This window comes from Sphaerisporangium fuscum (assembly GCF_018531465.1).
In the GTDB taxonomy this organism is placed as follows: Bacteria; Actinomycetota; Actinomycetes; order Streptosporangiales; family Streptosporangiaceae; genus Sphaerisporangium; species Sphaerisporangium fuscum.
The window spans coordinates 1-57,204 of record NZ_JAHDTF010000041.1 but is presented as its reverse complement, the minus strand read 5'-3'; the positions used below and the strand labels follow the sequence as shown (position 1 = coordinate 57,204).

Below are 57,204 nucleotides of genomic sequence, written 5' to 3'. Positions count from 1 at the left end.
GACGGCTGGGTGTCGGTGTAGGTGAGGACGTTCCCGGCGACGCTGCCGCGCAGCCTGTTGTCGGCGTAGACGTCGTAGCCGGTCACGCCGACGTTGTCGGTGGAGGCCGTCCAGGTCAGCTTGATCTGCCCGGATCCGGGCTCGGTGTAGGCCAGGCCGCCCGGCGGGCTGGGGGGCTGGGTGTCGGAGCCGCCGCCCTCCGGGCCGTACACCTCGAGCTCGGACAGCTGCCCGGCCGGCCATCCGGTGTTGGCGGTGATGGTGATCCGGATGTACCGGGCGGTCGTCGCGGTGAAGTTGATCGTGACGGTGTTGCCGGTCGCCGGGTCGAAGGTGTACCCGGCCGCGTTGACGATGGTGAACGGCGAGCCGTTGGTGATGCCCTGGACCGACAGGGTCTGCGTCCTGGCCGCCCAGGCCGCCGGCGCCGGGAGCTTGAGGACGACCTGGTCGACGCTCAGGGCGGACCCGAGGTCGACCTGGACCCACTGGGGGAAGGCGTTGTTGGCGCTCTCCCAGTACGTCCCCTGATTGCCGTCGGTGACGTTGACCGCGGCGTACACGTCCGTGGTGCTGCTGGAGGAGGCGATCTTCCCCGCCGCCAGGTCGGGGCCCGCCGCCGAGGCCGGCGGAACCGGTCCCCACAGCACGACCAGACCGGCCGCGAGCACCGCCGCGACCAGCCGTAAGAGGGATTGCTTCTTGGTCATCGCGTTCTCTATCTCTCGTCAGGGACGACAGGGGGAGCCCGTCGCGGGGGTGCTGATCACAAGGGAGAGGACGGAAAGCGCCGGATGGTGAGCCGCCGCGGCGGCGCCCGCCCGCGCGATGCCGCGACCGACATCACCTGGGGCCTCCATGAGGGATGGGGGCGGTGGCGGATGCACGGACGCGATGCGCTCCAGCCAAGAAGTTGCGGAGAACAGATGAAGGTTAACCGTTGATTGCTTATTTATTTCGCGTTCTTGCAACAGATTTACATGTGCGGCATGACGCCGTCAACGGTGCGGTGAAGGGTCCCCTCGGCTCGGGCCGCCGAGCTCGCCCGGAGAGGATGCGGGGGCGGAAATGACGATGGGCACCCTCTGTCGCATCGAGGGTGCCCATCGTTCGTTTGTGCGCCGCCAGGGACTCGAACCCCGGACCCGCTGATTAAGAGTCAGCTGCTCTAACCAACTGAGCTAGCGGCGCGAGACGCAGGACAACCTTAGCGCACCCTGTGGACCACTTCGTACCAAGCGGGCAGGCTAGGGTAGAACGACATTCTGGTCACGTGACGGGAGCGCCGATGACGTCGTGGTTCACCTCGCCCGCCGACGCCGGGGAGCGGCTCGCCGCCGCGGGCTATCTGGCCGACGACGGCATCGCGACCTCCGTCTTCCTGGCGGCGGCGCTCGGCAAGCCGCTGCTGACGGAGGGGCCGGCCGGGGTCGGGAAGACGCAGCTCGCCAAGGCCGTGGCGGAGGCCTGCGGGGCCGAGCTGATCAGGTTGCAGTGTTACGAGGGCCTCGACGAGGCGCGGGCGCTGTACGAGTGGAACTACAAGAAGCAGTTGCTGCGCATCCAGGCCTCCGGCGAGCAGGCGTGGGAGCGGACCCATGACGACATCTTCAGCGAGGAGTTCCTCCTGGAGCGCCCCCTGCTGAAGGCGATCAGGCGGACCGGCCCCACGGTGTTGCTGATCGACGAGACCGACAAGGCCGACGTCGAGGTCGAGGGACTGCTGCTGGAGATCCTTTCCGACTACCAGGTGACGATCCCCGAGCTGGGGACGATCGCCGCGACGCGCGTGCCGTACGTCGTGCTGACCTCGAACGCGACCCGCGAGCTGTCGGAGGCGCTGAAGCGCCGCTGCCTCTACCTCCACCTCGACTACCCCTCCCCGGAGCGGGAGCGGGACATCGTGCTCGCGCAGGTACCGGGGATCGAGGCGGCGCTGGCCGAGCAACTGGCCCGCACGGTCGCCACGCTGCGCGCGCTGGAGCTGAAGAAGTCGCCGTCCATCGCCGAGACGATCGACTGGGCGCGGACGCTGCTCGCGCTCGGCCGCGCCGAACTGGACGAGGTGACGACCGCCGGGACGCTCGGGGTGGTGCTCAAGCACGCCTCCGACCAGACGCGGGCGGTCAAGGAGCTGGGGCTTCCCGCCCGCTGACGCGGGGCTGACCAGGGCTGGAGGAGGTGGCCGTGTCGCTGCTCGACAGGCATGTCGGGTTCGTCGGCGCGCTGCGCAGGGCCGGGCTGCCGGTGTCGCCGGCCGAGGGGCTGGACGCGGCCCGCGCGCTGTCGGTGATCGACCTGACCGAGCGTGCCACGCTTCGCGAGGCGTACGCCGCGACGCTGGTCAAGCGGCCGGCCTACCGGCCCGGGTTCGACGCGCTGTTCGACCTGTGGTTCCCGCCGGTGACGAGTGGCCTGCGCACCGCGAGCAGTGAAGAGATGGATCTGGAGAACGCCGAGGTCCCGCGGCTGCGCGACCGCCTCGCCGAGCTGCTGCTCGACGACGCCGGCCCTTCGGGCGACCCGGCGTTCGGGGAGTTCGTCCGGGCCATGGTGGAGCGGTTCGGCCGCCAGCCGGCCGGGCCGGGACGCCAGAACTGGTTCTCGTACTCGGTGCTGCGGGCGCTGTCCCCCGGCACGCTGATGGCGAAGATGCTCGGCGAGGTGCTCGGGCAGGAGCGCGGCGGTCTCGCCGAGAAGGTCGCCCGCCGGCGGCTCGCCGACAACATCGCCGGCTTCGAGAACGCCGTGGCCGCCGACGTGCGCCGGAGGATCGCCGAGGACTCCGGCATCGAGAAGATCGCCAAGGCGACCGTGAGGCCGCCCGTCGACCAGGTCGACTTCCTCCGTGCCACCAAGGACGACCTCGCGGCGCTGCGGCGCGAGGTGTACCCGCTGGCGCGGCGCCTGGCGACGCGGCTGACGATCAAGCACCGTACGGGACAGCGGGGCCGGCTCGACTTCCGGCGGACGGTCAGGGCCTCGCTGAGCACCGGAGGCGTGCCGCTGACCACGCACATGCGGCCGCGCCGGCCGCACAAGCCCGAGCTGGTCGTCCTGTGCGACGCCAGCGATTCGGTGTCGGCGTTCTCGCACTTCACGCTGCTGCTGACGTACGCGCTGCGGGAGCAGTTCGCGAAGGTGCGGGCGTTCGCGTTCGTGGACACCGTGGACGAGATCACGCGGTTCTTCGCGCCCGGGACGGACGTGGTGGACGCCATCACGCGGATGACGCGGGAGGCGGACATCACCCGGTTCGGGCGCAGTGACTACGGCCACTCGCTGGCGAGGTTCACCGAGAAGTACGGCGACGCGGTGGGCCCGAAGACGTCGCTGCTGATCCTCGGCGACGCCCGCTCGAACTACCAGCCGCCCGCGCTCACGACCCTGAAACGGCTCGCGGGCGAGGCCAGGCACGCGTACTGGCTGAACCCGGAGCCACGCGCACAGTGGGACACGGGCGACTCGGTGGCGAGCGCGTACGGCGGCGTGGTGGACATGCATGAATGCCGAAATGTCGCCCAACTGACGGCCTTCATCGAAGACCTCGCCTAGGCGTATCCGGTCACCCGCCGTACGCGGCGCCGACCTCGCCGTACGACCATCCCTCCGACGCGGCGCCGGATGAAGGCACCACAGAGGGCGGGGCCGAGGGTGCGGCGCCGAGGAGGTTCCCTCGGCGCGGCGGGCAGGGGGCCGTTACGGCATGCGGCGGAGGATGCGGGCCGCGGTTCTGGCGAGGACTTCCACCTGGTCCTCGGTGAGGTCGGCGTGGGCGTCGCCGGTGATCCAGCGGGCGGCCTTGCGGGGCGGGAAGAGGGTCAGGCCCTCGGCGGAGACCAGGCCGTTCTTGACGCGGCCGCCGTGGACGACCAGGAGTGGCGAGATCTCCACCGGGATGCCGGACTCCCGCGACAGCAGCTCGCCCATGGACGTCGCGGCCTCGACCAGGCCGGTCGCGATCTTCGTGCCCGCCTTCTCGCCGAAGAAGAGCTTGCCGCCGTACGCCGCGATGTGGGTGTCCGGGGCCCAGGCCTCGTTGTCGAGGATCCACACCCCGCCGGGACCGATGACGAGGTGGTCGATGGAGGTCTTCCCGGGCACGGCCCGGCCGTCGAGCACGCGGTAACCGTGCCTGCCCAGCCTGCGCCGCAGCAGCCGCCCGGTGCGCGTCGCGCCGCTGCGCTTGCCGCGCCACACCGCCGTGGCCTCGAACATGCGCCAGGACACGAACGCGTCGCCGCCCCAGACCGCGGCGCCGCCGGCGAGTCCGATGACGAACGGCATCGGCCAGGCGCGGTAGAACGCGAGGGCGGTGAAGATGAGGACTCCGGCGGCGGCCATGACGTGCCGCCTCCGACGCCGCTCGGGCCGGGTCTCACGCCAGCGCAGCTCGTACATCACCGACGGTGTGCCCCACTTGAACTTGTCGTCCTGCGGCACGTAGATGGAGCCATTGGGCACCGGAAACCCCCACGATTTCGGGCTCAGTCGACTACGTTGGTGGATACCCAATCGGGAGCCCCAACTCGTCAAAGGTTACGGAACTGACCCGCCCGCGCCACAGTCCGGGGGGTGGCTGAACGTGGAGAGCGCACGGGAGAAGACGGTCGCCACGACCCGCTGACCGACCAGTCGGTATGCTTGGCACATCGACATGCAGGGGAGGCGTGCGTGATGGCGCGCAACGGGGCCGGGCGGGCGTCCACCACCGACAGCACCGACACGACCGAGCCGGTGCGCCGGCGGCTGCTCGGCGAGGCCACGCGCCTGTTCGCCGAGAAGGGCTTCGAGAGCACCTCGGTGCAGGAGATCGTGGCGGCGGCGGGAGTCACCAAGGGGGCGATGTACCACTACTTCGACTCCAAGGACGACCTGCTGCGCGAGATCTACACGAGGGTGCTGCGCCTGCAGATGGAGCGGCTCGACAGGTTCGCGGACGCCCCGGGGCCGGTCGCCGAGCGGGTGCACGCCGCCGCCGCCGACGTGGTGGCGACCACGGTCGAGAACCTCGACGACTCCAAGATCTTCTTCCGGTCGATGCACCAGCTCGCGCCCGAGACCCAGAAGGCCGTACGCGCCGAGCGCCGCCGCTACCACGAGCGGTTCCGCGACCTGATCGTGGAGGGCCAGCGCACCCAGGTGTTCCGCGACGACGTGCAGGCCGACCTCGTGGTCGACTTCTTCTTCGGCTCGGTCCACCACCTGGGCACGTGGTACCGCACCGACGGCCCGCTCACCGGACCCGAGGTGGGCCGCCACTTCGCCGACCTGCTCCTCGCCTCGCTGCGTCCCCTGACGGCGACCTGACTCCGCCGCCGACGTCCTACTTACAGGTCGCGGTTTCCGGGGCGCAGAACTTCACCTCCGGGAAGCGAGCGGAGGGCTCGTCCAGCAGGGGCTGCGGCTTCTCGCGCAGGTGGAGGTCGAAGAAGGCCGCGACGTAGTCGCGGGTGATCTCCGAGGAGCGGGCCCCGGGCAGATCGGTGCCGATCTTGACGCCGAGCTGGCCGGCCAGCACCGAGATGTCGGTGAAGGATTCGTGCACCGCGCCGTCCACCAGGATCCAGCGCTTCCACCCCTTCAGGAGCTTCCAGTCGTTCTCCCAGCTGGCGACCTCCGGATTCCCCTTTCCCGGGGTGTAGTTCGCCGACTTGCCCAGGAACATGAACGGCCGCGCCAGCCCACTGTCGGGGATCAAGCCGTCCGTGGTGCCGTCGATGTCGACGCCGGCGCGCAGGCGTGAGTCCCGCACCATGGCCGGCTCGACGCTCGCGCCCCCCGCGGAGTGCCCCGCCATCCCGATCCGGGACGGGTCGATCAGCGAGGCGGCCTTCCACTTCGGGTGCCGCCCGGTGAGCTGGTCGAGCACGAAGGAGACGTCGGCCGCCCGGCCCTTCTCCAGCTTGACGAAGAACGACGGGTCATGGTCGCCCTCACAGACGACGCAGGTGGTGACCCGTCCGTCGGGGAAGGTGGTGGCGACGTTCTCGTAGGTGTGGTCGATCGCGGCCACCACGTAGCCTCTGCTCGCCAGGTCCTCGGCCAATGAAGTCAGCGTCTTGCGGGGCTTGGTGAAGCCGGGGGACAGCACCACCAGCGGCAGGCTGTGCTTGCGTCCTGCCGGTCGGGCGTCAGTGAAGGCGTTGGTCCGCACCTTGCTCAGCACCTGGGCGGCGCCTCCGGTGATCCCCGCGTCCTTCAGCAGGAGCTCCGACTCCTTCGGCGTCATGTACGGCGCGAGCCGCTTTCCTGGCGACCTTGCCGGATACCACAGGGAGACCATGAGCTCCCGCGCCTTCACCGAAGGCACCCACGGGTCGGGGCGGGAGGTGTCCTTCAGGTACAGCGACGTGGTGCCGACCGGGTGCGTTCCCGTCGGCTTGGGCAGGTACGGCGTACCGGCCGACGCGGCCGAGGTCCCGGCGGAGGCGGACGCCGCGGAGACAGGTACGGACACGAGGGAGGCGGACACCGCGAAGGCGAGCAGTACGCCGAGCTTCGTCACATGACGCATGAAGTCTTCGTCCTTGTCGTCGGGAAACGGCCGGCTCGGGCGCGGACGTCCGGGAGCGGCCTGATCGCGACAACGAAACTAGGGGCGAGCCAGGTCGGCGCACATCGGCCGTCGTACCGAAATCGGATACCTCCCGGGGACGACCCGCCGCCGTGTCATCCCTGCGATGTACTCCCTGAGGACACCCGCTCGGTCACCGAAGAGGACGCGGGACAGAACGCCCGAACGGGACAATGTGCCGGTGACCACCGACGAACGACGGCTTTGGCGGCAGTACGTGCTCGACGCGCTCCGCCCGGAACGGGGAATCACAAGGCCGTCTCGCAGAGCCCTCGTCGCCGACGTGCTGCTCGCGATCGTCCTGACCTTCCTCGCGGTCGTCGCGGCGACGAGCTTCCAGGACGACCACCCAGGTGCGCAACCCCAGCTGATCGACCCCTTGCGACTACGACCCTCCCCGCCGTTGTACATCGACCCGGAAGGCTACGGGCCGGGGATGTCCTCCCCGCCCACGAGCGACGCCCCCACGGCTTCCCCACCGGAGGTGCCCGACCCGCAGGACCTGCCGGATCCGCCGGACCTACCGGACATGCCAGACCCGCCGGACGCGCCGGACCCGCTCGATCCGCCGGACGAACCCGGCGCACAGGAAGCGCCCGACCCTGTCCCATACGCGGACCCCGACGTCGACGACCCGCCCCTGCTCCTGGTGGCCCTGACGGCCCTGCCGCTGGCCGCCCGGCGCAGGTACCCGCTCGCCGCCTTCTGGGTGGTGCTGGCCGCCGCGCTCGCCACCCACGAGGCCGCCACCTGGATCACCGTGCTGACCTGCGCCATCGCCGCCTACGGCACCGTCGCCCACAGCCGCCACCGGATGGTGGCGATGGGCGGCCTCGTGCTCGCGGCCGTACTGGCCGGCGCCACCTTCCGCGACGTCGCCCCCACGCTGCCGGCCTGGCTCGGCCCCTTCGTCGTGCTGCTGAGCGCGGGCGCCCTCGCGAGCTTCGTCCGCTTCTGGCAGCGGCGGCTGCGCGCCGGCCGGGACCGGATCGCCGAGCTGCGGCGGGCCCAGGAGGACGCCACGCGCAGGGCCGTGGAGGAGGAGCGCGCCCGGATCGCCGCCGAACTGCACGACGTCGTGACCCACAATGTGAGCGTGATGGTGATCCAGGCCGGCGCGGCGCGCAGCGTGATGGACGCCGCGCCGGAGGAGTCGAGACGGGCCCTGCTCGCCGTCGAGGCCAGCGGACGCGAGGCCCTGGCCGAGCTGCGTCACGTCATGGGGCTGCTCTCCGCCTCCGACGGCCCGCGTCCGGAGGGCCCGGACGACGGGCTCGAACCGCAACCCGGGCTCGACCGGCTCGACAGCCTCGCCGATCGGGTCCGCGCCGCCGGGACACCGGTGACCCTGGAGGTGTCGAGACCGCCGGATGCCCTGCCTCCCGGGGTCGAGCTGACCGCCTACCGCGTCGTCCAGGAGGCCCTGACGAACACGATCAAGCACGCGGCCGGCGCCGCGGCGTCCGTCACCGTCGGGTACGGCGGCGACTGGCTGGAGATCGAGGTCACCGACAGCGGCGGGGCGCGGTCGGCCCACTCCCGCAGCGGCCAGGGCCGGGGGCTGATCGGGCTGCGCGAGCGGCTGGCCGTCTACGGCGGAACCCTGGACGCCGGGCCGGTGAACGGCGGCTACCGGATCAGGGCCCGAATCCCGTGGAGAACCTCATGAACCCCCCACTGCGCGCCGTCATCGCCGACGACCAGGCACTCGTGCGCACCGGATTCCGGATGATCCTCGCCGCCAGCGGCATCGAGGTGGTCGCCGAGGCGGCCGACGGGGCCGACGCGGTCGCCGCCGTCCGCCGTACCGGTCCCGACGTCGTCCTCATGGACATCAGGATGCCGGGGATGGACGGCATCGAGGCCACCCGGCGCATCACGGCCGGCGGGGCGGACGACACGCGGGTGCTGATCCTGACCACCTACGACCTCGACCAGTACGTCTACGCGGCCCTCACCGCGGGCGCCAGCGGCTTCCTGCTCAAGGACGTCACCCCGGAGCAGCTGGTGGCCGCCGTACGGCTGGTGCGGACCGGCGACGCGCTGCTCGCCCCCACGATCACCCGCCGTCTGGTCGAGCGTTTCGCCCGCCGCGACGACGTGAAGGCCTCCTCGCACCGCGACCTGTCGGAGCTGACGCCGCGCGAGCTGGAGGTGCTGCGGCTGCTCGCCACCGGTCTCAGCAACGCCGAGCTCGCCGACCGGCTGACCCTCAGCCAGACGACCGTGAAGACCCACGTCGCGCGGATCCTGTCCAAACTCGGCCTGCGCGACCGCGTCCAGGCCGTCGTGCTCGCCTACGAGACCGGCCTGGTCTCCCCGGGCACGGCCGGCGCGTGACCGGGGAGACGGCCGTCAGGAGGCGATCGGCGGCGGGATGTCCGCGAGCCGGGCGAGCGTGTCGCGGTGGTCGCCGGGGGTGCCGAGGGCGATCTCGTCGGCCTTGGCGCGCTTGAGGTACAGATGCACGGGATGCTCCCAGGTCATCCCGATGCCGCCGTGCAGCTGCAGGGCCTCCTCCGCCGCGTGGACGGCGACGCCGCCGCACCAGGCCTGCGCGACCGCGACCGCCGTCGGGACGTCCGTCCCGGTCGCGAGCGCGTCGGCCGCGTTCCGCGCCGCGGCGCGGGCCTGCACGATCTCCATCCACAGGTCCGCGAGGCGGTGCTTGAGCGCCTGGAACGAGCCGACCGGCCGGGCGAACTGGTGGCGCTCCTTGACGTAGGCGATCGTCGTGGTGAGGCACCATTCGGCCACGCCGAGCTGCTCGGAGGCGAGCAGCCCCGCCCCGGCCTCCAGCGCGGCGCGCAGCGGCGCGAGGTCGGCGGAGACCCGCCGGGCGGGCGCGCCGGAGAAGGCGACGGTGGCGATCGGCCGGGTGAGGTCGAGCGACGCGGTCCCCTCCACGGTCGCGTGGGCGGCGTCCACCGCGTACAGCCCGCCCGAGGCCGGCACGATCAGCACGTCGGCGACGTCCGCGCCCGCGACGGCGTTCACCCTGCCGGTGACCATGTCACCCTCGGCCACCACTCCCCCGCCCGCGGCTCCCACGGCGGACGGCGGCGTCGCCCCACCGGGGTCGGCCCGCACAGAGTAGGGCGAGGTCGCCAGCGACACCGCGAGCGCCGCCGTCGTCTCACCGGAGGCGAGCGAGGCGAGGATCTCGCGCGCCGCGTCCGTACCGGCGCTCAGCAAGGCCTGCGTTGCGAGGACCGAGCTGGTCAGGAACGGTACGGGGGTGACGGCCCGCCCGAGCTCCTCCAGGACGACCGCCGCCTCGCGGGCGGAGGCGCCGGCGCCGCCGAGCTCCTCCGGGATCAGCAGCCCGGCGGCTCCGATGTCCCTGGCGAGCGCCTTCCACAGGTCCGCCTCGTACGGCGAGGGGCCTTCGACCCGGGCGAGCACCGTCGCGGGCGGGCACCGATCGGCCAGCAGGTCGCGGACGGCCGCCCGCAGCTCCTCCTCGACCTCAGAATAAAGGAGTGTCATCGGGGGAGGTCCTTCCAGGGGACGTTCTTGTCGACGCGGGGCTCGGCGGGCAGGCCGAGGACGCGCTCGGCGATGATGTTGCGCAGGATCTCCGAGGTGCCGCCCTCGATCGAGTTGCCCTTGGCGCGCAGGTAGCGGTAACCGGGCCCCCGGCCGAAGAAGTCGACGCTGTCCGAACGCCGGAACGTCCAGTCGTCGTACGCCAGCCCCTCCTCCCGGCGCATCTCGACCTCGAGCCCGGACAGCGCCTGGTTCAGGCGGGCGAAGGCGAGCTTCATCCCCGACCCCTCCGGCCCCGGCGTACCGGCGGCGAGCTGCTCGCGCAGCCGTACCCCCGCCAGGCGGGTGACCTCGGCCTCGACCCACAGGTGCAGCAGACGCTGGTGCAGCCCATGGGTGCGCAGCTCGGGCCGCCGCCGCCACTCCTCGGCGACGACGCTCATCACGCCCCCGCCGCGCCGTACGGGATTGCCGCCGATGGCGACGCGCTCGTTCATGAGCGTGGTCTGCGCGACCCGCCAGCCGTCGCCGACCTTCCCGAGCCGGAGCGAGTCGGGCAGGCGCACCCCGGTGAGGAACACCTCGTTGAACTCGGCCTCCCCGGTGATCTGCCGCAGCGGCCGGACGTCGACGCCGGGGGCGTGCATGTCGCAGACGAAGTAGGTCAGGCCGCGATGCTTGGGCACGTCCGGATCGGTGCGGGCGACGAGGATCGCCCAGCGGGCGTGATGGGCGCCGGACGTCCACACCTTCTGACCGTCGACGACCCATTCGTCGCCTTCGCGTACGGCCCGGGTGGCGAGCGTGGCGAGGTCGGACCCGGCGCCCGGCTCGCTGAAGAGCTGGCACCAGATCTCCTCGCCCGTCCACAGCGGCCGCAGGAAACGCTTCTTCTGCTCCTCGGTGCCGAAGGTGAGGATCGTGGGCGCGGCCATGCCGAGACCGATGGCGAGTTTGCCGAGGTCGGTCTGCGGGGTGCCGGCGAACTCCTGGTCGACCATGCCCTGCAGTTCGCGCGGCGCGCCGAGGCCGCCGAGCCCCTCGGGGAAGTGCACCCAGGCGAGGCCCGCGTCGAAGCGCGCGCGCAGGAAGTCGAGGGGGTCCATCACCGCCGGATCGTGCTCGGCGAGGAACGCGCGGGACCGCTCCTTGAGCGCCGCCTCATCCAGTGTCACGAGACGTTTCCCTTCCACAGGTCAGTCGGTGGGCATGTGCTTCTTGAGCTCGCGGTAGGCGAGTGACCGTTTGTGCACCTCGTCCGGCCCGTCGGCGAGCCGCAGGGTGCGGGCCGCCGCCCACAGCCCGGCGAGCGGGAAGTCCTGGCTGACCCCGCCGGCCCCGTGCACCTGGATGGCCTTGTCCAGGATCCACTCCACGGCCTTGGGGGTAGCGATCTTGATGGCCTGGATCTCGGTGTGCGCGCCGCGGTTGCCGACCGTGTCCATCAGCCAGGCGGTCTTCAGCACCAGGAGGCGCAGCTGCTCCACCCTGACCCGCGACTCGGCGATCCAGTCCTGGACGACGCCCTGCTGGGCCACCGGCTTGCCGAAGGTCGTGCGGGACAGGGCCCTGCGGCACATCAGCTCGATCGCCCGCTCGGCCATGCCGATCAGGCGCATGCAGTGGTGGATGCGGCCGGGGCCGAGCCGCGCCTGGGCGATGCCGAAGCCCCCGCCCTCCTCGCCGATCAGGTTCTCGGCCGGGACGCGGACGTCCTCCAGCAGCAGCTCGGCGTGACCGCCGTGGTCGGAGTCGCTGTAGCCGAAGACGTGCATGCCGCGCCTGACGGTCAGGCCCGGGGTGTCGCGCGGCACCAGCACCATGCTCTGCTGCCGGTGCGAGGGCCCGTCCTGGGCGGTCTTCCCCATCACGATGAAGATCGCGCAGCGCGGGTTCATGGCCCCGGAGGCGAACCACTTGCGCCCGTTGATGACGTACTCGTCGCCGTCCCGGACGATCGAGGTGGAGATGTTGGTCGCGTCGGAGGAGGCGACGTCCGGCTCGGTCATGGCGAACGCCGACCGGATCTCGCCGTCGAGCAGCGGCTCCAGCCAGGTCTTGCGCTGCCACTCGCTGCCGAACATGGACAGCAGCTCCATGTTGCCGGTGTCGGGCGCGGCGCAGTTGGTGGCGGTCGGCGCGATGCGCGGGCTGCGCCCCATGATCTCGGCCAGCGGCGCGTACTGCAGGTTGGTCAGCCCGGCGCCGTGCTCCCCGGGCAGGAAGAGGTTCCACAGGCCGCGCTTGCGCGCCTCCTGCTTGAGGTCCTCCATCATGGGCGGCATGCCCCACCCGCTCTCGGCGGCCTGCCGTTCGAAGGCCTCCTCGGCGGGGTACACGCACTCGTCCATGAACGCGAGCAGCCGCCCGCGCAGTTCCTCGGTGGTGGCGTCGAACGCGAAATCCATCAGCCCTCCTGTGACTGCAATGCGTTCAGGCCGTGGGCCACGAGCGGCGCGACGTGGTCGCCGACCTCGTCGAAGCCTTCTCCGACGGTCAGCCCCCGGGTGTGGCGGAAGTAGATGCCCTCGGCGATCACCGCGAGCTTGAAGCAGGCCATGGCGACGTACCAGCCCAGGCGGGACATGTCGAGGCCGGTGCCCCGGGCGTACCTCTCGGCGAGCTCGCCGGACGGCGTGTGGCCGGTCTGCGCGCCGCCGGTGTCGAGGCCGTCGAAGTCACCGTAGAGCAGGAACAGTGCCAGGTCGGTGAGCGGGTCGCCGAGGGTGGACATCTCCCAGTCGAGCACGGCCCGCACCTCGCCGTCGGCGATCAGCGTGTTGCCCAGCTTGAAGTCGCCGTGCACGATGGTGTGCCGCTGCGTGGCGGGGACGGCCGCCGCGAGCCGGGCGAACAGCGCGTCGATGTGCGGCAGCTCACGGCTGCGGGAGGCCTCGAGCTGCCGCTTCCAGCGCTTCACCTGGCGCTCCAGGAAGCCCTCGGGCCGGCCGAAATCGGCGAGCCCGACCGCTGCGGGGTCGATCCCGTGGAGCGTGGCGAGGATGTCGATGAGCTTCGCCTCGATGGCCGGCGTCGCCGGCGGCACGCCACCCTCGACGTACTCCATCACGTAGAACGGCGCCCCGACGACCTCGGCGTCCTCGCACAGGTGGTAGGTGCGGGGGACGGGCACGCCGGTGTCCCGCAGCGCGGTCATCACGCGGTACTCCCGGCCCATGTCGTGGGCCGTCGCGAGCACGTGCCCGAGCGGCGGCCTGCGGACGACGAAGCGTCGCTCGCCGTCGCGTACGAGGTAGGTCAGGTTCGACTTGCCGCCGTGGATGACCTCGGCCGCGAGCGGCCCCCCGGCGAGGTCGTACTCGGCGAGGTGGTCTCTCAGGTGGTCGAGGTCGAGGCCCGGTGGGCTCGTCTCGATGTTCGCGGGCATCGCGCTCCCTAGTCGTCCCGGTCACTGGAGCGTACCGACCGGCCGGTATGCCTGTCGACCGCCGACCGCCGCCACGGGAAGTGGTTCCTGTGAACGGCTGGAAAGTGGCTCTGTCGGGAAGCCGCCCTTCACTGTGACACTTCCACCATGACCGCCAAGATGCCCGACCCCGTCATCCTCGAAGGCCGCACCGTACGGCTGGTGCCGCTCGCCCTCGACCACGTCCCCGACCTGTTCGAGGCGGGCGGGAACGACGACGAGGTGTGGCGGTGGCTGCCCGTCGCCACGCCCCGGAGCGAGGAGGAGCTGCGGCGGGTGGCCGCCTCGCTCATCGAGAACCCCCGGAACGTCCCGTTCGCGGTCGTCCAGCGGGAGACGGGGCGCGCTGTGGGGTGGACCAGCTACTGGGACGTCCCCGACTTCGACGACAGCCTGGAGATCGGCTGGACGTGGTACGGCCGGGCGTACTGGCGGACCGCCGTCAACACCGAGTGCAAGCTGCTCCTGCTGACCCACGCCTTCGACAAGCTCGGCCACAACCGGGTTCTGCTCAAGACCGACTGCCTCAACACGCGCTCGCAGAACGCGATCCGCCGCATCGGCGGAGTGTACGAGGGCACGCTGCGGCGCCACCGCCGCCGTCCGGACGGGACCTGGCGGGACACGGTGTACTTCGGCATCCTCGACGACGAGTGGCCCTCCTGCAGGCTCCGCCTGGAGCAGCTGCTCAACCGCTGACCCCACCGGCCGCCCCCTCGACACCAAGCGCCCAGGGCGATACCCACCCCGGCCACCCTCGCGGCTCACCCCAGCCCGCCCCTCCCCCCGTTCACCGTCGTCATTTCCCCGGCGCCGTATCGGCGAGAAGTGGGTACGGCGGATCCGGCGCCGCCGTACGGCGGCACGCCGGCTAAGGGCTGCCGCTCAGCATGCCGTTGACCACCTCGTGCATGGAGCTGCGCAGTTCGTCCAGCGTCGGAGTGGTGCCCGCGCCCACCAGGGCGTCGAAGATCACGCCTTCGGCGAAGGCCACCAGTTGCCCGCCGTGCCGCACCGGATCGGCCGAACCGGCGGAGGCCAGCACCGCGATGGCGGCCTCACGGAAGCGGCGGCCGATTTCGTCGTAGACCTTCCGCAGCTCCGGCCGGCGCGTGGCCTCCAGCGCCAGCTCGTACCGGGCCAAAGACGTGCGGCGCCCCTCCGTGAGCTGGAAGTGCAGGAAACCGGCCGTCAGCTCGGCCAACCGCCCGGCCTCCAGATTGTCACCGGCCGAGAAGGCGGGGAAGGCGGCCTCCTCCAGCATGGTGAGCCGCGCCAGGGTGAGATCGAGCAGCGCCGCCCGTGTGCGCGCGACGTTCGACGTGGACCCTGGTGGCAGCCCCGCCGCCTCGTCGACCGCGCGGTGTGTCAGGCCGCGCATGCCCCGTTCGACCAGCAGCGTTATGGCCGTCTCCGCGACCAGTTCCTCCCTCCGCATGGGACCAGACTACCGGTGTAGTACCGTAACTACATCTGTAGTGAGGGAGGACTTCATGTCTCATGCGGTAGTGATCGGCGGCGGGATCGGCGGACTGACGGCCGCCATCGCCCTCGGTCAGAAGGGCTGGTCGGTTACCCTGTGCGAGCGGGCGCGATCACTGGAACCCATCGGCTCCGGGCTCGCCATCGCCCCCAACGCGCTCCGGGCGCTGCAGACGATCGGCGTGGGCGACGAGGTGCGCAAGCTCGCCGCGCTCGAAGGCGGCACCGGGCTGCGCGCGCCGGACGGCCGGTGGTTCATGCACACCGACGCCGCCACCGCACAGGCCCGCTTCGGCGAGCCCATCGTCGTCCTCCTGCGCCCCGCGCTGGTGGAACTGCTCGCCGCCCGGCTCGCCCCGGACACGCTGCGCCTCGGCACCACCGTCCACGCCGTCGACCCCGGTACCGGGCGGGTCTCCACCGACGACGGCGACCTCGACGCCGACCTGATCGTGGCCGCCGACGGCATCCACTCGGCCGTACGGCGCGCCCTGTTCCCCGCCCATCCCGCACCGGTGCACTCCGGCGTCACCAGCTGGCGGGTGGTCGTCCCCCGTCCCGAAATGGACCTGCGGGGCAGCGAGACGTGGGGTGCCGGGACGGTCTTCGGGATCATGCCGCTCGCCGGCGACCTGGTCTACTGCTACGCCACCGCCACCCTGGACCGGAGCGGGCCGAAGGGCGGCGACCAGCGCGACGAGTTGCTCCGGCTGTTCGGGGACTGGCACGACCCCATCCCCCGGCTGCTCGCCGCGGCCCGGCCGGACGGCATCCTGAGGCACGACGTCTTCTCGTCGGCCCGTCCCCTGCCCGCCTTCCACCAGGGGCGGGTGGCCCTGCTCGGCGACGCGGCGCACGCGATGACGCCCAACATGGGCCAGGGAGCCTGCCAGGCGATCGAGGACGCCGTGGTCCTCGCGCACGTGATGGAGGGTGGAGGTACGGCGGGCCGGCTCGCGGCCTACACCGATGCCAGACTGCCCCGGACGACGAAGATCGTGGAGAGTTCCTGGAACATCTGCCGCGTGACCAGGTGGACCAACCCCCTCGCCGTCTGGGCGAGGGAGACGCTCATGTCGCTCGCCGGTCGCCTCCCGGAGGAGCTCATGCTGCGCCGGCTCGACGACGTCCTCAGCTGGCGCCCGCCCGCGTCGTGACCGGGACGGGGACCTCCGGGTGCGGGGGTGTGACGGCCTTGGTGCTGTCGGGGGCGAGGCGGCCGAGGGTGATCGTCCCGGCGATCAGCACGGCCGCGGAGATCACGGCGGGGATGGCGTTGCCCGCGCCGCTCGGCAGCGGCTCACCGAGCAGGATGGCGCCCGCGAGCACCGAGGTGATCGGGTCCACCACCTGCACCCCGGCGTACGCGATGCCGAAGTAGCCCACCGCGTACGACTTCTGCAGCAGCACGATGGCGCAGACCAGCAGCACCGGGATGGCGGCGGTGAACCAGTGGAGCAGGCGCGAGAAGTCGCCCCCGAGGCCTCCCCCGACGACCCGCACGAACGTCGACACCGACGCCGTCACCGAACCCGCCCCGATGGACAGCAGCAGCGCCTTGGTGGGGCCCTTGGCGCGGCGCGCGGCCAGCTCGCACACACCGACCACCGCGGCCACGACCGCGAGGAAGCCCAGCGCCGCCGGGGTCGACAGCACGGGACGGGTGTCGGTCTGCGGTATCAGCAGCATGAGCCCCAGCAGTCCCGCGGCCACCCCGATGGAGCCGAGCACCTCCGCCTTGTGGGGACGCCTGCCGTGCAGCACCGCCGCCAGCGGAACGGCGAAGACCAGCGTCGTCACGCTGACCGGCTGGATCAGCACCAGCGGCGCGAAACTCAGCGCGACCGCGTGCAGGGACGCGCCGGCGAACCCGATGACACCCCCGATCCACCACCTCGGCCGCTTGACCAGCTTCAGGCTGGCGCCGCCGCGGACGGCCTCGTGCTGCTGCAGGGCCGCGCCTCCGGCGTACCCGAGCGCGCCGACCAGCGCGATCGACACACCAAGCCAGATCATGGGCGACCACCGGCCGCAAGCAGGAGGGCAGGGGACGGCAGATGTGGGGTCATCAGTCGGAACACCCCGTCAGCTTAGGGACAAACCTACGTCGCCGGTTCGCCAATCCCCGGCATTGCGCACGGCGGGAGGGGCCCGCGCTCCGGGACGTCGACGGAGAGAGACGGCGTGATTTCGCTGCGGAAACGCGTTCGCCACGGGGTTCCGGCACGGTGTCCTCGGAGGTCCGGCCTGGGTTCGTCGGTCCTGGCGGTCCCGTGTGCTCCGGCATGGTGTCCTCCCCTGCCCGAAAACGGGCCCCCCAATCCGGATATGCCGTACATGTGGCAGGGCCGGGTGCCCTCGCACCCGGCCCTGGCCGCCGTCGTCACGACCGTTCGGGGCACACGCAGAACAGGTGGCCCTCGGGGTCGGCCATGACGGTCCAGTGCCCGCCGGGCTGGAAGTCGGGCTTGGTGGCGCCCAGCTCGATGTACTCCTGGACGGCCTTGTCCACGTCCGGGACCCGGAAGTCCAGGTGGAACTGCTTGTCCGGACCGGGCCAGGCGGCCGCCTTCCGTTCCGGGACCTGCTGGAAGTAGATGTTGGTCGTCTCGTTCCCGACGGCGGCATAGGCGTCCTCGGCATACGTCACGTCCCAGCCTGTGATCTTGGAATAGAACTCGGCGAGCTTCTTGGGCTCGGCACAGTCAATGGTGATCGCGATGAGTTCGGCGTGCGTCGTCATGTGTCCATCGTCGACGGCATACCTGTCAACCGCTGTCATGTATGCCGGCCGTTTTCGACCGCTCAGTCGCGCCGCGCCCCTTCCGGCCAGATGACCCGCACCTTCATCCCCCGCCCCTGCGCCGCGGCCACGACGTCGGCCGTGCCCCCGTAGCCGCGCGCCGGCTCGCCGTCCCAGACCGCGTACAGCTCGTCGGCCAGGTCGAGCATGAGCAGGCTGCCCGCCATGTACGACTCGTTCGTCGACTCGACGTGCCGCAGCCGGTGCACCTTCCGCGCGGCGCTCATGAGCGTGTCGTACTCGTCCCGCGCGGCCGGCGGAAGGCCCTCGCGGTACGTCTCGGAGCAGACGACCGCCTCCAGCGTGCCGCCGAGATCCACCACGGCCCGGGCGAAGATCTGGTCGGCGCCGTCGGCCAGGCAGGAGATGCCCCTCACCTCGGCGGGAACCTCGTGCTCGGCGAGGATCTCCCTGATGGCCGCCTCGACCAGCACGGCCGTACCGGAGGGCAACCCGCGATGACCTGAGACGGCGATGCGCACCGGCGGGCTCCTGACGGTCGTGAGAGGGACGCGGGCCTCAGCTGCGCGACCCCCACCACAGCATGTGTTCACGCGAGATGGCCTCCTCGGACTCGTCGACGAAGTGCGCCCACTCCGACTCGGTTCGGGGCCATTCGACCCGCGACACGATGTCGCCGAGTTCGAGGGCCGCTATCGAGTACGAGGTGGCCAGTTGCTGGTGTTGCCGGGTCTGGAGCCAGGCGATGCCGGCGGCGGCGACGGCGCCCAGGATGCCCGGAAGGTCGATGTTGATCAGCTGGACGGCGTTGAGGACGGCGGCGATCAGGCCGCAGGCCTCCATCGCCGCCAGCGCCACCGACCACTGCGAGGCACGGCGGTCGTGGTACCTGGCCTTGATGCTGTACCAGGTGCGCTGGTCGTTGATGCGGCCGGTCATGTAGTGCCTCTGGCGCTCCTCCAGCGACAGCGCCCGGATGTCGCGCATCATCGCGGTGACCTGCGATTCCTCTTCCGCCGGAGGAATCGGGGCGAACCCCTTGATCCCACCGGTGATCTCGGAGAACCTGCGGTGCAACAGGAGGTCGACCCGCGCGTCGTCGCCGACGTCCCTGCCGAACGGCTCCCCTCCCACCAGATAGCGCCACGCCAGGGTCTTCGCCGACTCCGCCGCCGCCCTCGCCTCGTACCACTGCCGGTCGGGCCGCGCGGTGAGGAGGTACACCTCGGTGACGAGCGCCGTGGCGAGGGCCGCCCCCGCGACCAGCGCCGCCGCGTCCACCTGCCCGGCGTCGATGCTGAACGACCCGAACACGGCGGCCATCACCAGCGAGGCGAGCCGCAGGCTGGTGGCGGCGAGCAACCGCCGCTGCCCCACGACGGCCCCCCGGTCCGCGGCCTGATAGAGCGCAGGGAACCCTGCCTCCGGATTACTGGCCATTTATTCACTGGAGCCGTTTATTTGATCGATGTCAAGTGTGGCCGCAGGTGGCGACCGGCAGAAGTGTTATACGGTTGCGATGCCGATAAATGATCGTTTAATGGCGAAACTTAGGTATGACGCATCGCTCGCCTCCCTGTCAACGCTCGCCACATTTAACAGACAATCCGACAAGTCCGAAATGCCAGGCAGGGACGCTACCCAAGGCCAGACGCCTAGCATGTCGGTCGCATTCGCCATCCACAACCAGAAGGCCCTCGACCGGAACAAGGAACTCTCTCCCCGCTCATTGAGCACACCCGTCGCAAGGGTGATCAATCATCTTAAAACCGGATTTACGGACATCTCGCGCTGAGGTTCATGTTTGCAATCACGGACCAGATCATCAGGCGGCCCCCAGGAGTAAACGAGCAGGTCAAGCCCGGAGGCCTACCTCCAGGCCGATCCCCTTCGACATTGCCCCATCCGGACACAGCCTACTATCAATCGGCCATTACGGAGCAATCCGTTTAAAGTCCGCAAGTCACTTCATTACGGATAAGCAGCTCAACAGGCGGACATACGTGACATACTCGTCAACCCTGATAGGGGTGCGACCGGTATCCGGCTACCCTTAACACACGAAAAGATGGTTGAATTCGCCCGTATTCGAAGGTGAAGCGGGACCGGCCGAGTGACCGACCAGGGCGTATCGATGCTTTCCATTGCCACAGGCGAGTCTGTGAACGATGTCTTAGCAGAGTGCGTGAAGGATCCTGCACGGAACGTTACACTTCAGATACCTCTCGTAACGCATGCTGTTCGTAATCGATACTTCCGGACTGTAGGTGGCACCATGAAGAACGACATCGCCGAGGACTCGAAGTCCGGAGCCGCGACCGATCTCGCGGATGTGCGGGAGATTTCACTGGCGAGCCTCGGCTCCCTCGCCGGAGCCGGCCTGCTCGACCGGGTTCAGGTCTCGACCACCGGGGTGAGCGTCGCCGCTTTCAACTCCTCCATCTGAGCCGCCCCCGTGAGCCTCCCCGTCCCTTTTCGGCAATTCGTACTGAAGGTCGCTAGCCGCTGTGATTTGGCCTGTGACCACTGTTATGTGTACGAACATGCCGATCAGAGCTGGCGGGGCCGGCCCAAGGTCATGTCCGACCACACGGCGACCCGCTCGGCGGCCAGAATCGCCGAGCACGCGAGACGGCACGGCCTGTCGAGTGTCGACGTGGTACTGCACGGCGGCGAGCCGCTGCTGGCGGGTCGTGAACGGCTGGGCCGCATCGCCCGCGAGCTGGCCCGCGCGCTCGACGGCGTCTGTGACCTCGAGCTCAAGATCCACACCAACGGCGTCCTGCTGGACGAGGCGTTCTGCGACCTTTTCACCGAACACGACATCAAGATCGGTATCTCGCTCGACGGCGACCGTGCCGCCAACGACCGCCATCGCCTGTACGCCAACGGTCGCAGCAGCTACGACAAGGTGATCGACGCGATCGATCTGGTCAGGAAGCGGTGCCCGCAGCTGTATTCCGGCCTGCTGTGCACCATCGACGTCGACAACGACCCCGTCGCCGTCTACGAGGCGCTGGCGGCACTCGAGCCTCCCCGGGTCGACTTCCTGCTCCCGCATGCCACCTGGGACGATCCCCCGCCCGGAGCCCCCGGCGCGTACGGCGAGTGGCTCGTGCAGATCTTCGACCGCTGGCTGGCCGACGGCCGGCCGATGACCGTGCGGCTGTTCGAGTCGGCGCTGCGCACCCTCGGCGACAGGCCGAGCCTCACCGAGTCGCTCGGGCTGGAGCCCAGCGATCTGGTCGTGATCGAGACCGACGGCTCCTACGAGCAGGCCGACTCGCTGAAGACGGCCTATGACGGCGCCCCCTCGACCGGATACACCGTCGAGAGCCACCCGCTCGACGTCGTGGCGTCCCACCCGGGCATCGCCGGCCGCCAGAGCGGCCTCGACGGCCTCGCCGCCGAATGCAGGTCATGCCCTGTGGTCTCCTCCTGCGGCGGCGGCCTGTACGCCCACCGCCACCGCACCGGCTCCGGCTTCGACAATCCCAGCGTCTACTGCCGCGATCTGCTACGGCTGATCACCCATATCCAGGAAGCGGTGCGTTCCGTGGACACCAGCACGCATTCCCTGACCACCGCCGAGTTCGACGCGCTCGCCGCGGGGTACGGCGCCGCCGACGCCGTCGCGCGCCTGGAGGAGGCCCAGCAGAGCCTGCGTCGCGCGGTCGTCGCCGGTGTGGGACACGCCTCGACGGCGGTGGAGGCCTGGCGTCTGCTGACCCAGGTCGACCGCGACGCGCGTCCCGTGCTGGGCTCGGTGCTGGCACACCCCTATGTCCGCGTGTGGGCCGTGCAGTGTCTCACCGGCCGCGCCGACGACGGGCACCTGCCCGCGATCGCGGCCGTGGCCGCCGTGCGCGCCGGTGTTCAGGCTTCGCTCCGCGTGCCGGTGCGCGACGGCGGCCTGCACCTGCCGTCCCTCGGCCGGTTGGAGGTGGGCAAGTCCGCGGAGGCGACCGTCGAGACCGCCGAGGGGCGCCTCACCGTCCACACCGACGACGGCACCTGGACGGTCGCGCTCGACGCGCCCGCGGGCACCGCCGGGTGGTCTCCGGTGCGCCGGCTCGAGGCCGACGGCTGGAGCGTCGCGCTCGACGACGTCGACCTCTACCGCGACTGCCACCAGTGGCCGGCCGCCGAGCGGCTCGACGACGAGGAGCTGCGACGCTGGCAGGCCATGTTCGCCGAGGCGTGGGAGCTCATCCGCCGCGACCACCCGGCGTACGCTCCCGGCCTCGCCGCCGGACTCAGCGTGATCATGCCGCTCGTGCCTCCCACCGACGGTTCGGAGGTCAGCTCGACGGCCCGCGACGCCTTCGGCGCCGTCGCCGCCGCGCTTCCCGAGTCCGCGGTGTCCCTGGCGCTGCTGCTGATCCACGAGTTCCAGCACGTCAAGCTCGGGGCGGTCATGGACATCCACGACCTGTACGACCCCGGGCACGACGCGCTCTACTACGCTCCCTGGCGCCCGGACCCCCGTCCCCTCGAGGGGCTGTTGCAGGGCACCTATGCCCATCTCGCCGTCACCGACTTCTGGCGGGTGCGCCGCCTGGCCGACGAGGGGGAGGCGGCGCACCGTGCCGCCGTGCAGTTCGCGCGCTGGCGCACCCAGACGGCCGAGGCGGTCGAGACGCTGACGGGCTCGCGCGCGCTCACCGAGGCCGGGGAGCGATTCGTCGCCGTCATGCGCCGCACCGTCCGTCCGTGGCTCGACGAGCCCGTCACCGCTGCCGCCCTGCGGGAGGCCGACCAGGCCGCCGCCCGTCACCGCGGTGAGTGGGACAAGCAGCGCGCACAGGGGTCGGACCGGTCGTAACAGGACGGGCCCCCGTTCACGTCCAGCCGATTCATGGATTCGGTGCGGCACATAATTCACACGCAGGGATTTCCCCGCTTTTCATTGCTTGCCGACATTGTCCAGGCCTAGTCTGCGATTCTATAGTCAAGATTCTCGCAGGACTCGGGCTGGAGGTGCGTCTGCGAGTGTCAGATGATACACATGCCGGCCCCTACTTCTTTCTGAGCTACGCCCACACTCCCCGGCACGACGCGAACGACCCGTATGATCCGGACCAATGGGTCGAAAGGCTCTTCACGGATCTATGCCGTCATGTCATGGTCCTCAGCGGGCTGAACCATGGCGACAGAGCCGGCTTCATGGACCGTGAGCTGCACTCGGGCAGCTACTGGCCCGACCGGCTGGCCGAGGGGCTCGCGACCTGCCGGGTCTTCGTGCCGCTCTACTCCAGGCGTTACTTCGAAAGCGAGCAGTGCGGCAAGGAGTGGACCGCCTTTTCGCAGCGCATTCTCTACCATCGCGCACGCGGCTCCGAGCGGGTCGAGACAATCATCCCCGCCATTTGGGTGCCGGTTCCGGTGGAAGAGCTCCCCGAGGTGGCGCGTTCCATTCAGTTCAACCACGCCGGCCTGGGGCCTCGGTACGCCGAACACGGATTTTACGGAATCATGAAACTCCGGCAGTTCCGTAACGCATATGAGACGGCCGTCTACCACCTCGCGCGACGCATCGTCGAGGTCGGCCAGTCCGCGCGGCTGACCCCCGTAGACCCGCCTGACTACGATTCACTCGAAAGCGCTTTCGGAGCGTACGACGCCGGGCGCCCCAACGGCCACCGGCTGAGGGTCACCGTCGTCGCGCCCGACATCGACAACCTTCCGGAGGGCCGCGGCCCCTATCACTACGGACGCACCGCCCACGAGTGGAACCCCTACCGGCCGACCCTCAACCGGCCGCTCGCCGACCACACCGCGGACATGGTGCGCCACCTCGGCTTCCGGCCCGACATCGGCACGCTCGATGAGCACTCCGAATACCTCCTCGGCGACGATCCGCCCACCAGCCCCGGGCTGCTTCTCGTCGACGCCTGGGCCACCACCTCCGACAAGTTCCAGGAGCCGCTGCGCCGCCTCGACGAGCTCGGCAAGCCCTGGATCAGCGTCATGGTGCCCTGGAACAAGGACGACACCCAGACCGCCGAGGCCGAGCCCAGGCTGCGGCACCGCCTGGAGGCGGCCCTCCACAACAAGCTCTCCGAGGGACACCCGGTGCAGAGGTCGGCCGCCAACGGCATCCCCAGCTACGAGCAGTTCAACAAGGCGGTTCCGGAGATGGCCCGGTCGGCGGTGACCCAGTACCTCCGGCACGCTCCGGCGCATCCTCCCGAGGGGCGCGCCTCTATCGAACGCCCGCGGCTGCAAGGTCCCCTGTCCCCGTCCGATGGCAACGACACGGAGGCTCAGCCATGAGTGATGCCCCCGAGGGCCACATCATCACGTTCTACTCCTACAAGGGGGGCACCGGACGCACGATGGCCCTCGCCAACACGGCGTGGATCCTCGCCAGCAACGGCAAGAAGGTGCTCGTCCTCGACTGGGACCTGGAGTCCCCGGGCCTGCACAAGTTCTTCCACCCGTTTCTGGACGGCAACACCATCGGCGCGACGGCCGGCGTGATCGACATGATCAACGAGTACTCCCTGGCGACGCTCCGGTCCGAGCCGCGCCCCGGCGACTGGCATCTCGACTACGCCAAGGTGCAGCGCAACGCCGTGTCGATCGACTGGAACGACTTCCCCGGCGAGGGGACGCTCGACTTCATCTCCGCCGGCCGCCAGAACCGCGACTACGCCTCCCTGGTCGCGGCCTTCGACTGGGACAACTTCTACACCCGGCTCGGCGGCGGCCAGTTCTTCGACGCGCTCCGCGCCGACATGAAGCGTCACTACGACTACATCCTTCTCGACAGCCGTACCGGTCTGAGCGACATCGCCGACATCTGCACCGTCCACTTCCCCGACACGGTCGTGGTCTGCTTCACGTTGAGCGACCAGAGCATCGAGGGCGCCTCGGCGGTCGCCCAGCACATCAACACCCGCTACCGCAGCCAGAACATCCGCATCCTGCCGGTCCCGATGCGCATCGACGACGGCGAGAAGGAGAAGCTCGACGCCGGGCGCGACCTCGCCAAGCGCCGGTTCGAGAACTTCCCGCAGGGGATGACCGCCGACCAGCTACGCCACTACTGGGGCGCGGTGGAGATCCCGTACAAGCCCTTCTACGCCTTCGAGGAGACCCTGTCGGCGTTCGGCGACGCCCCGGGTTCCCCGACGTCACTGCTCGCGGCGTTCGAACGCCTGGTCAGCATGATCACGCAGGGTGAGATCGTCTCGATGCCGCCGCTGCCCGAAGAGCTCCGGCTGCGCGTCCGCGAGGAGTTCGTCCGCAGGCCGGCCGCCGTCCCCGCCGACCTCCTGCTGAGCTACGTCCCCGAAGACCGCATGTGGGCCGACTGGATGGCCTCGGTGCTCGCACGGGCCGGTTTCCGTGTCGTCCAGCACAACGAGGGCGTGCCCGGCACGCCACCGGAGAAGCCCGCGGGCAAGGGGCAGGTGTTCAGTCACGTCATCGCCGTGGCCTCCGCCGCCTACCTGCGCTCGGCGCAGATGCAGTCCCTGTGGAAGCCCGGTGGGGCGGCCGACTTCAAGGGCGGCCACGCCAAGCTGGTGTCGGTGCGCGTCGCCGACGTACGCCTGGCCCCGCCACTGGGCGAGCGGGCGACCGTGGACCTCACCCGCCTGAACGAGCATCAGGCGACCGAGGCGCTGCTGAGGGTGCTCGGGCGGCCTCCGCGCCTCGCCGAGGACACGGCCTCGGCACCCGCCGGGCCCCGATTCCCGGGCATCCGTCCCCCGGTGTGGAACGTCCCGAACCGCAACGCCGCCTTCACCGGGCGCAACGCCGTGCTGGAGCGGCTCCGCGACCAGATCGTGGGCAGCAGCAAGACCGTCGTCCTCCCCCAGGCGCTGTACGGCCTGGGCGGAGTGGGCAAGACCCAGGTGGCGCTGGAGTACGCCCACCGGTTCATGGCCGACTACGACGTGGTCTGGTGGGTCGCCGCCGAGCACCTGGAGCTGATCAACCCTGAGCTGGCCGAGCTCGCCGAACAGCTCGGCGTGCGGGTCAGCGAGAACGTCACCGAGGCCGCCAAGGCCGCGCGGGAGGCATTGCGGCTGGGCCGGCCGTACTCCCGCTGGTTGCTGATCTTCGACAACGCCGACGACCCCCGCGAGCTGGAGTCCTATCTGCCGAGCGGCTCCGGGCACATCCTGATCACCTCGCGCAACCCCGCCTGGTCCCGCGTCGCCGACCCTCTGGAGGTCGACGTCTTCACCAGGGAGGAGAGCATCGAGCACCTGCGTCGCCGCGTACCCGGCCTCGCCCGCGACGACGCCGACAAGGTGGCCTCCGCGCTGGGCGACCTGCCGCTGGCGATCGAGCAGGCGGGCGCGTGGCTGGAGCAGACCGGCATGCCGCCCGAGCAGTACGTCCGGCTGCTGGACGAGCAGCTGACCGAGATGCTGAAGCTCGCCGAGCAGTTGGGCGAGCAGCCCACCGACTACCCCACCCCCGTGGCGGCGACCTGGAACCTCTCCTTCGAGCGGCTCCGCGAGCGTTCGCCTGCGTCGGTGAGGCTGCTCGAGCTGCTCGCCTTCTTCGGGCCCGAGCCGGTCTCGCTCGACATGCTCTACAGCGACGTCATGGTCACCTGCCTGCTGCCCTACGACCCCAGGATGCGCGAGAAGCTCATGCTCGGCCCGGTGATCAGGCAGCTCGGCCGCTACGCCCTGGCCCGGGTCGACCAGGCCGACAATTCCATCCAGGTGCACCGGCTCATCCAGGCCGTCGTCCGCGACCGGATGAACGCCCAGCAGAAGGAGAGCACCCTCCACGACGTCCATCGCATCCTGGTGGCCGCCCGCCCCCAGGTGGGCGACACCGATGACCCGGTCAACTGGCCCCGGTACAACGAGATCTGGCCGCACCTCGGCCCGTCGGCCGCGGCCGACTGCGACGAGGAGGAGACGCGCCGGCTGCTCATCGACCGCGTGAGGTACCTGTGGAAGCGCGGCGAGTTCGAACGAAGCCTCGCGCTGGCGAACACGCTGGAGGAGAAGTGGAATGACAAGCTCGGCAAGGACGACCCGCAGACCGTCCACCTCCGCTTCCACCTCGCCAACACCCTGCGCTCGATGGGCAGGTACGCCGAGGCTCACATCGTGGACACCGAGGTGCTGACGCACCAGACCCGCGAGCTCGGCGACACCCACCCCTACACCCTCTCCACGGCCGGAGGCCTGGCGGCGGACCTGCGGGCCCTCGGGAACTACCAGGAGTCACTGCGGATCGACAGCCAGACCTACGAGCGGGTCAAGGAGCTGTTCGGCGAGGACCATCCGCGTACGCTCGTGGCGGCGCACAATCTGGGCGTCAGCCTGCGGCTGGCCGGGCACTTCTCACGGGCCAGAGACCTCGACCAGGAGACGGTGGACCGCCGGCGCCAGGTGATCGGCGAGATGCACCCCTACACCCTGTACACCGCCGCCAACCTCGCCCGTGACCTGCGTGAGCTGGGCCAGCTCGCGGAATCGGTGGAGATGACGCGGGTCAACCTGGAGCACTACATCCAGGTGCTCGGCGATGACCTGCTCGACACGTTGCGCACGGCCACGAGCCTCGCCATCTCCCTGCGCCGCACCGGGGCGGAGCTGGAGGCGCGTCAACTGGTGGAGGAGACGCACAGCCGCTACATCCAGCGCTACGGCAACGGCCACCCGGAGACCCTTCTGTGCCGCCTGGAGTACGCCGCGTGCCTGTCCACGACGGGAGAGATCACGGCGGCGCTCGACCAGGCTGCCGACGTGATGCGCCACTTCCGGGACAGCCTCGGACCCGACCACCCCTACACGCTGGCCGCGGCGAACAACATGGCGGCCTATCAGCGCGAACTCGGCCGGCTCGCCGAGGCGAAGGAACTCGCCGAAGCCACCGCGCGCAGCCTCGGCTCGAGGGTCGGCGAGAACCATCCCCTGGCGCTGGCCGCCGCGATCAACCTGGCCGGTTGCCTGGCGGAGCTCGGGGAGCTGGACGCCGCCGAGTCGCTGGAGCGTCACACCGCGGCCGACCTGCGGGAGATCCTCGGCGCCGACCATCCCGACACGCTGGTGTGCGAGGCCGACCTCGCCATGACGCTGAACGCCCTGGGCCGTACGGTGGAGGCACGCCAGTTGCGCGAGCGGGTGCTGCACGCCATGCGCAACGTCCTGGGCGACGACCACCCGCACATCGCCGACCTCGCGGCGTGGCGCCGGATCACCCGAGACCTGGAGCCGCAGCTCTGGTGATCAGGCGGCCTGCTCGCCGCCGACCAGCCAGGGCAGCACGTCCGGGAGCACCGCCAGGGCACCGAAGTGGGCCGCGTCCGGCTCCACCTTCATGGTGGCGGTCGGGATGCGGGTGGCGAGCCAGCGGGAGTGGCCGATCGGGGAGAATCTGTCCTTTTCGCCGTGCCAGAGCAGGGTGGGGACGGTGATCCTCTCCAACTCGAAACCCCAAGGCGAGCAGAACGCGATCGCGTCGTCGATCCACCCGTCCTCGGAGTGCCGCAGCGCCTCGGCGTAGTTCTCCAGGAGCATGGCCCGCACGCCGGGGTTGGCCACCATCCGCCGGTCGTCCTCCGGCAGTTCCGCGTACAACCCGGCGATCAGGCTGGCCGGGTCGGTGCGGATCTCGCGGGCGGCAGGGGCGAGCCAGTCGGCGAACCGGCTGCGCCCGGCCAGCGCGACGGTGTACTCCTTCACGTTCGACGGCGTCATGCCCCCGAACCAGTCGAGGCCCTCCGCCGCCCGCGGGGCGAGCCCGACCAGGACCGCCACCCGGGTGACCCTCCCGGGCAGCAGGGCCGCGCACGCCAGGGCGTGCGGACCGCCTCCCGAGCGGCCGACCACGGAGAACCGGTCGAGCCCCAGCGCATCCGCTATCGCCTCCACGTCGGCCGCGGCGGCCGCCACCGTACGGCCGACCAGGCGGTCCGAGCGGCCGTACCCGGGACGGTCGAAGGTGATCAGCCGCACGCCGAGCCGGTAGAGGACCGACCCTCTCGGGCACGGGCCGATCCTGCTTCCCGGTGTGCCGTGCAGGAGGAACACCGGGTCGCCTCCGGGCTTCCCTTTCTCCTCGACTGCGAGTCGTCTGCCATCAGCCGTGCACACGACCTTCGTCAAATCCCGCCTCCCGTAGTCGAGACACCCCCATCAAACATCTCCCGATTCCACGCGGCGGGAAAGAGCAACCGGCGCAGACTCGCCTTACCCTCCCCGTCCACCCTCGGCCAAGATCCACCCTCACCGCCATCTCCGCCCGGGACGGGGGCCGGGCCGGCGAGACGTGGTGCGGAGAAGCAGACGCCGATCCAGGGCGGGCGCCGGGCGTGGTGGTTCTCCTCGAAACCGCTACGCTTGCCGTCATGCGTCGTGTGCTGATCGTTTCTCCGCCGGTCGCCCGCTAAGCGGGCGGTCTCTCTCCATTGATCCGGGCCTGAGCGGTCCGGTGGGTGGTTGCTGCCCGCGTACGGGCCCTGTTCGCGACCACTTCCTTGGAGAGAAAGTTCATGACGCACGTCTCCACTCGGCGAGGCATGCTGTACGTCACCCTGGCGGCGACCATCTGGGGCACCGGCGGTCCCGCGGCGGCGCTGCTCTACCAGGTCAGCGGCCTCGGGCCGGTGGCCGTCTCGTTCTGGCGCTTCGTGTTCGGCGCCGGGCTCCTGTTCGCCGCCGCCCGTGTCCTGCGGCGGGGCGTGTCCGGACGTCCCCGGTGGACCGGGCTGCTGCTCGTCGGGGCCGGGCTCGCGGTCTCCCAGGCCGCGTACTTCGCGGCGGTGGCCGAGACCGGGGTGGCCATGGCGACGGTGATCACGCTCGGCGCGACCCCCGCGATGGTGGCCCTCGGGGCCCGGCTGCTCCTGGCGGAGCGGCTCGGACGCACGGGGGCGGCGAGCATGGGGCTGGCCCTGGTGGGGCTGCTCCTGCTCCTCGGCGCCCCGTCGGCAGCCTCGACGTCCGGTCTGACCCTGTCGCTGCTGTCGGCGTTCGCCTACGCCGGGGTCACCCTTCACTCGCGCGCGTCGGCGCGGTCGGACGCGCCCGGCGCCCGCGCAGACGCCTATGGGACCGCGATGTGGGGCTTCGTCGTGGGCGGCGTCATGCTGCTCCCGCTCGCGGTCGCGCAGGGGCTGGTGCCGAGCGGTGGGGAGGCGGCGACGGTCGCGCTGCTGGGTTACCTCGGCGCCGTCCCGACCGCTCTGGCCTACAACCTGTTCTTCACCGGCCTCGCCGCCGTCCGGGCGACGACGGCGTCGGTGGTGGCGCTGCTGGAGCCGGCGGGGGCGACGGCGATCGGCGTCCTGGTGCTGGGCGAGCACCTGACGGCCGTGTCGGCCGCGGGCGCGGCCCTGCTGCTGGTCTCGGTGGCCCTGCCCGCCCTCGGCGGGGACGCCTAGCCGGCCGGGCGGCCCGCGAACCGGCAGGGGACGGCGAGAACGGGTAGGGGGATGTTTTCGGTGCGTACGCTGGATGGGACCGTCCGGCCCCGCGACGAGAGGTGGCATGGATGCACGTCGAAGCCCCGCGGCTGAGTCGCCGGCAGGTGAACCTCGTGTTCGTCGGGCTGGTGGTGGCCCTTCTCCTCGCCGCGCTCGACCAGACGATCGTCTCCACGGCTCTGCCGACCATCGTGGGCGATCTGAAGGGTTTGTCGCACATCGGGTGGATCGTCACCGCGTACATCCTGGCCTCGACGATCGGCCTGCCGATCTACGGGAAGCTCGGCGACCTGTTCGGCAGGAAGATCGTGTTCCAGGCCGCGATCGTGATCTTCCTGGTCGGGTCGGTCCTGTGCGGGGCGTCGCGGAACATGCCCGAGCTGATCGCCTTCCGCGCACTTCAGGGGCTCGGCGGCGGTGGGCTGATGATCGGGGTACAGGCCATCGTCGCCGACGTGGTCTCGCCGCGCGAGCGGGGCAGGTACTCCGGCGTCATCGGCGCCGTCTGGGGTCTGGCGTCGGTCATCGGCCCTCTGATCGGCGGTTTCTTCACCGACCACGCGAGCTGGCGCTGGTGCTTCTACGTCAACCTGCCTCTCGGCCTGCTCGCTCTGGCCATCACCGCGATCGTGCTGAAGCTCCCCAAGCCGACCGCGCGCCCGAAGCTCGACGTGCTCGGCACGGCGCTGCTGGCCGGCACCTCGACGTGCGTGGTGCTGGTCGGCAGCTGGGGCGGCACCGAGTACGACTGGGGTTCCCCCGTGATCATCGGCCTGGCGGCGGGGGCGGTGGTCCTCGCCGCCGGATTCGTCCTGGCCGAACGGGCCGCCGAGGAGCCGATCATCCCGCTTCACCTGTTCCGTGAGAACCAGTTCGTGCTCCCCGCGGCGATCTCGGTGTTCGTCGGGGTCGGGATGTTCGCGGCCATCGCCTACCTGCCGACGTTCCTGCAGATGGTGAACGGCGCGAGTGCGACGGAGTCGGGCATGCTGATGCTGCCGATGGTCGCCGGCATGACGATCACCTCGATCGGCTCGGGGCGGGTCATGACCGCGACGGGCCGGTACCGGATCTTCCCGATCGTCGGTCTCGGCCTGCTCGTCGTGGGCCTGGTGCTGCTCTCGCTGATGACCGCCACGTCGTCGATGGTGCTCAACGGGTTCTTCATGTTCGTGACCGGGTTCGGGCTGGGCATGGTGATCCAGACGCTCGTGGTGATCGTGCAGAACTGCGTCGACCACCGGTACGTCGGCGCGGCGACCTCCGCGGTGAACTACTTCCGCCAGACCGGTGCCTCCCTCGGGACGTCGCTGGTCGGGGCCGTCTTCATCCATCGGCTCACCGACACCCTGAAGGCGACCGGCGTCCGGCTGCCCGTGCACGGGGTCAACGCGATCACCCCGCAGCTGGTGCACCACCTGCCGCCGCCGGCGCGGCAGGCGGTCGCCGGGGCGTACGCGCAGGCGCTGCCGCCGATCTTCCTGTACGTCGCCCCGATCGTCGCGGTCGGTTTCGTCCTCACTTTCCTCCTCAGGGAGGTTCCGCTGTCGGACGTGGCCGCCTCGGCACGGCATGATGTACCAGCCCGGAGCGCCTGAGACGATCTAGGTGGCGGGAACGCCGTTACAGTAGGAGGCGTTGGAGGGGACGTGGCCTCGATATCGCGATTCATCAAAAACCTCCTGGATCGCCCAGGAAGCGTGAACATTGCCCCTTTTCAACGCGTGGCCACCCAGGCGGCCGGCCATGAGGAGCGCCTGAAGGCGCTCGACGAGCTTCCCCGGCCGTCCCTGGACGACCTCGCCGGGTTCTGCGCGATCGCCCGCGAGGCCGCGCGGCGCACGCTCGACATGCGCCCGTTCGACGTCCAGCTCGTCGGCGCGCTCGCCCTGCTGTCGGGGAACGTCGCCGAGATGGCCACCGGTGAGGGCAAGACCCTGTCGGGCGCCATCGCCGCCGCCGGGCACGTGCTGCGCGGCAAGCGCGTGCACGTCATCTCGGTCAACGACTACCTCGCGCGGCGCGACGCCGAGTGGATGGGCCCGCTCTACGAGGCCCTCGGCGTCTCGGTCGGCTGGATCAGCCAGTCCTCCACCCCGGAGGAGCGCCGGGAGGCGTACGGCAGGAACGTCCTGTACGCCTCGGTCAGCGAGATCGGCTTCGACCTGCTGCGTGACCGCATGGCCACCTCCCCCGGCGACGTCATCGTCCCCGAGCCCTCCGTCGCGCTGATCGACGAGGCCGACTCGGTCCTGGTGGACGAGGCCCGCGTCCCGCTGGTGCTCGCCGGCGCGGCCGACCCGGGCGTCCACGCGCCCGAGGCCGCCGACCTCGTACGGCGGCTGTCCCGCGGGTACCACTACGAGCTCGACGACCAGGGTCGCAACGTCTTCCTCACCACGAAGGGCACCGACGCCGTCGAGAAGGCCCTGGGCGGCATCAACCTGTACGAGAGCCCCGAGGTGCTCACCCGGGTGAACCTCGCCCTGCACGCCCACGCGCTGCTCACGCGCGACGTCGACTATCTGGTCCGCGACGGCCGGATCCAGCTGGTCAACCAGTCGCGCGGCCGGGTCGCGACCCTCCAGCGCTGGCCGGACGGCCTTCAGGCCGCCGTGGAGGCCAAGGAGGCGCTGCCGGCGAGCCAGACCGGGGAGGTCCTCGACTCGATCACCGTGCAGGGCCTCATCCGCCGTTATCCCGAAATTTGCGGCATGACGGGTACGGCGGTGGCGGTCGAGGAGCAGCTCCGGGAGTTCTACGGGCTGAAGGTCGCCGTCATCCCCTCGAACCAGCCGTGTATCCGGGTCGACGAGCCCGACCGCGTGTACGACACGGTCCCGGCCAAGGAGCGGGCGCTGGTCGAGGAGATCGTCCGCGTGCACGCCACCGGCCGCCCGATCCTCATCGGCACGCTCGACGTCTCGGAGTCCGAACGCCTGGCGGACGACCTGCGCGCCGAGGGCCTCGAGTGCGCCGTGCTCAACGCCAAGAACGACGCCGAGGAGGCCGCGATCATCGCCGGGGCCGGGGTGCGGGGCACGATCACCGTGTCCACCCAGATGGCCGGGCGGGGCACCGACATCCGCCTCGGTGAGGGCGTGGCCGAGCTCGGCGGCCTGTACGTCATCGGCTCGGGCAGGCACGCGAGCAGCCGCCTGGACGACCAGCTCAGAGGCCGCGCGGGCCGCCAGGGCGACCCCGGCGGCTCGGTGTTCCTGGTGAGCCTCGAAGACGCTCTGATCACCCACTACGCCCCGGACGAGGCCCTGCCGAAGGCCGACGACGACGGCGTGGTCCGGCACAAGCGCGCGGCGTACGTCGTCGGGCACGCGCAGCGGGTCGCCGAGGGCTCCAACCTGGAGATCCACCGCAACACCTGGCGTTACACCCGGCTGCTCGAACTGCAGCGGGCCGAGGTCCTCCAGCAGCGCGACAGGGTGCTGCACGGTGACGCCGCCGCCGACGCCCTCGCCCGCGCCTGCCCCGAGCGGTGGAGCGAGCTGGGCGAGCAGGTGGACGAGAGCGTGCTGAAGGAGGCGGCGCGGCAGATCGTCCTGTTCCACCTCGACCGCGGCTGGACCGAGTACCTCGGCTTCATGTCCGACGTCCGCGAGGGCATCCACCTGCGCGCGCTCGGGCACAAGCTCGCCCCCCTCGACGAGTTCCACCGCGAGGGCGTCGCCGCCTACCGCAAGCTGCTGGAGGACGTCGAAAGCCGGTCGGTCGAGACGTTCGAGAACGCCACGATCACCGCCGACGGCCTCACCCCGTCGGACGGCGACCTCAAGCGCCCGAGCGCCACCTGGACGTACCTGGTGCAGGAGAACCCGTTCGGCGACGCCTTCACCCGCGCCCTGAAGAGCCTCACCCCGAAAGGCAGGCGCCGTCAGGAACTCGGCTGAGCACCGCCCGTAGAGGAAGATCAGCGGCGAACAGGTCCGAACTTCTCGGCGACTTCCGGTGTCCAATCCATCGAAGTCGCAACGAGAAGGGGAACCAATGATGAGGAAGATGCTTGTCGCCGCAGCCGCCGTCGCCGGGGTCGCGTTCGCGACGGTGGGAGCCGGGACCGCCGCTTCGGCCGCCGCCGCGCACGCGATCCACCCCTGGGCGGCCATCACCGACTCCCACGGCGACGCGCTGGCGGAGGCCGAGCTCACCGACAAGAACACGATCATCATCTGCGACCGCAGCACCGACCACCGGTACGCGATGGCGAAGGTCCGCTACGGCGGCCACACCTACCAGTACGCGAACTACTACAAGAACCAGGACTGCTTCGAGCAGAAGACGAAGAACTTCTCGCACGGCAAGGTCGAGCTCTGGGCGTGCGTGAGCAAGCCCTACAAGGTCAAGTTCGCGCGCTGCGGGGCCAAGACGACCTTCGTCCGCTGACCGGAGCCCGAGCCGGGCCCGAAGGCTTCGGTTCAGGCGCCGTAGCGGCGTTGCCGGGCGGCGAAGCTGCGCAGGGCGCGGAGGAAGTCGATCTCGCGGAACGCCGGCCAGTAGGCCTCGCAGAAGTACAGCTCGGAGTAGGCGCTCTGCCACAGCAGGAAGTTGGACATCCGCTGCTCACCGCTGGTGCGGATCACCAGGTCCGGGTCGGGGCGGCCGGCGGTGTACAGGTGACGGGCGACGTCCTCCACGGTCAGGCTCGCCGCCAGGTCGGTGAGCGTCTCACCGGCCTCGGCGCGTTCGTACAGCAGCTCGCGGAACGCCTCGATGACCTCCTGGCGGCCCCCGTAACCGATGGCCAGGGTGAGATGGTTGCCGGTCACGCAGTCGCGGGTCTCCTCGACGGCCTTCTTCAGTGCCCGGGCCGTGGTGTCGGGCAGCATGTCGAGCATCCCGGCGATGTGCACCTGCCAGCGGGGCGCGGGCCCGCACAGCCGGTCGGCCGCCATCTGCTCGATCATCTGCATCAGGAAGGCCACCTCGGCGTCCCCGCGCCGCTGGAGGTTCTCGGTGGAGCAGAGGAAGACCGTGATGTGCTTGATCCCCAGGCCCTCGCACCAGGACAGCACGTGGTCGATGTGCTCGGCGCCGTACTTGTGGCCCAGGCTCGGGTTGGCCATGCCCTTCTGCCGGGCCCACCGGCGGTTGCCGTCGACGATCAGCCCGACGTGTTGCGGCAGCGGACCCGCCGTCACCTGCCGGCGGAGGCGGCGGGCGTAGAGGGCGTGAAGCAGGTCGGTCATCTCCACCTTCCAGGGGACACGGGCATGGCCGGCGGGGGCCACGTGCCGACGACTGTACGGCCCGGGCGGGCACGCGCGGGGCCGGTCGGGCCGGTTCAGTCGTCCGGTCTCAGCTCCCGCAGGTCGCGAAGCGTCGTCGCGAACGCGGCGCTCAGCAGGAGCAGGCCCGCTCCGGCCGTGGCGGACAGCGGGTGCGGATGACCGCCGCTCACCGACCAGGTGAGCAGCAGGGCACCCGCCGTCGCGCCCGCGGCGGCCAGGGTGCGGACGCCGGCGCGCAGACGTCGTGGTGGCGGGGGCACCGCGACGTCCGCACCGAGCCCGGCGACGACGCGGCAGGTCTGGAACGCGGCCAGAGGCAGGGCGAGCCACCAGCAGATCAGCAGCGCGGCCCGTAGCGGTGATCCCGCGGAGGCCAGGCCGCCGACGTGCGCGGCGGCCACCACCAGCGCGCCGAGACACATGGGAACGGCCAGCAGGCGGGCCGCCCGGCGCCCCAGTGCGATCACGGCCTCGGCGGTCAGGCGGGGACGGGGCGCCACGAGCGCCAGCCCGAGGAGCATCGTGGCGACGCACGCGTTGACGGCCCGGCCACGGGCGATGCCCGAGGGGCCGTCCAGCTCGGCGGCCGCGTGGGTGAGAAGCCAGCAGGCGGCGGTGACCGTGATCGCCATCACCGCCGCCCGTCCGTGCCGCTGGGCACGGGAGCGGGCCGGCCACACCGCGGGGTGCAGCCACATGTCGGCGATGCCGAGGGCGAGGTTCGGCCACGACTTCCAGCCCGCCTCGCGCGCCTCGCACTCCAGCGCGGCGCCCCAGCGGTCGCGGAACGCCTCGGGGTACAGCCTGACGAGGGCACGGCTGAGCGTCACGCGGGGGTCACCCCCAGGTTCCTGAGGCCGGCCTCCGCGACCCTGGCCATCGAGCGCAGCTCCTGTTCGAGCACCTGGCGGCCCTTGGGGGTCAGGCGCACGGGACGCTGGCGCCCCTGTTCGCCGAGGGACTCGATCAGCTCCTTCGCCTCCAGCCGGGCCAGGGCGCCATACAGGCTCCCGGGCCCGAGGCGCTCCCCGGTCAGCTCCTCGATGGCCGCGTTGATCGCGTATCCGTGCATCGGCCCGTTGGCCAGCACGCAGAGCACCAGCGTCTGAGAATCGTTGGCTTGCAACCCGCTTCCTCCGCTCAAGGCCTCACCTCCGACTGTACTACGTGACGAGTAGTACGAGGCGTGTACCGACCTCCCGGCCCGGCAGATGGCACTTACATAACCTTGCAGGCATATAGCCAGCCAGGTATATTCGCAGCGTGTCCGTGACATTCGACGTGTTGGCCGAGCCCACCCGCAGGCGGATCCTCGATCTGCTGCTGGAACGTCCACGCCCGGTCGGTGAACTCACCGAGCGCCTGGGCCTGACGCAGCCCGGCACATCGAAGCACCTGCGGGTGCTGCGGGAGGCCGGCCTGGTCCGCGTGCGCAGCGAGGCGCAGCGCCGGTGGTACGAGCTGTGCCCCGGGCCGCTCGCCGAGATCGACGAGTGGCTCGCGCCGTACCGGCGGCTGTGGAGCCAGAGCCTGGACGCCCTGGAACGGCACCTGGACGCGGTGCCCGACGAGCACGAAGAGGAGCCAGCATCATGAACGAGAGCCTGACCATGGAGAACGGCCGGGCCGTCCTGCGCATGGAACGCCGGCTGAGGCACGCCCCCGAGAAGGTGTGGCGCGCCGTCACCGAGCCCGCCCAGCTCGGCCGGTGGTTCCCCTTCCAGGTCACCGAGCTGGACCTCCAGGTCGGCGGGAAGGTGACGTTCGACGACGGGCACGGCACCGTCCTGGACGGCGTCGTCGCCGAACTCGACCCGCCGAAGGTCTTCGCGTTCGTCCAGTACGCCCCGGCGGCGATGCCGCGCGAGAGCGACACCCTCCTGCGCTTCGAACTCCGCCCGGAGGGCGGCGGCTGCCTGCTGACGTTCACGCACGTCTTCCACGACCGCCCGGCCGCGGCCAGCTACGCCTCGGGCTGGGAGGTCTGCCTGAACGCGATGGAGTCCGTCCTGGCCGGGGAGCCCGTCCAGTGGCCCGAAGGCGGCTTCCCGCACCTGCACCAGGCGTACGTCGAGGCCTTCGCGCTGGCGGAGGGCTCCGCCGAGCGGGACGGGGAAGGGTGGCGGGTGCGGTTCGAGCGGCAGCTCACCGAGCCCGTCGAGAAGGTCTGGGCCAGGCTGGGCGGTGCCACGGCCACCGCGGGCGCCCCCGCGCCGGACGGGTTCGGCGGCACGGGCGCCGTGACCGCACTCCGGCCGCCCGCCGTCCTGGAGTACGCGCGGGCCGGCGGCCGGGTCCGCTGGGAGCTGTCACGGGGCACGGGGCACGGCGCCCGGCTCGTCCTCACCGAGACCGGCCTGACCGACCCGGCCCCCGCGCTCGCCGCCTGGCGCGACCGCATCGAGGCGCTCGCCCGCGAGATGCTGCCCTGAGCCGCGGGCCCCGCGGACACGCCGGTCGTCCCCTCGGTCTGTGGCGGCGGCGGGCCCTGTGATTGGGTGCTGGGTAACAGGAGCGGCATCAACGAGCACCTCCGCGATCTTTGACGGTGACTGCGCATGAACCCTCATGACTTCCTCGACGTGGACCGCGACCTCTCAGACGAGGAGCGGGCGATCCGCGACGCCGTGCGCGACTACTCGAGCGCCGAGCTACTCCCCCACGTCGCCGACTGGTTCGACGCCGGGACCATTCCCGACCCGCGGAGCCTCGCCCGGGGGCTCGGCAAGCTCGGCGTCTTCGGCATGCACCTGACCGGGTACGGCTGCGCCGGCACCAACGCCGTGAGCTACGGCCTGGCCTGCCGCGAGCTGGAAGCGGTGGACAGCGGCCTGCGCAGCTTCGTCTCGGTACAGGGGTCGCTCGCCATGACCGCCGTCCACCGGTTCGGATCGCAGGAGCAGAAGGACGAGTGGCTGCCGCGCATGGCCACCGGCGAGATGATCGGCTGCTTCGGCCTGACCGAGCCCGACTCCGGAAGCGACCCCGGTTCGATGCGCACCCGGGCCCGCCGCGACGGGAGCGACTGGGTGCTCGACGGCACCAAGATGTGGATCACCAACGGGTCGGTGGCGGACGTCGCGATCGTGTGGGCGGCGACGGACGAGGGCATCCGCGGTTTCCTCGTTCCCACCTCGACCCCCGGTTTCAGCGCCAACGTGATCCACAAGAAGCTGTCACTGCGCGCCTCGATCACCTCGGAGCTGGTCCTGGACGGCGTGCGACTGCCCGCCGACGCGCTCCTGCCGGGCGCCGAAGGGCTCAAGGCCCCGCTGTCCTGTCTCTCGGAGGCGCGGTACGGCATCGTGTGGGGCGTCGCCGGAGCCGCGCGGACCTGTCTGATGGCCTCGATCGACTACGCCAAGCACCGGGTGCAGTTCGACCGGCCGATCGCGGGGTTCCAGCTGACCCAGCGCAAGATCGCCGACATGCTCGTCGACGTCAACCACGCCATGATGACGGCTCTGAAGATCGGGCGGCTCAAGGACGACGGCCTGCTCCACCATTCGCACGTCAGCTTCGGCAAGCTGGCCAACGTGCAGGCGGCCCAGCGGGTGGCCGCGATCGCGCGGAGCATCCACGGGGCCAACGGGATCACGCTGGAGTACCCGGTGATGCGTCACATGGTGAACCTCGAGACCGTCGCGACGTACGAGGGCACCGAGGAGGTCCACGCCCTCACCCTGGGCCGCGCCGTCACCGGCCTGGACGCCTTCCGCTGACCGCCGCCACGACTCGGCCGCGCACCCCGCTCGCCGTCCGTGGTGCGGTGGTACCGGTACGGCCCGCGCCGGGCCGCCGTCCGCCCGCGCTGGCGGGCGGCGGCCCTTCGGAGGCACGGGCCGTACCGGGTCGCCGAGGCGCGCACCGCCCGGTCGCGTCCCGGCGAAACCTCACGGACCCCCGAGCCGCGGGGTCGGCCCCTCGCCGCCCAGCCCCGCCACGAACCACACCGTCTTGCCGCCGTCCTCGGCCGGCAGGACGCCCCAGTCGTCCGCCAGCGCGGCGACGATCAGCAGGCCTCGCCCGTCGGTGGCGCCGAGGTCACCGCTCGTCTCGCACGGCAGCCCGTCACCCGCGTCGAAGACCTCGCCGTACACCCAGCCTCCGTCGCTGCCCAGCCGCAGCGAGAAGGCGGTGCCGCCGTGCCGGATGGCGTTGGTGACGAGTTCGCTGACGATCAGGGAGCAGTCGTCGGCCAGCGTCGCGGTGCCCCACAGGCACAACTCCTGCCGTACGAGGGACCGCGCCGTCTTCACGCTCTCGAGATCGGCAGGCATGATCCATTCCGCGGTCCGCAGGGGAGTTCCTGCGAGCGGGTCGGCGGGAAACGAGGGGTGCGTACGGGAGGCGAGGGACACCTGCTCCTCCTTAATGGGAGCGCTCCCACACCACGTTACGGCAGCCGACCGTCCTCTGTGAACCAGAAGCGACATGATTGTTTCGAGCATCGACCGGAGCGCACGGCCAGACGCGACGCTTTCCCAGCTCAGAGCACCTCACTGGTGGAGGTGGACCATGGGCCTCAGGCCTGAATGCCGGTGAAACCTGCCACTACCCTGGGAGCGCTCCCAGGAGCTTCCCCATCCCCGAACCATCGTGGCCCCCTTCCCACCTGTCCCGCCGCCGAGAGGGGGTCGACACGAAGCCCGATCAGCCGGCGCTCCCCATGAACGCACCCCGGTGGGCGAGGGCGTTCATCGGGAGGGGATCGCCGGGGGATTCGGTCAGCCGCCGCTCTTGCGGCGGAAGGAGCGCTTGCTGGCGGCGGGGCCGTGGGCGCCATGGATCTTGGAGCCGTCCTTGCCGCGGGCGGCGGCGTTCGTCTCGGCCTGGCTGCGGCGCTTGCGCTCCAGGGCCTCGCGGAACTTACGCTTCAGCTCGTCGTCCGGGGACGGGGTTTCGATTTCCGGTTCCTGGGCGTCGGCAGTCATGCGGACCTCCTGCTCTTCGACGGGCGACCACTCAAGCCTCGCACGTGCGCGCGCGTGAACGCCTGCCTGACGGCGGTGTCGTACACCCCGCCCCCGATTCCGTCACGCCGAGATCCGGCGAAGCATCAGGCACATCATCTCATGGCCCGCCCCCTCATTCCCGTCTTTGTCCTGACATCGCCTGACATCGTTGAGTAAGCAGTCGAACACAATTGGTGTCCGAAACGCATATTGCGGCCGTCCATAGCCCTCGGTCAGTCCCACCAGAAGGACCACGCGTGCCTGCCGCGGATCTGCTCGGCGTAGTCGATCAAGGTGCCGGCCCCCTGCACGATGGCGTCCGGGCAGAAGGCCCAGTGCTCGGCGGCGACCTCCAGGGCGTGCTGGGAGGTGACCGGCGGGGCGGCCACGCTGAGCTCCAGGGTGTTGAAGCCCATCCCGACGAGGCGGGCGGCGAAGCGGTCCTCCCAGCTGCGGACGACGGCGGCGAGAGGGACGTTCCACTCGTTGTGGTGCAGCGCCCCCTGCCAGCCCATGACGGCGAGGGCGTCCGCACCGCGGTCCACGGCCGCGAGGCCCACCGGCCGGCCCTGCTCGGCCAGCATGGCGGCGTACCGGTCGGCCAGGGTGTCGGGGTCGGTACGCGGCTCCCCCGGCTCGGCCGGCTCCGGGCAGTGCGGGCCGAACGGGTCGAGGATCTCGAACTGGTCCTCGGAGGCCCGCTCGATCCAGTCCGCCCACACCTCTTCCATGAAGGCGGCGACGTTGTAGTTGTCGATCTCGGCGGCGACGTCCGGGGCGATCTGCCCGACGGACCACGGCTGGACCGATTCCTCCAGCAGCACCGGCCACAGTCCCGAGCGGGCGTGCTCGGCCCTCAGCCGGGCCCAGTAAGCGCCGGATACGGGGTCCTCGCTGAGCCAGAAGGCGGGCCGCCGTCGTTGCGCGGGGAAGCGGACGTAGCTGGGATCGGGCCAGACGACGGCTCCGGCGGGGAGCTCGACCGAGAGGCTCCGCCCGGCACCGCCGTCGTCGAACAACCCGCGCACGGCCGGCGGCAGCTGCGGGCGTCCAGAATCGTCCATCTCAACCGTTCCGGTGCCGATCACACCAATAGGATCCCGGTCCGCCCAGATCGTAGTGCGAGGAGGTTCGACCACGTCTCCCGTCGTACCGCACAACCGCCCGTTCTGTCGCCTGCCCCGATCATGATCTCTACCGTACGAAGACTCCCGCAGATCAGCATCTTGCCCGCCCGCAGTGTCCAAGCCGTCGAGACCCCTCCTTTTGGACATATACATAAGTGGTTGATATAAGTTCCTTATGCATTTATCTGCCCCGGTCCCCGCGCACGACTTCCCCACCGACGAGGTCACGTCGGCGCTCGAACGGCTCACACGTTTCGTCCTGCGGCTGAGCACGCGCAGCGACCTCTCGCTGACCTCGGCCGCGACGCTGGCGACCCTGGAGCGGTCGGGTCCCCTCCGGCTGACCGAGCTGGCCACCCGCGAAGGTGTGACACAGCCCGCCATGACGCAGATCGTCTCCCGCCTCCAGGAGGCCGGCCTGGTCGTCCGCGCCGGCGACCCCGAGGACAAGCGGGTCGTCCAGGTGCACATCACGGAGGCGGGCAGCGCCGCCCTGGCCGAGCGCCGCGAGGCGAGGGCCGCCCGGCTGGCCGAGTTGCTCGGCCGGCTCGACGCGGATCAGCGGGCCGGCCTGGTCGCCGCCCTGCCGGCCATCGACACCCTGACCCGCCTGGTGCCGGACGACCGCCCGGCCGCCCACCGCGCGCCCTGATCCCCCGGCGACCGGCCCGCCCCCACCCGCCGCGGCCTGGCCGGCGCCTGCCAGGGCTTCGATTCCCCCGATATCCGAGTTGGAGAGTTGTCGATGAGTGCTCATCCCACCCCTGGGAACGTGAGCCCGTTCAAGCAGCCGAAAGCGGTGTTCGCGGTCGCCTTCGCCTGCATCGTCTCGTTCATGGGCATCGGGCTGGTGGACCCGATCCTCCCCGCGATCTCCCACCAGCTGAACGCCACCCCCAGCCAGGTCACCCTGCTGTTCACGAGCTACCTGGTGGTCACCGCGGTCGCGATGCTGATCACCGGCTGGGTCTCGAGCCGGATCGGCGCGAAGAACACGCTGCTCGGCGGTCTCGCGCTCATCGTCGTCTTCAGCGCGCTCGCGGGCGCCTCGCCCGGCATCGGGGCGATCGTCGGCTTCCGCGCCGGATGGGGCGTCGGCAACGCCCTGTTCATCGCCACCTCCCTCGCCGTGATCATCGCCTCGGCCACCGGCGGCTTCGCGGGGGCGATCATCCTGTACGAGGCCGCGCTCGGGCTCGGGATCGCGGTGGGCCCCCTGCTCGGCGGCCTGCTCGGGAACGTCAGCTGGCGCGGGCCGTTCTTCGGGGTCGCGGCCCTGATGGCCATCGCCATGCTCGCCACCGCCGTCCTCGTACGGCCGATGCCCCGCCCCGCGCGCAAGACGAGCATCGTGGAGCCGCTGCGCGCCCTGCGGCACCGCGGCCTGCTCACGATGTCGCTGACCGCGCTCTGCTACAACTGGGCGTTCTTCACGGTCCTCGGATACGCGCCGTTCCTCATGAACCTCCAGGCCATCCAGCTCGGGTTCGTCTTCACCGGGTGGGGTGTCCTCGTCGCGATCTTCGCGGTGTTCGGGGCGCCCTGGCTGCAGTCCCGGCTTGGCATCGCCCGCACGCTGTACGCCAACCTCGCGCTGTTCGCCGTGACGGTGCTGGTCATCGCCATCTGGGCGACGCACCCGTCCGTGGTCGTCGTCGCCGTGATCCTGGCGGGTGTCTTCATCGGCGTGAACAACACCGTGACCACGCAGGCCGTGATGACCGTCTCCTCGGTCGAGCGCCCGATCGCCTCGGCGGCCTACGGATTCGTCCGCTTCATCGGCGGCGGCCTCGCCCCCTTCGTCGCCGGCAAGCTGGTCGAGCTCACCAACGTGCACGTCCCGTTCTACGTGGGCGCCGCGACGCTCGTCCTCGGCATCGGCGTCCTGGCGACCGCGCACGGCCACCTCCTGCATTCCGAGCGCGTCCAGGCCGGCGAGGCCACGGGCGCGGCCGGGCAGGAGGACGGCCTCGTGGTGGACGCCGCCCCCGCCTGACGGTCCTCCGGGGCCGGGCCGGCGCGGCACCGGCCCCGGACGGCTTCAGTGCTCGGGCCGAGCGATCTCCGCCGACAGCCCGGCGGGCAGGCCGGACAGCGTGGCCCGGCCCGCCGCGTCGACCGCCGCCTCGACCTCGGACCCGGCGATCCGGAGGCCGTCCACGGCCACCGCGCCGAGCGGCGCTCCCGGCAGCGGCCGGACCGCGACCCGGCCCGACGGCACGTCCGGGTGGACGCCGACGGCGGCGTGCACGATCGTGACGGCGGCGGCGGCCGACCAGGCCTGCGGGCGGCAGGCGGCCGGGTACGGCACGGGCCACACCACGCTCTCGCGCTCGTCGCCCGCGAACAGCTCCGGCAGCCGGTAGCCGAACGCCTCCCCCGCCGCCAGCAGGCCCCCGGCCAGGCGGGCCGCCTCGGCGCCGAACCCGGCGCGGGCCAGGCCCGCGACGACGATGGCGGTGTCGTGCGCCCAGATCGACCCGCAGTGGTACGAAAGCGGGCTGTACCCGCCGTCCTCGGCCGACATCGTCCGCAACCCGAAACCACCGGCCATGGCGGGCGAGGCCAGCAGCCGCGCGATGTCCGCCGACTCCTCCTGTGTCAGCAGGCCGGTGCCGAGCAGGTGCCCGATGTTGCTGGTCAGCGCGTCGACGGGACGCTTGCCGCCGTCGAGGGCGAGGGCGGGGTAGCGGCCGTGCGGGCCCTCCACCCAGAACCGGGCCCGGAACCGCTCGGCCATCGCCCCGGCGTAGTCCTCCCAGCGGGCCGCGCCGGGCCGCCCGAACGCCGACAGCAGCGCCGCCGCGTGCCGGGCCGCCTCGTAGGCGTACCCCTGCACCTCGGCGAGCGCGATCGGGGCCTCGGCCTGGCGGCCGTCCCGGAAGCGCACCGAGTCGCCGGAGTCCTTCCAGCCCTGGTTGGCCAGGCCGTGGCCGCTTTCGTCGATGTACTCCAGGAAGCCGTCGCCGTCGGCGTCGGCGTGGTCGGCGAGCCAGCCGAGGGCGGCCTCCAGCGCGGGCAGCAGGGCGGCGACCTCCTGCTCGGGCATGCCCCACCGCCAGGCGTCGTGGAGCAGGCTGATCCAGAGCGGGGTGGCGTCGATGGTGCCGTAGTAGGCGGCGGGCAGGCGCAGGCCGTTCCCGGCGACGTTGAACTGGTGCCGCCGCAGCTCGTGCATGATCTTGCCGGGGGCCTCGCCGGAGGCGGTGTCGAGGCGGGTGCCCTGGCGGCGCGCGAGGACGCGCAGCGTACCGGCGGCGAGCTCGGTGCCGAGCGGGAGCAGCATGCGGGCCGCCCAGAGGCTGTCGCGCCCGAACAGGGTCAGGAACCACGGCACGCCCGCGCCGAGGAAGGTGTCGTGCGGGGCGCCGACCTCGGCGAGCCGCAGCGAGCGCAGGTCGTCGAGCGACTGGTCGAGCAGGCGGGCGATGCGGTGGTCGCCGGCCGTCACCCGTGGCGTCCCCCATTCGACCGGACGGGAGGGCGCGGTCACCACGGCCTTCGGGTCCTCCACCCGGGCCTCCCACCGCAGCGTGGTGCGGCCACGCGGCGCGAGCTCGACGTCCCACCGCAGCCGGGCGACGCCGTCCGGGGACGGCGCCTCGGCGGTGTCGTGGCCGGTGACGGTGACGCGGATGCCGTGCGAGACCCACGAGAGCGTGCCGGGGCCGTCGGCCAGCGGGACGGCGGGGACGGCGTCGCCGCCGGACTTCACCACCTCGATGGGGGCGAAGTCGCAGGCGAGGTCGAGGGTGACGGTCGCCGTCACCGGGGCGGAGGCGGCCGAGACGATCTCGATGCTCTCGGTCATGCCGCCCGGCGTGACCTGGCGGACGCGGTCGATCCGCACGGTGGGGTCCGGTCCCGGGTCGCCGAGCCACCGGGGCAGGGACACGAACCGCGCGCCGCCGGGGCCGGTGAGGGCGTGGGCGACGGGCTCGGGCTCGCGGCCGTCCACGAGCAGCGTGACCTGGGACAGGACACGGGCGTCGGCGTGGAACAGGCCCTGCGCGCCCTCGGGCCGGATCTGCCCGTCGGGCGCGCTCAGCGCGGACGTGGGCGCGAGGACGGCGCTGACGAGGTCGTGCAGGAGCGGCTGGAACCGTACGGCGGGAGCCGCTCCGAGGGCTTCACCCGGACCGGCGGCGCGGGCTTCGGTGGTGGGCTCGGCCTCGCCGAGAGCGGTGTCTCGTGCCGCTTCCACGCCCGCCCGGCCGGAGCCGGCGGTCGCGGCTTCGGGTGTTGCTCCTTGCTCGAACACCGGTTGGCCCCCTGGGTCGCGTCGTTGACCGTGCCGCCACGCGTCCATGACCTTCGCGGGCGGCTGACGAAACATTCTCTTTACTTGATCGATCAAATCGTGCCATAGTCCGTCTTGAACGATCAAATTCTTGAAGGGTGTCAATGGCCGACAAGGTGACGATCGGCGATGTCGCGCGGCACGCCAACGTGTCGCGGCAGACGGTGTCGAACGTGCTCAACTCCCCGGAGGTCGTCCGTGAGGAGACCCGGCGGCGCGTGCGGGACGCCATCGAGGCGCTCGGGTACCGCCGGAGCCAGGCGGCCCGCCAGATGCGCACGGGACGGTCCCGGCTGATCGCCGCGCGTATCGAGCCCGCCCAGGAGGACGGCATCAACGGCTCGGTGTTCGACCGCTTCCTGCACGGCCTGACGGAGTCTGCGGCGCGGGCGGGCTACCGGGTGCTGCTGTACACGGCGGACGACCACGGGGCCGAGCTCGCCACCTTCGACGACCTCCTCGCCGTGTACGAGCCGGACGCGTTCGTGCTGACCAGCACCGACTACGGGGACCCCCGTACCGCCTGGCTGCTGAAGCAGCGCATCCCGTTCGTCAGCTTCGGCCGGCCCTGGGGCGACCCGGCGGAGCAGCAGTACCCCTGGGTCGACGTGGACGGCGCGGCCGGGACGGCCATGGCGACCCGGTACCTGCTGGACGCCGGCCACCGGCGCATCGGCTACCTCGGGTGGCCCGAGGGCTCGGGAGTCGGCGACGACCGCCGGGCCGGCTGGGCGCGCACCCTCGCCGCCGAAGGCGTCGGCGCGGAGGAATTGGCCGAGCTCGGGCACCTCAGCGCCGATGGCGTCCCGGAGGGCACTGTGGGCGCACGGGCGCTGCTGGACACCGGACGTCCCGTCACCGCCCTGGTCTGCGCCAGCGACTCCCTCGCCCTCGGCGCGCTCCAGGAGGCGCCGGGAATTCCCGTGATCGGCTTCGACGACACGCCCGTCGCCAGGGCGGTCGGGCTCACGAGCGTCAGCCAGCCGCTCGGCGAGGTCGCGGCGGGCTGTGTCTCACTGCTCACCCGGCTGCTCGACGGCGACGGCGGCGGGGAGCCCGACGCCGACGGCGGCGCCCCGGAGGACCCGTCTCCCTCCGGCGGACCGCCGTCCGACGGCTCCTCGCGGCGACGGCCCGCGAATCTCCTGCTCCAGCCTTCGCTGGCGCACCGGCGGTCGGCCTGACCGTACCCGCCGGACCCCACCACCACGACCAGTCCCCAACGCACGGGCATCGAGATCAGGAAAGACGATGACACGCAGTTACCTTCGGACGGCGGCAATGGCGCTGGCCGCCGGCGGCACCCTCATCTCGGCCGCGGCCTGCGGCGGCAGCGGCTTCGACGACAGCCCCGGCCAGAACGCCACGGCCCAGCAGAGCAGCGGGCCCGCCTCCCTGCAGATCCTCATCGGCTCCTCGGGCGACGCCGAGACCACCGCCGTGAAGGAGGCGGCCGCGGCCTGGGCCAAGTCCAGCGAGAACAACGCGACCGTCACCCCCGCCCAGGACCTCACCCAGCAGCTCGGCCAGGCCTTCGCGGGCGGGAACCCGCCGGACGTCTTCTACGTCGACGCCTCACGCTTCGCCGACTACGCCAGCGTCGGGGCGCTGGAGCCGTACGGGGACAAGATCTCCAACCCGGACGACTTCTACCAGACACTGCGCACGACGTTCACCCGCGACGGCAAGTTCTACTGCGTGCCCAAGGACTTCTCGACCTTGGCGCTGGTCGTCGACCAGGACCTGTGGAAGAAGGCCGGGCTCGGCGACTCCGACGTCCCGACCACCTGGGAGCAGCTCACCTCGGTCGCCGAGAAGATCAAGGCCAAGGGCGACGTCCCGCTGGCGCTGGGCGACACGCGTGACCGCATCGGCGCGTTCATGGTCCAGGCCGGCGGGTGGATCACCAGCCCGGACGGCAAGCAGGCCACCGCCGACAGCCCCGAGAACCTCAAGGCGCTGCAGTACGTGCAGTCGCTGCTGAAGGGGGGCCTGGCGAAGTACCCCAAGCAGCTCGACGCGGGCTGGGGCGGTGAGGCGTTCGGCAAGGGCAAGGCCGCGATGACGATCGAGGGCAACTGGATCAAGGGCGCGCTGAAGGCCGACTTCCCGGACGTGAAGTACACCGTCCACGAACTGCCGGCCGGCCCCAAGGGCAAGGGGACGCTGTCCTTCACCAACTGCTGGGGCATCGCCGCCAAGAGCCGGTACAAGGAGCAGGCGATCAGCTTCGTCGAGGCGATGACCAAGGCGGAGCAGCAGATGGCGTTCGCGCGTGCCTTCGGCGTGATGCCGTCCCGGCAGTCGGCCAAGGAGCAGTTCACCAAGGAGTTCCCGGCCGACGCCCCGTTCATGAACGGCGCGGAGTACGCCCAGGGGCCGGTCAACGCTCCCAAGATGGACAGCGTCCTTGCCGACCTCGACGCGGGACTCCAGCAACTGGCCGCCACGGACCCCAAGACCATCCTGAGCCGGGTGCAGAAGAACACCCAGAGCGCCCTGGGCGACTGAGACCAGGCGGACCGCCGTAACAGGCGCCGGAGCCGCCGTCCCCGTCCCACGTCCCACCGCTCCGGCGCCTGACGAGAGACGCGGACGCGGCCGACCAGAGGGGCCCCAGGCGGCGGGCGGGGCCCCTACGGAGCGGGTGGTGGGGTGCCGTGGCGGGGTGGTGTGAGGAAGAGGCCGGTGGGCCGGATGAAGGAAGGTGTGAAGGTGGAGGTCTCGTCCAGGGCTGGGCGGGGGCCGGGGGCCGGTAGGGAGAATCTGGCGGGGTGGCTGTTCCTGGCACCCGTGGTGCTGATCCTCGGCCTGTTCCTGTTGCTGCCGATCCTCATGGCGTTGTGGGTGAGCCTGACCTCGTGGAACGGCCAGGGCAGCCCGTTCACCGGGAAGGTGCCGTTCGTCGGGCTGGACAACTACACGCGGCTGTTCACCCAGGACGACCTGGCACGCCAGGACTTCATGACGAGCATCCGCAACAACATGTACTACGTGGCGATCGTGGTGCCCGTGCAGACGGCGCTGGCGCTCGGGCTCGCGCTGATCGTCAACGGGCGGATGCTGAAGGGTAAGACGTTCTTCCGCAGCGCCTTCTTCTTCCCGTCGGTGACCAGCTCGGTGGCCATCAGCGTCGTCTTCCTGTTCATCTTCGCCAACTCCGGGGCCGTCGGGAGCCTGCTCGGGCTGTTCGGGATCAAGGGGCCGGAATGGTTCTCCGACTCCCGCGGCCTGCTGCACCTGCTGCTCGGCGGCCTCGGACTGGTGGATCCGCAGCACCCGCCCGCCGCGCTGACCGGCGGCGGCCCGTTCGGGCTGTCGTGGTGGGAGTGGCTGGCGGGGCCGAGCGTGGCCATGTGCACGATCATCATGCTGGTGATCTGGACGACGTCCGGGACGTTCATGCTGATGTTCCTGGCCGCGCTGCAGGACATCCCGGTCACCCTGGAGGAGGCGAGCCTGCTGGACGGGGCCGGCCGCTGGCAGCGCTTCCGGTACGTGACGCTGCCGCTGCTCAGGCCGACCCTCTTCCTGGTGCTGACGCTCGGCCTGATCTCCACCTGGCAGGTGTTCGACCAGGTCTACGTGATGAGCCAGGGAAACCCTGCCAAGACCACGCTGACGCCCGCCTACCTGTCGTACCGGACGGCCTTCCGGAACTTCGACTACGGCTCGGGGACGGCGATCTCGTTCGTGCTGTTCCTGCTCATCGTGGTGCTGACGCTGATCCAGCGCCGGGTGATCCGCGACCGCTCCGTGGACGGCGGTCGCGCCGCGCGCGTCCAGAGGAGTTCGTGAAATGTCGGTCAGAACACAGCCGGTCCGCCGTCCGGGAGAGGGCCACGGGCTGGTCTCGACCTTCGCCGGCTACGCGGTGCTCGTCTTCTTCTCGCTGGTCTTCCTGTACCCGTTCGTGATCCAGGTCGCGAACTCGCTCAAGACCGAGCCGGACGCGGCGGCCCATCCGCTGTCGCCGGTACCGGGCCCGCTGTCGTTCGCGAGCTACGAGCGGGTGTTCCTCGGCACGGATCTGCCGCTCTGGCTGGGCAACTCGGTCCTGGTGACGGTGGTCGTCACCGTCGCCCGGGTCTTCCTCTGCTCCCTCGCCGGGTACGCCCTCGCGCGGCTGCGTTTCCGGGGCCGGCGGGTGATGTTCTCCGCGATCATCACGGTGATGGCGGTCCCCCCGGTCGTGCTGTTCATCCCGAAGTTCCTGGTGCTGAAGCAGCTGGGCATCTACGACAGCTACATGGGGCTGATCCTGCCGCTGATCGTGGACGCGACCGGGATCTTCATCATGAAGCAGTTCTTCGAGTCGATCCCGGTGAGTGTGGAGGAGGCGGCGCGCATCGACGGCGCGGGGGTGTTCCGTACCTTCTGGTCGGTCGTGCTGCCCATGGCGCGCCCCGCGCTCATCACCTTGACGATCCTCACCTTCCAGGGGACCTGGAACGAGTTCCCGCACAGCCTGGTGGCCGTGCAGAGCCCGCAGCTGTTCACCCTGCCGCGGGGGCTGGCCGACCTGGTCAGCGGGTCGCTGGGCGGGGGGACCCAGTACCCGCTGAAGCTCGGCGCGGCGGCACTCGCGACGATCCCTGTCGCGATCCTCTTCGTCGTCTTCCAGCGCTACTTCATCCGCGGCGCGAACGAGGGCTCGGAGAAGGGCTGACGGAAGGTCACAGCAGGCGCTTGATCTCGCCGTACGCACGGTAGAAGCCGCCGCGGGCGGAGGAGCGGACGCCCTCCACCAGGTACCGCGCCCCCGCCTCGCGGACGCCCTTGGGGAACTGCACGTTCCACTGCGGGTCGTAGCCGGGGCTGAGCACGCGGACGCGCAGGCGGTCGCCCTCGCGGACGCACTCCACGACGATGCCGTCGTCGGCCAGGCTGGTGCTCTCCAGGACGGCGGACGGCTCGACGACGGCCAGCCCGGCGGCGGCCTTGACGTCCACGGGCTCGGGGACCGAGCCGCCCTGGGCGGCCCTGATCGCCTCCTGGCCGGCGTCGATGCAGGCCAGGGTGCCGTTGGTGGTGACGACGTACAGGCGGTCGTCCAGGAACTGCATCGAGAAGGCCGAGCCGCAGCCGGTGCCGAGCTTCCACAGCCGCTCGCCGCTCTGGTCGAAGCAGTAGATCGACGAGTGGTTGTCGCCCGCGAAGACGTAGCGCCCGTCGGGCGCCGAGGCGCAGGAGAAGACGGCGCCGTCGCAGCGGTACACGGCCTCGACGCGGCCGTCGTCCTTGCGCAGCCGGTAGACGGCGTTGTGGCTGGTACCCGCGTAGACCGCGTGCCGCTCCTGCCAGCCGAACAGCACCTGGCCGTCCACCCGGGACTGCCAGACCGGCGCGCCGTCGGAGGCGTCGTAGCGGGCGACGCCCCGCGAGTGGCCGTGGTAGACGGCGTCGGCGTCGCAGCGCACCATCCAGGCGGCGCTCCCCTCGCCCTTGCGGGCCCACTGGAACTCGTCCTCGTGGTCGATCGTGGTGATCCGCCCGTCGCGGTCGGAGACGCCGAGCACGCCGTCGTGAATGTCGAGCCAGTAGATGTCGACGTCCTCGGCGATCTCGTAGGCGACCCTGGGCACCTTGCCGCTCAGGTCGTACACCTTGCCGTCGTCGGCGCCGGCGTAGATCCAGAAGTCGTCGGCGACGATGCACTTCACGCCGTCGGGGAGCCGGATGCGGCCGGTGACGGTGCCGTCGTGGGTGACGGTGTAGACGTCGCCGTTCTGGTTGCCGACCCAGCAGCGCTCCTGGTCGACGAAGATGCCGAACGCGGCCGCGCCGCTGGCGAACCGCCACAGCACCGGCGCCTGGCTGGCCGTGGAGCGGGTGCTGACCATCGTCCGCCGGGTGACGGCCCGGCGCTGCCGCACCCCACGGACGGCGGGGGCGTACCCTTTGCGGACCTTCTCGGCGATCTTCTTGGCGGCGGCCGCCTCGGCCTTCTCCGGGCTGGTGAAGGCCGCCACCTTGGTCTGCCCCTGCTCGCCGATGCGGCCGTAGGTGATGGTCACCTGGGAACCGGCGACCACCACCTCGTAGAACTTGTGCGCGCTCCCGGCGTCCTCGGACAGCTCCAGATACGTGCTCTGCGGCGCCATGCCCGGCTTCCCTTCCTTGATCGAATGCCCGCGAGCGTAATGGAGATGTCCGACAAATCAGCATCAGCCCGTTTACCTGGGGCGACGCTGGCAACGCCCAGAGGAGGGGGCGCCGCCACGGGCATTGGAGGCACGCCATGGCGAACGTGTTCGAAGTTCTGGAACGGGACCACCAGGAGGCCAAGCGCCTGCTGCTGGAACTGGAGGGAGGGCCGCCCACGACCGGCCTGACCGAGTCGCAGCGGGCCAGTGCCCGCAAGTACCGGGTGAACCATCTCATCACCCTGCTGTCCAAGCACGAGGCGGTGGAGGAGCAGTACTTCTGGCCGACGGTCCGCGAGCTCGTCCCGAACGGCAACGAGCTGGCCGACCATGCCATCAGGCAGGAGCAGAGGGCGAAGTTCAAGCTCAACGACCTGATCGACTTCGAGCCGGGTGAGTTCCGGTACGAAGAGATGCTGACGGGCTTCATCAACGACGCCCGCGAGCACATCGCGTTCGAGGAGGAGCAGGTCTTCCCCGAACTGCGGCTGGTCATCCATCCCGAGCGCGCCGTGGAGCTGGGCACGAAGATCGAGCGGGCCAAGCGCATGGCTCCGACCCGCCCGCACCCGCACACGCCGCCGACGCCGGGAGTGCTGAAGGCCACCAGCCCCTTCGTGGGCACCGCGGACCGCATCCGCGATCTGGTCACCGGCCGCGCCCGCCACTGAGCGCGGCCGCCTCGCCGCAGGCGTCCCGGACCTCCCGCCGGGCGCCTCGGCGCATTCCGGCGGGTACGGCCGGTCGTCCGTCCCGCGCGGACCGAACGGATCTCACCCGGTGGCGACGCCGCTCAGGAAGCGGGCGGCGACGGGCGCCGCGACCGCCGCGCCCGTGCCACCGCCCTCGACGATGACCGCGAACGCCAGGTCCCTGTGGTAGCCGATGAACCACGAATGGGTCGGCGGGTTGTCGCCCGACCCGTACTCGGCGGTCCCGGTCTTGCCGGCCGTACCGGCGGGGAAGGAGATCCCGCGGGCCGTACCCTCGCTGACCACGGCCGGCATGAGCGTGCGCAGCGCGCGTACCACGGCGGGCTCCAGGACGCGCGGGGCGGTGCCGCCCGCCGGGACCAGCGACTGCGGCACCATCCGGGGCTGGCGCCAGGTGCCGGCGACGATGGCGCCGGCCACGGCGGCCATGTTGAGCGGGCTGGCGAGCACCCGTCCCTGTCCGATGGCCGCCGAGGCGAGGTCGGTGTCGTCGTGCGGGTCGGGGAAGTCGGCGCGGACGGCGGGCACCCCCGGCGCGATCGGGGCGCCGAACCCGAAGCCGTGCGCCACCTCGGCGAGCCGGGCTCGTCCGAGCTTGTCCACCGCCAGGCCGCCGAAGGTGGTGTTGCACGAGTGCGCGAAGGCGTCCCGGAACGACAGCCGCCCGTAGTCGTGGAACTCGGCGTTGTGGAACGCGAACCCGCCGATGGTCTGCTGCGGCGGGCAGTTCACCATGTCGTCCGGGGCCATGCCGCCGGCGACCAGCGCCGAGGCGGTGACGATCTTGAATGTCGAGCCCGGTGGGTACTTGCCGAGCAGGGCCCGGTTGAAGCCGCCCGGCCGGTTGACGACGGCCAGCACCTCGCCGGTCGAGGGGCGCAGCGCCACCAGCGAGGCCGGCTTGGTGATCTTCTCCATCGCCTGCGCCCCCGCGCGGTGAACCCGCAGGTCGATGGTCGTGCGCAGCGGCTGACCGGGGACCCTCGCCCCCCTCGCCACGGTCGTGACGACCTTGCCGTCCTTGACGATGTCGACCCGCGCCGAAGGCTTGCCGAGCAGCCGCGGGCCGTACTGCTGCTTGAGCCCCTCCACCAGCTGCAGCACCGATCCGGGCGACGACGGGACGTCGAGCCGCGTGCCGTCGGCGGCGAGGATCGGCGCCGACTCGGCCGGCACCTGGGTGACCTTGAATCGGGTGCCCTGCTTGAGGTCGCGGTGGATCACCGAGGGCGAGAAGGCCACCTGCCAGCGGTGGCCGCGCTCGACCAGCCGCAGCGTGCCGGTGTAGCCGAAGTCGACGGGCCCCCGCAGCTCGGCCCGGAAGTCCACCGTCGTGGCGCCGTCCCCCTCGTGCGCCGCCTCCGGTGTGAAGCTCGCCGACGTCAGCTTGAGGTCGTCGTGGAATCCCTTGTACCACCGCTCGAAGTCGCCCGGCGCGTCCGCCACGAGGCCGCGCATGGCCGGATAGTCCCCCTTCGACCACGCCTGGAGGTACTCGGCGGCCGTCGCCTCGGCCGACCCCTCGGTGCGCAGGGCGTACACCACCCCACCCGCCACGACGAGCGGCACCAGGATCCCCGCCAGCACGGCTGTCCGCTTCTTCATCTGTCCCCCTTCGATCAGGAGCAGGACAGCAGACCTGGCGATTGCCTGTCCAATATTGATATAAAGCGTGAACCGATAGCTTTTTGGATATAGTCGCTGGTGATGGACCTGGTACGGCACCTCTACTACTTCACCGTGGTCGCCGAGGAACTTCACTTCGGCCACGCGGCGGCCCGGCTCGGCATGGCGCAGCCGCCCCTGAGCCAGCGCATCAAGCGGCTGGAGGAGGAGCTCGGCGTGCGGCTGTTCGACCGCTCCGGGCGCCAGGTGCGGCTCACCGAACCGGGCAGGATCCTGCTGGTCGAGGCCCGCGAGATCGTCGCCCGCGTCGACCGCGTCCGCGAGCTGATGGCGCGCGCGGCGGGGGACGGCGCGGCGAGCCTGCGCGTCGGCGTGCCACCCGACCTCGGCGGGGCCGCCATCGCGGCGCTGCTGGCCGCCTTCCGCGACGCCCGCCCGGAGGTACGCCCCGCGCTCACCGAGATGTGCACGGCCGACCAGGTCAGGGCCCTGGCCGAGGGCAACCTGGACGGCGGCCTGGTCCGCCATCCGGTGACCGCGCCCGGGCTCCAGTTCGGCCCCGTCCTCGTCCAGCACCCCGGCGTGCTGCTCCCGGAGGGCGACCCGCTCGCCGCCTTCTCGTCGGTGCACCTCGCCGACCTGGGCACCCGGCACCTCGTCCTGTTCCCGCGCGACGGCGAGCCCGGCCTGCACGAGGAGACGCTGGCCGAGTGCCGCCGCCACGGCTTCGTCCCCGCCGAGGTGCACCAGGGGCAGAACCCCCAGTTCACCCTCGGGCTCGTCCTGTCCGGTACGGCGGTCGCGTTCGGCCCGCGCACCGAGCAGCCGGGCGTCGCCTGGCGCCCCCTCGTCGGCGACCCGCTCGCCTGGCGCGTCTCGGCGGCCTGGCAGCGTCCCGGCGACGCGCTGGCGGAGTTCTGTGAGGTCGCGGCCCGGGTGCTGCGCGAGAATGGCGGCATGGTCGACGACGGCGTGGCGCGCACCCGAAGGATCACCCCGCGCCCGGCCTCGGGACTGCTGTCATGAGGGCCCCCGACCTGGAGGGCGTCTTCCGCACGGCCGCCGTCACCGGCACCCTGCACGTCGTCGACATCGACACCGGCTCCGAGATCGGGATCGGGCCCGACGACCCGGTCGTGCTGGCGTCGGTCTTCAAGCTGCCGCTGCTGGTGGAGTTCTACCGGCAGGTCGACGCCGGGCTCCTCGACCCCGCGGAGCCGTGCCGGGTGAAGACCGGTGACCGCACCGAGGGCCCCACGGGGCTGCCGGTCATGCTCGACGAGGCCACCCTGTCGCTGCGCGACCTGGCCTATCTCATGATGGCGGTGAGCGACAACACCGCCGCGGACGTCGTGGCGGCCAGGGTGGGGCTCGACGCGGTCAACGCCATGCTGGCGGCGTTCGGGCTGCCGGGCACCTGGATCGAGCACGACGCCCGGGGGCTGCTCGCGCTCCTTTCGGCCGACGTGTCCGCCCTCAACGAGCCGCTCGACCCGCGTACGGTCGGCGGGCTGCGGGTGCTCGACCCCGTGAACACCAACCGGAGCACCGCCAGGGAGATGACGCGGCTGCTCGGCCTGGTGTGGCGCGACGAGGCCGCCACGCCGGAGTCGTGCGCCGCGATCCGCCGCCTGCTCTCGCTGCAGGTGTGGCCGCACCGGCTGTCGTCCGGGTTCCCCTACGACGACGTCGTGGTCAGCGGGAAGACCGGCACCCTGCCGACGATCCGCAACGAGGTGGGCGTCGTGGAGTACCCCGACGGCGGCCGGTACGCCGTCGCGGTCTTCACCCGCTCGATCAGCACCGCCTGGCAGCAACCGAGAGCCGACGCCGCCATCGGCACCATAGCCCGAGCCGCCATCGACCACCTCCGCTCCCGCTGACCCACGGGGGCGGGGGCTTTCCGCTTCGCCCCGGTGTGCTCGGTCTTCGGCGCCCTGGCGGCGGGAAGGAGGGCGGCGGATCCGGCGCCGCTGTACGGCGGCCGGCCCGGCTATTCGACGTCGACCCAGTTCAGGGTGCGGTCGACGGCTTTCTTCCAGCCGGCGTAGCCGGTCTCGCGCTGCTCCTGGGACCACTGCGGCCGCCACCGCTTGTCCTCGTTCCAGTTGCGCTTGAGCTCGTCGGTGGACTTCCAGAAGCCGACCGCCAGGCCGGCGGCGTAGGCGGCGCCGAGGGCGGTGGTCTCGGCGACGACGGGCTTGGAGACCGGGACGCCGAGGACGTCGGCCTGGATCTGCATGCACAGGTCGTTGGCGGTCACGCCGCCGTCGACCCGCAGCACGTCGATGTGGGCGCCCGAGTCGTTCTGCATCGCCTCGACGACGTCCCGCGTCTGGTAGCAGATGGCCTCCAGTGCCGCCCGGGCGATGTGCGCGTTGGTGTTGTACCGGGACAGCCCGACGATGGCGCCGCGCGCGTCCGAGCGCCAGTAGGGGGCGAACAGGCCGGAGAAGGCCGGGACGAAGTAGACGCCGCCGTTGTCCTCGACCTGGCGGGCGAGTGACTCGCTCTGGGAGGCGCCGGAGATGATGCCGAGCTGGTCGCGCAGCCATTGGACGGCCGATCCGGTGACCGCGATGGAGCCCTCCAGGGCGTAGACCGGCTTGTCGTCGCCGAACTGGTAGCCCACGGTGGTGAGCAGGCCGTGCTTGGAGCGGACCAGCTCGGTGCCGGTGTTGAGCAGCAGGAAGTTGCCGGTGCCGTAGGTGTTCTTGGCCTCGCCGGGGGAGAAGCAGACCTGGCCGACGGTGGCGGCCTGCTGGTCGCCGAGGTCTCCCGACAGCGGCACCTCGCCGTGCAGCGGCCCGGCCGACCGCGTGACGCCGTACAGGTCGGGATACGACGAGGGCGTGATCTGCGGCAGCATGGCCCGGGGGACGCCGAAGAACGACAGCAGTTCGTCGTCCCAGTCGAGGGTCTCCAGGTTCATGAGCATGGTGCGGC

The 57,204-nt window shown here is 71.1% G+C and carries 50 protein-coding genes and 1 tRNA gene (1 of these 51 only partly in view); 27 read left to right on the top strand and 24 right to left on the bottom strand.

Features of this window, described 5'->3' with window-relative positions; translation table 11 throughout:
- Positions 1-710, bottom strand: the 5' end (the start) of a protein-coding gene (locus tag KIK05_RS40145; RefSeq protein WP_214416132.1) for a CARDB domain-containing protein. 2,962 nt of this gene lie to the left of the window's left edge; only the first 710 of its 3,672 coding nucleotides appear in the window; its start codon is at positions 708-710; its stop codon lies off the left edge, out of view.
- A 407-nt stretch (positions 711-1,117) separates the two neighbouring features.
- Positions 1,118-1,191 (bottom strand) — tRNA-Lys (locus tag KIK05_RS40140).
- Positions 1,192-1,288: 97 nt separating this feature from the next.
- Here KIK05_RS40140 and KIK05_RS40135 point away from each other — a divergent pair.
- The gene (locus tag KIK05_RS40135) at positions 1,289-2,155 is read left to right on the top strand and encodes an AAA family ATPase (RefSeq protein WP_214416131.1); all 867 of its coding nucleotides are present in this window, start codon (positions 1,289-1,291) and stop codon (positions 2,153-2,155) included.
- A gap of 32 nt (positions 2,156-2,187) precedes the next feature.
- The gene (locus tag KIK05_RS40130; protein WP_214416130.1) at positions 2,188-3,555 is read left to right on the top strand and encodes a vWA domain-containing protein; all 1,368 of its coding nucleotides are present in this window, start codon (positions 2,188-2,190) and stop codon (positions 3,553-3,555) included.
- A gap of 144 nt (positions 3,556-3,699) precedes the next feature.
- Here KIK05_RS40130 and KIK05_RS40125 read toward each other — a convergent pair whose 3' ends face one another.
- Positions 3,700-4,464 (bottom strand): nuclease-related domain-containing protein, encoded by a 765-nt coding sequence (locus tag KIK05_RS40125; RefSeq protein WP_214416129.1) that lies wholly within the window; start codon positions 4,462-4,464, stop codon positions 3,700-3,702.
- 213 nt (positions 4,465-4,677) lie between these two features.
- Between KIK05_RS40125 and KIK05_RS40120 the strand changes: the two genes are divergently transcribed.
- Positions 4,678-5,310 carry a TetR/AcrR family transcriptional regulator gene (locus KIK05_RS40120; RefSeq protein ID WP_214416128.1) on the top strand — a complete coding sequence of 211 codons (633 nt, stop codon included), beginning with the start codon at positions 4,678-4,680 and terminating at the stop codon, positions 5,308-5,310.
- A gap of 16 nt (positions 5,311-5,326) precedes the next feature.
- Here the strand turns inward: KIK05_RS40120 and KIK05_RS40115 are convergent, their stop codons facing one another.
- A complete protein-coding gene (locus KIK05_RS40115; protein WP_214416127.1) occupies positions 5,327-6,517 on the bottom strand; it encodes an alpha/beta hydrolase family protein in 1,191 nt (396 codons plus the stop codon).
- 241 nt (positions 6,518-6,758) lie between these two features.
- Here KIK05_RS40115 and KIK05_RS49220 point away from each other — a divergent pair, with 241 nt between their 5' ends.
- Entirely contained in the window at positions 6,759-8,246 is a 1,488-nt protein-coding gene (locus tag KIK05_RS49220; RefSeq protein WP_308250320.1) for a sensor histidine kinase, read from the top strand.
- The gene (locus KIK05_RS40105) at positions 8,243-8,917 is read left to right on the top strand and encodes a response regulator (RefSeq protein WP_214416126.1); all 675 of its coding nucleotides are present in this window, start codon (positions 8,243-8,245) and stop codon (positions 8,915-8,917) included. The genes KIK05_RS49220 and KIK05_RS40105 overlap by 4 nt, the downstream gene beginning before the upstream one ends.
- Before the next feature lie 15 nt (positions 8,918-8,932).
- Here the strand turns inward: KIK05_RS40105 and KIK05_RS40100 are convergent, their stop codons facing one another.
- The 4 genes from KIK05_RS40100 to KIK05_RS40085 are packed head-to-tail and all read right to left on the bottom strand — an operon-like array spanning position 8,933 to position 13,454.
- The gene (locus KIK05_RS40100) at positions 8,933-10,066 is read right to left on the bottom strand and encodes an acyl-CoA dehydrogenase family protein (protein WP_214416125.1); all 1,134 of its coding nucleotides are present in this window, start codon (positions 10,064-10,066) and stop codon (positions 8,933-8,935) included.
- Positions 10,063-11,235 carry an acyl-CoA dehydrogenase family protein gene (locus KIK05_RS40095; protein WP_250564240.1) on the bottom strand — a complete coding sequence of 391 codons (1,173 nt, stop codon included), beginning with the start codon at positions 11,233-11,235 and terminating at the stop codon, positions 10,063-10,065. Before KIK05_RS40095 ends, KIK05_RS40100 begins: the two co-directional genes overlap by 4 nt.
- Before the next feature lie 27 nt (positions 11,236-11,262).
- Entirely contained in the window at positions 11,263-12,474 is a 1,212-nt protein-coding gene (locus KIK05_RS40090; protein WP_214416123.1) for an acyl-CoA dehydrogenase family protein, read from the bottom strand.
- A complete protein-coding gene (locus KIK05_RS40085; RefSeq protein WP_214416122.1) occupies positions 12,474-13,454 on the bottom strand; it encodes a phosphotransferase family protein in 981 nt (326 codons plus the stop codon). Before KIK05_RS40085 ends, KIK05_RS40090 begins: the two co-directional genes overlap by 1 nt.
- A 147-nt stretch (positions 13,455-13,601) precedes the next feature.
- Here KIK05_RS40085 and KIK05_RS40080 point away from each other — a divergent pair, with 147 nt between their 5' ends.
- The gene (locus KIK05_RS40080; protein ID WP_214416121.1) at positions 13,602-14,192 is read left to right on the top strand and encodes a GNAT family N-acetyltransferase; all 591 of its coding nucleotides are present in this window, start codon (positions 13,602-13,604) and stop codon (positions 14,190-14,192) included.
- A 172-nt stretch (positions 14,193-14,364) separates the two neighbouring features.
- On the opposite strand, the gene KIK05_RS40075 is transcribed toward KIK05_RS40080, so the two are convergent.
- Positions 14,365-14,931, bottom strand: a complete 567-nt coding sequence (locus tag KIK05_RS40075) for a TetR/AcrR family transcriptional regulator (protein ID WP_214416120.1) — start codon at positions 14,929-14,931, stop codon at positions 14,365-14,367.
- Positions 14,932-14,986: 55 nt separating this feature from the next.
- Here KIK05_RS40075 and KIK05_RS40070 point away from each other — a divergent pair, with 55 nt between their 5' ends.
- Complete coding sequence (locus KIK05_RS40070) at positions 14,987-16,132, top strand: FAD-dependent monooxygenase (protein ID WP_214416119.1); 1,146 nt, start codon at positions 14,987-14,989, stop codon at positions 16,130-16,132.
- Here KIK05_RS40070 and KIK05_RS40065 read toward each other — a convergent pair.
- The 4 genes from KIK05_RS40065 to KIK05_RS40050 all read right to left on the bottom strand — a co-directional run bounded on the left by KIK05_RS40065 (position 16,107) and on the right by KIK05_RS40050 (position 19,179).
- Positions 16,107-16,991, bottom strand: a complete 885-nt coding sequence (locus tag KIK05_RS40065) for a DMT family transporter (protein ID WP_214416118.1) — start codon at positions 16,989-16,991, stop codon at positions 16,107-16,109. The two genes, KIK05_RS40070 and KIK05_RS40065, sit on opposite strands and share 26 nt — an antisense overlap.
- A 367-nt stretch (positions 16,992-17,358) precedes the next feature.
- The gene (locus KIK05_RS40060; RefSeq protein ID WP_214416117.1) at positions 17,359-17,718 is read right to left on the bottom strand and encodes a VOC family protein; all 360 of its coding nucleotides are present in this window, start codon (positions 17,716-17,718) and stop codon (positions 17,359-17,361) included.
- Between the two features lie 62 nt (positions 17,719-17,780).
- On the bottom strand, positions 17,781-18,260 hold the full coding sequence (locus KIK05_RS40055; protein WP_214416116.1) for a hypothetical protein: 480 nt from the start codon (positions 18,258-18,260) through the stop codon (positions 17,781-17,783).
- A 37-nt stretch (positions 18,261-18,297) separates the two neighbouring features.
- On the bottom strand, positions 18,298-19,179 hold the full coding sequence (locus KIK05_RS40050; RefSeq protein ID WP_214416115.1) for a DUF4231 domain-containing protein: 882 nt from the start codon (positions 19,177-19,179) through the stop codon (positions 18,298-18,300).
- An 835-nt stretch (positions 19,180-20,014) separates the two neighbouring features.
- On the opposite strand from KIK05_RS40050, the gene KIK05_RS40045 reads away from it, so the two are divergent.
- From KIK05_RS40045 to fxsT, 4 genes are read left to right on the top strand one after another with little or no spacing between them, the layout of a single operon-like run.
- Complete coding sequence (locus KIK05_RS40045) at positions 20,015-20,185, top strand: hypothetical protein (RefSeq protein WP_214416114.1); 171 nt, start codon at positions 20,015-20,017, stop codon at positions 20,183-20,185.
- A gap of 9 nt (positions 20,186-20,194) precedes the next feature.
- Positions 20,195-22,564 carry an FxsB family cyclophane-forming radical SAM/SPASM peptide maturase gene (locus tag KIK05_RS49215; protein ID WP_214416113.1) on the top strand — a complete coding sequence of 790 codons (2,370 nt, stop codon included), beginning with the start codon at positions 20,195-20,197 and terminating at the stop codon, positions 22,562-22,564.
- Entirely contained in the window at positions 22,525-24,015 is a 1,491-nt protein-coding gene (locus tag KIK05_RS40035) for a TIR-like protein FxsC (protein WP_308250318.1), read from the top strand. The genes KIK05_RS49215 and KIK05_RS40035 overlap by 40 nt, the downstream gene beginning before the upstream one ends.
- Positions 24,012-27,950 (top strand): FxSxx-COOH system tetratricopeptide repeat protein, encoded by a 3,939-nt coding sequence (gene fxsT, locus KIK05_RS40030; RefSeq protein ID WP_214416111.1) that lies wholly within the window; start codon positions 24,012-24,014, stop codon positions 27,948-27,950. Before KIK05_RS40035 ends, fxsT begins: the two co-directional genes overlap by 4 nt.
- Here the strand turns inward: fxsT and KIK05_RS40025 are convergent, their stop codons facing one another.
- A complete protein-coding gene (locus KIK05_RS40025; protein WP_214416110.1) occupies positions 27,951-28,754 on the bottom strand; it encodes an alpha/beta fold hydrolase in 804 nt (267 codons plus the stop codon).
- A 461-nt stretch (positions 28,755-29,215) separates the two neighbouring features.
- On the opposite strand from KIK05_RS40025, the gene KIK05_RS40020 reads away from it, so the two are divergent.
- The 4 genes from KIK05_RS40020 to KIK05_RS40005 all read left to right on the top strand — a co-directional run bounded on the left by KIK05_RS40020 (position 29,216) and on the right by KIK05_RS40005 (position 34,546).
- The gene (locus KIK05_RS40020) at positions 29,216-30,106 is read left to right on the top strand and encodes a DMT family transporter (protein ID WP_214416109.1); all 891 of its coding nucleotides are present in this window, start codon (positions 29,216-29,218) and stop codon (positions 30,104-30,106) included.
- Positions 30,107-30,216: 110 nt separating this feature from the next.
- A complete protein-coding gene (locus KIK05_RS40015) occupies positions 30,217-31,746 on the top strand; it encodes an MDR family MFS transporter (protein ID WP_214416108.1) in 1,530 nt (509 codons plus the stop codon).
- A gap of 60 nt (positions 31,747-31,806) precedes the next feature.
- Positions 31,807-34,053: an accessory Sec system translocase SecA2 gene (secA2, locus tag KIK05_RS40010; protein ID WP_214416154.1), complete on the top strand. Its 2,247-nt coding sequence runs from the start codon at positions 31,807-31,809 to the stop codon at positions 34,051-34,053.
- A gap of 109 nt (positions 34,054-34,162) precedes the next feature.
- Positions 34,163-34,546, top strand: a complete 384-nt coding sequence (locus KIK05_RS40005) for a hypothetical protein (protein WP_214416107.1) — start codon at positions 34,163-34,165, stop codon at positions 34,544-34,546.
- A 32-nt stretch (positions 34,547-34,578) separates the two neighbouring features.
- Here KIK05_RS40005 and uppS read toward each other — a convergent pair whose 3' ends face one another.
- The 3 genes from uppS to KIK05_RS39990 all read right to left on the bottom strand — a co-directional run bounded on the left by uppS (position 34,579) and on the right by KIK05_RS39990 (position 36,517).
- Complete coding sequence (uppS, locus tag KIK05_RS40000) at positions 34,579-35,349, bottom strand: polyprenyl diphosphate synthase (RefSeq protein ID WP_214416106.1); 771 nt, start codon at positions 35,347-35,349, stop codon at positions 34,579-34,581.
- A gap of 95 nt (positions 35,350-35,444) precedes the next feature.
- Positions 35,445-36,221: a hypothetical protein gene (locus tag KIK05_RS39995; protein WP_214416105.1), complete on the bottom strand. Its 777-nt coding sequence runs from the start codon at positions 36,219-36,221 to the stop codon at positions 35,445-35,447.
- The gene (locus tag KIK05_RS39990; protein ID WP_214416104.1) at positions 36,218-36,517 is read right to left on the bottom strand and encodes a PadR family transcriptional regulator; all 300 of its coding nucleotides are present in this window, start codon (positions 36,515-36,517) and stop codon (positions 36,218-36,220) included. The genes KIK05_RS39995 and KIK05_RS39990 overlap by 4 nt, the downstream gene beginning before the upstream one ends.
- Before the next feature lie 137 nt (positions 36,518-36,654).
- On the opposite strand from KIK05_RS39990, the gene KIK05_RS39985 reads away from it, so the two are divergent.
- From KIK05_RS39985 to KIK05_RS39975, 3 genes are all read left to right on the top strand, one after another.
- Positions 36,655-36,987, top strand: coding sequence for an ArsR/SmtB family transcription factor (locus KIK05_RS39985; RefSeq protein WP_214416103.1), 333 nt, complete (start codon positions 36,655-36,657; stop codon positions 36,985-36,987).
- Positions 36,984-37,823: an SRPBCC family protein gene (locus KIK05_RS39980; protein ID WP_214416102.1), complete on the top strand. Its 840-nt coding sequence runs from the start codon at positions 36,984-36,986 to the stop codon at positions 37,821-37,823. Before KIK05_RS39985 ends, KIK05_RS39980 begins: the two co-directional genes overlap by 4 nt.
- Before the next feature lie 126 nt (positions 37,824-37,949).
- Entirely contained in the window at positions 37,950-39,113 is a 1,164-nt protein-coding gene (locus KIK05_RS39975; protein ID WP_214416101.1) for an acyl-CoA dehydrogenase family protein, read from the top strand.
- A gap of 171 nt (positions 39,114-39,284) precedes the next feature.
- Here the strand turns inward: KIK05_RS39975 and KIK05_RS39970 are convergent, their stop codons facing one another.
- From KIK05_RS39970 to KIK05_RS39960, 3 genes are all read right to left on the bottom strand, one after another.
- Positions 39,285-39,671, bottom strand: coding sequence for an ATP-binding protein (locus KIK05_RS39970; protein ID WP_214416100.1), 387 nt, complete (start codon positions 39,669-39,671; stop codon positions 39,285-39,287).
- Positions 39,672-40,118: 447 nt separating this feature from the next.
- Positions 40,119-40,325 (bottom strand): DUF5302 domain-containing protein, encoded by a 207-nt coding sequence (locus tag KIK05_RS39965; RefSeq protein ID WP_214416099.1) that lies wholly within the window; start codon positions 40,323-40,325, stop codon positions 40,119-40,121.
- Positions 40,326-40,579: 254 nt separating this feature from the next.
- Positions 40,580-41,410, bottom strand: coding sequence for a DUF4253 domain-containing protein (locus KIK05_RS39960; RefSeq protein WP_214416098.1), 831 nt, complete (start codon positions 41,408-41,410; stop codon positions 40,580-40,582).
- A gap of 238 nt (positions 41,411-41,648) precedes the next feature.
- Between KIK05_RS39960 and KIK05_RS39955 the strand changes: the two genes are divergently transcribed.
- On the top strand, positions 41,649-42,125 hold the full coding sequence (locus KIK05_RS39955) for a MarR family winged helix-turn-helix transcriptional regulator (protein ID WP_214416097.1): 477 nt from the start codon (positions 41,649-41,651) through the stop codon (positions 42,123-42,125).
- 93 nt (positions 42,126-42,218) lie between these two features.
- Entirely contained in the window at positions 42,219-43,469 is a 1,251-nt protein-coding gene (locus KIK05_RS39950) for an MFS transporter (protein ID WP_214416096.1), read from the top strand.
- A 45-nt stretch (positions 43,470-43,514) separates the two neighbouring features.
- Here the strand turns inward: KIK05_RS39950 and KIK05_RS39945 are convergent, their stop codons facing one another.
- Positions 43,515-45,734: an amylo-alpha-1,6-glucosidase gene (locus tag KIK05_RS39945; RefSeq protein WP_308250317.1), complete on the bottom strand. Its 2,220-nt coding sequence runs from the start codon at positions 45,732-45,734 to the stop codon at positions 43,515-43,517.
- Positions 45,735-45,877: 143 nt separating this feature from the next.
- On the opposite strand from KIK05_RS39945, the gene KIK05_RS39940 reads away from it, so the two are divergent.
- The 4 genes from KIK05_RS39940 to KIK05_RS39925 all read left to right on the top strand — a co-directional run bounded on the left by KIK05_RS39940 (position 45,878) and on the right by KIK05_RS39925 (position 50,442).
- Entirely contained in the window at positions 45,878-46,957 is a 1,080-nt protein-coding gene (locus KIK05_RS39940) for a LacI family DNA-binding transcriptional regulator (RefSeq protein WP_214416095.1), read from the top strand.
- Between the two features lie 67 nt (positions 46,958-47,024).
- The gene (locus tag KIK05_RS39935) at positions 47,025-48,284 is read left to right on the top strand and encodes a sugar ABC transporter substrate-binding protein (RefSeq protein ID WP_214416094.1); all 1,260 of its coding nucleotides are present in this window, start codon (positions 47,025-47,027) and stop codon (positions 48,282-48,284) included.
- A gap of 186 nt (positions 48,285-48,470) precedes the next feature.
- Entirely contained in the window at positions 48,471-49,571 is a 1,101-nt protein-coding gene (locus tag KIK05_RS39930) for a carbohydrate ABC transporter permease (protein ID WP_214416093.1), read from the top strand.
- A 1-nt stretch (position 49,572) separates the two neighbouring features.
- On the top strand, positions 49,573-50,442 hold the full coding sequence (locus KIK05_RS39925) for a carbohydrate ABC transporter permease (RefSeq protein ID WP_214416092.1): 870 nt from the start codon (positions 49,573-49,575) through the stop codon (positions 50,440-50,442).
- A gap of 7 nt (positions 50,443-50,449) precedes the next feature.
- Here KIK05_RS39925 and KIK05_RS39920 read toward each other — a convergent pair whose 3' ends face one another.
- Complete coding sequence (locus KIK05_RS39920; RefSeq protein ID WP_214416091.1) at positions 50,450-51,877, bottom strand: WGR domain-containing protein; 1,428 nt, start codon at positions 51,875-51,877, stop codon at positions 50,450-50,452.
- A 137-nt stretch (positions 51,878-52,014) separates the two neighbouring features.
- Here KIK05_RS39920 and KIK05_RS39915 point away from each other — a divergent pair, with 137 nt between their 5' ends.
- A complete protein-coding gene (locus KIK05_RS39915; protein ID WP_214416090.1) occupies positions 52,015-52,590 on the top strand; it encodes a hemerythrin domain-containing protein in 576 nt (191 codons plus the stop codon).
- A 102-nt stretch (positions 52,591-52,692) separates the two neighbouring features.
- On the opposite strand, the gene KIK05_RS39910 is transcribed toward KIK05_RS39915, so the two are convergent.
- Positions 52,693-54,237, bottom strand: coding sequence for a penicillin-binding transpeptidase domain-containing protein (locus KIK05_RS39910; protein ID WP_214416089.1), 1,545 nt, complete (start codon positions 54,235-54,237; stop codon positions 52,693-52,695).
- 102 nt (positions 54,238-54,339) lie between these two features.
- Here KIK05_RS39910 and KIK05_RS39905 point away from each other — a divergent pair, with 102 nt between their 5' ends.
- Both KIK05_RS39905 and KIK05_RS39900 read left to right on the top strand, forming a co-directional pair.
- Complete coding sequence (locus KIK05_RS39905) at positions 54,340-55,284, top strand: LysR family transcriptional regulator (protein WP_214416088.1); 945 nt, start codon at positions 54,340-54,342, stop codon at positions 55,282-55,284.
- Entirely contained in the window at positions 55,281-56,141 is an 861-nt protein-coding gene (locus tag KIK05_RS39900; RefSeq protein ID WP_214416087.1) for a serine hydrolase, read from the top strand. Before KIK05_RS39905 ends, KIK05_RS39900 begins: the two co-directional genes overlap by 4 nt.
- A 110-nt stretch (positions 56,142-56,251) precedes the next feature.
- Here the strand turns inward: KIK05_RS39900 and KIK05_RS39895 are convergent.
- The coding region (locus KIK05_RS39895) for an FGGY-family carbohydrate kinase (protein WP_250564231.1) at positions 56,252-57,204 on the bottom strand (953 nt) is incomplete at its 5' end.

Coding starts and splice junctions, on each gene's coding strand:
- KIK05_RS40135 (WP_214416131.1), top strand. CDS start 1,289: ATGACGTCGTGGTTCACCTCGCCCGCCGACGCCGGGGAGCGGCTCGCC.
- KIK05_RS40120 (WP_214416128.1), top strand. CDS start 4,678: ATGGCGCGCAACGGGGCCGGGCGGGCGTCCACCACCGACAGCACCGAC.
- KIK05_RS40115 (WP_214416127.1), bottom strand. CDS start 6,517: ATGCGTCATGTGACGAAGCTCGGCGTACTGCTCGCCTTCGCGGTGTCC.
- KIK05_RS40105 (WP_214416126.1), top strand. CDS start 8,243: ATGAACCCCCCACTGCGCGCCGTCATCGCCGACGACCAGGCACTCGTG.
- KIK05_RS40100 (WP_214416125.1), bottom strand. CDS start 10,066: ATGACACTCCTTTATTCTGAGGTCGAGGAGGAGCTGCGGGCGGCCGTC.
- KIK05_RS40090 (WP_214416123.1), bottom strand. CDS start 12,474: ATGGATTTCGCGTTCGACGCCACCACCGAGGAACTGCGCGGGCGGCTG.
- KIK05_RS40085 (WP_214416122.1), bottom strand. CDS start 13,454: ATGCCCGCGAACATCGAGACGAGCCCACCGGGCCTCGACCTCGACCAC.
- KIK05_RS40080 (WP_214416121.1), top strand. CDS start 13,602: ATGACCGCCAAGATGCCCGACCCCGTCATCCTCGAAGGCCGCACCGTA.
- KIK05_RS40075 (WP_214416120.1), bottom strand. CDS start 14,931: ATGCGGAGGGAGGAACTGGTCGCGGAGACGGCCATAACGCTGCTGGTC.
- KIK05_RS40070 (WP_214416119.1), top strand. CDS start 14,987: ATGTCTCATGCGGTAGTGATCGGCGGCGGGATCGGCGGACTGACGGCC.
- KIK05_RS40065 (WP_214416118.1), bottom strand. CDS start 16,991: ATGATCTGGCTTGGTGTGTCGATCGCGCTGGTCGGCGCGCTCGGGTAC.
- KIK05_RS40060 (WP_214416117.1), bottom strand. CDS start 17,718: ATGACGACGCACGCCGAACTCATCGCGATCACCATTGACTGTGCCGAG.
- KIK05_RS40050 (WP_214416115.1), bottom strand. CDS start 19,179: ATGGCCAGTAATCCGGAGGCAGGGTTCCCTGCGCTCTATCAGGCCGCG.
- KIK05_RS40045 (WP_214416114.1), top strand. CDS start 20,015: ATGAAGAACGACATCGCCGAGGACTCGAAGTCCGGAGCCGCGACCGAT.
- fxsT (WP_214416111.1), top strand. CDS start 24,012: ATGAGTGATGCCCCCGAGGGCCACATCATCACGTTCTACTCCTACAAG.
- KIK05_RS40020 (WP_214416109.1), top strand. CDS start 29,216: ATGACGCACGTCTCCACTCGGCGAGGCATGCTGTACGTCACCCTGGCG.
- KIK05_RS40015 (WP_214416108.1), top strand. CDS start 30,217: ATGCACGTCGAAGCCCCGCGGCTGAGTCGCCGGCAGGTGAACCTCGTG.
- KIK05_RS40005 (WP_214416107.1), top strand. CDS start 34,163: ATGCTTGTCGCCGCAGCCGCCGTCGCCGGGGTCGCGTTCGCGACGGTG.
- uppS (WP_214416106.1), bottom strand. CDS start 35,349: ATGACCGACCTGCTTCACGCCCTCTACGCCCGCCGCCTCCGCCGGCAG.
- KIK05_RS39980 (WP_214416102.1), top strand. CDS start 36,984: ATGAACGAGAGCCTGACCATGGAGAACGGCCGGGCCGTCCTGCGCATG.
- KIK05_RS39975 (WP_214416101.1), top strand. CDS start 37,950: ATGAACCCTCATGACTTCCTCGACGTGGACCGCGACCTCTCAGACGAG.
- KIK05_RS39970 (WP_214416100.1), bottom strand. CDS start 39,671: ATGCCTGCCGATCTCGAGAGCGTGAAGACGGCGCGGTCCCTCGTACGG.
- KIK05_RS39965 (WP_214416099.1), bottom strand. CDS start 40,325: ATGACTGCCGACGCCCAGGAACCGGAAATCGAAACCCCGTCCCCGGAC.
- KIK05_RS39960 (WP_214416098.1), bottom strand. CDS start 41,410: ATGGACGATTCTGGACGCCCGCAGCTGCCGCCGGCCGTGCGCGGGTTG.
- KIK05_RS39955 (WP_214416097.1), top strand. CDS start 41,649: ATGCATTTATCTGCCCCGGTCCCCGCGCACGACTTCCCCACCGACGAG.
- KIK05_RS39950 (WP_214416096.1), top strand. CDS start 42,219: ATGAGTGCTCATCCCACCCCTGGGAACGTGAGCCCGTTCAAGCAGCCG.
- KIK05_RS39940 (WP_214416095.1), top strand. CDS start 45,878: ATGGCCGACAAGGTGACGATCGGCGATGTCGCGCGGCACGCCAACGTG.
- KIK05_RS39935 (WP_214416094.1), top strand. CDS start 47,025: ATGACACGCAGTTACCTTCGGACGGCGGCAATGGCGCTGGCCGCCGGC.
- KIK05_RS39930 (WP_214416093.1), top strand. CDS start 48,471: ATGAAGGAAGGTGTGAAGGTGGAGGTCTCGTCCAGGGCTGGGCGGGGG.
- KIK05_RS39925 (WP_214416092.1), top strand. CDS start 49,573: ATGTCGGTCAGAACACAGCCGGTCCGCCGTCCGGGAGAGGGCCACGGG.
- KIK05_RS39920 (WP_214416091.1), bottom strand. CDS start 51,877: ATGGCGCCGCAGAGCACGTATCTGGAGCTGTCCGAGGACGCCGGGAGC.
- KIK05_RS39915 (WP_214416090.1), top strand. CDS start 52,015: ATGGCGAACGTGTTCGAAGTTCTGGAACGGGACCACCAGGAGGCCAAG.
- KIK05_RS39910 (WP_214416089.1), bottom strand. CDS start 54,237: ATGAAGAAGCGGACAGCCGTGCTGGCGGGGATCCTGGTGCCGCTCGTC.
- KIK05_RS39905 (WP_214416088.1), top strand. CDS start 54,340: ATGGACCTGGTACGGCACCTCTACTACTTCACCGTGGTCGCCGAGGAA.
- KIK05_RS39900 (WP_214416087.1), top strand. CDS start 55,281: ATGAGGGCCCCCGACCTGGAGGGCGTCTTCCGCACGGCCGCCGTCACC.